Below are 55483 nucleotides of genomic sequence, written 5' to 3'. Positions count from 1 at the left end.
GGTGCTGCCATCGGCGACATGTTCGGTGCTTTGCGGCGTGGCCCACAGGTGGGCATTCATGTTGTAAAAACGGTCCAGGGCAGCGTCTTTGGTCTTGCCGCCGATTTCGAAGATGTCGATTTCGGTGGCGTTGTCAGTCATGCCCGTCCACGCGAGCCAGAATGCGCTGGAGCCTGCCGAGTCCATGGGTTTGGCGCGCGCCTCGTAATACCCGAAGAGCCCACGCGAATGGGTGCGAACCATCGCTGAGGAGTAGTCCTTGAAGCCGAGCTTGACGTACTTCTGCGGCAAGGTTTCCTTGCGAAAGACGATGTTCAGGTTGCCATTCTTGACGCTAGCATTGTCCGGCTTGAACAGCGCCGGTTTGCGTCCGAGCGATTCGTTCCCTATGGCATTGTTGACGTGCCAGCGCGTGCGGTCGAGCGTTGTGCCGTTGAAGTCATCGGACAGCTGCGTGTCGAGCGTCCACTGGCCGGCATTGGCCTGATCGGACAGCGGCAGGTTGGGGTTGGTATGGACCGGCAACGTGCCCAGCGGTCCGACACGGGTCCAGGTGTCAGCCAGTCTGGGAACGACAATGGACCATTTGTCCGCCAGGTACTCAAACGCTTGTTGCCGCTCGGCGAGGGAGGCGAACGGGCGGTCGTAGACCAGCACTTCGGCGATTTCGCCGCGGAAGTTTTCGGCCTTGCCGACCACGTTGCGCCCGACGGCATACGGACCGATCGGCACATCGAAAAGCTCCAGCACGGAAATGGTCGGCGCATACGCGGTGGTCTGTCGCAGGCTGATGGCGAAATTCGGCAACACGTTATCGTTGTTGGCGATTTGCGGTCGCGAACTGAACAGCCGCTGCCAGGGATCAACATTGGCTTCTGCTGGCCGAAGGGATACGAGCAACACCGTGACCGGGCCTTTTGCGCTGCGGATGTTTTTGCCCAGAAACCCCTCAACGCCACTGAAACGCACCACCGATTGACCGTTCAGGGCGTTCGCAACCTGCTTCGGTCCCAAGGCGGCATCGTCTGCCGTGGCGTCGTTGGACTGGCCGGATTTGTCGCGCCAGTACTGCACACGGTCCTGTGCATCGACGGTCATGGTCGATGCATCGGCCGCGTCGAGCCACAGCACCAGCCCGCTGGCCGGCGGACGGGAGGGTGCTTGCGCCGCCGTGCCAGCCAGTGAAACTGACCACAGCAGGACCAGCAGATATTTGCTGAGCATCTGCGTTACTTCGCTGTCATCAAGGCCGGTATGTCGAGCGACGACTGATACCCCAGCGGATTGCGCGACTGCCACCGCCAGGTATCGACGATCATCTGTTCCAGGTCACGTTGCGCGCTCCAGCCCAGGTCACGTCCTGCCTTGCTCGGGTCGGCCCAGCATTTGGCGATGTCACCGGCACGTCGCGGGGCGAAACGGTAGGGGATGGTGATGCCGGTAATGTCCTCGAAACTCTGGATCATCTGCAGCACGCTGTAGCCGATGCCGGTGCCCAGGTTCCAGGCGTTGATGCCCCCTTTGCCCCGCAACACCTCCAGAGCCTTGAGATGGCCGATGGCAAGGTCGACAACATGGATGTAATCGCGCACGCAGGTTCCATCCACGGTGGGATAGTCGCAGCCGTACACCGTGAGTTCGGGAATCCGTCCGATCGCAACCTGGGTCAGGCACGGCAGCAAATTGGCGGGGCGGCCGCTGGGGTCTTCGCCGATCATCCCGCTTTCGTGGGCACCAATCGGATTGAAGTAGCGCAACAAGGCAATGCTCCAGCGCGGATCCGCGTGGCACAGGTCGGTCAGCAACTCCTCGATCATGAGTTTGGTGCGGCCATAGGGATTGACCGGTTTTCCGGTCCCGATGTCTTCCAGGATCGGGGTTTGCGCAGGGTCGCCGTACACCGTCGCCGAGGAGCTGAACACCAGATTGAACACTTCATGACGCACCATCGCCCGGCAAAGATTGAGTGTCCCGGCGACGTTGTTGGCGTAATAGTCCAAAGGCTTGCGAATGCTTTCTTCGACGGATTTGAGGCTTGCAAAATGCACCACGGCCTCGACGTCGTAACGACTGAAAATCTTGTCGAGCAAGATCGAGTCGCCAATATCGCCATTGATGAAATCGACCCGGGTGTGGGTCAGCAGCTCAAGACGCGCGATGCACTCTTGACAGCTGTTGCACAGGTTGTCGAGCACCAGCACAGAGTGCCCGGCATTGATGAGCGCCAGGGCAGTATGGGAGCCAATGTAGCCGGCCCCGCCCGTAATAAGCGTGGTTTTAGGCATGGTGAGGTGTTCCTGTCTCAGGGGGGAATTCAGCGCGCGGTGAAAACCGTTTTGAATTCTTGCAGCCAGCGCGGGTGCAATATGCTGTACGCCACGGCATAGGTCAGTGCGCCAATACCGATGGTGAAAATCAGGTTCAGATAGCCTTGAAAACCTACCCGGGGAGCAACCATCACGACGGTTGCCGCCATGACGAGCGAGGCAATCACGCTGCGGTAATTGGCGTCGAAGAACCGGTGCCAGCCATAGCCGATGGCCGTGTTGAGGCCGCGTATTTGCAGCGGCGTGATGATCAGCATCCTCGCCAGCAGAGCGAGGGCGGCCGCCATGCCGCCATAAAGACTGCCGAAGCTGTAAACCAGCGCCAGTGCCAGTACCGTGGTTGCCACTTCGGCCTTGATGGTCAGGTGGCTGCGATTGACGGCGATCAGCGCGGTCGTGGCATACATGGCGGTATTGCCAATGGCGGCGGTGCACGCCAGCACTTGCAGCAGGGGAATGGCCTCGGTCCATTTGGCGCCGAAGATCAACAGGATCACGTCGTGCGCCGTGAGGGCGATGCCGATGAACAGGGGCGTCAGCAGGAAGCCGCTGACGGCGGTCGAATCGCTGATGATCGCGCGTAACCGTGAGGGATCGGCGCTACGCCGGGCAAACACCGGCAGCGCATAACTGATCAGGCCGTGGTAGATCGCCGTACGCGGCAGATCGATGATGCGCATCGCCATGTTGAACATGCCCACCGCATTGGTGCCGGCGGTCATGCCAAGGACCACATTGACCCCGCGTTGCAGCGCTTGCGAGCTCAGCGCGTTGACGGCCACCGGCGCACCGGACTTCAACAGTTCGCGCAAGACCGGGCCGTCAATACGAAAGGCAATGCGTCGCGGGTCTGCGCGCATCAATACGATGATGGAGACGAACTCCATGATCAATGCCTGGGCAACGACCGCCCAGGCCCCCAACCCCCACAGCGCGACAGCGATGCCGCCGACGCCACCAACCACCTTGCCCATTAACGTGCGTGAAGCCAGCATCTTGAAGTTACCGCTGCGGCGCATTTGCGCCACATAGACCCGCGCCATCATGGTGAACAGGATTTTCACCGAGGCAACCGCGGTCATCCATTGCAGCACCGGATCGGGCGTGTAAAGCATCGCTGCGCCCGAGATGACGACGATGGACGCCAGGCTAACGAGTACCGCCGCCCAGAACGCCGTGGTGATGTGCTTGTCCTCCAGCCGTTCGAGTCGTACCAGCGGGTCTTCCAGAACCGATGAATACGCCAGGCCGATCAACTCGACGATGGCAATGATGACTGTGCCCACACCCAGCTCTGCGGGCGACAACAGCCTGGCATACGCGACAAAGGTAATCATCGACAGGAAGATCAGGCCGAATTTCTCGGTGAAGATCCAGATCAATGTCACCAGACGGTGATTGGCCATGGCGGATACCGGTTCAATGAGCGGTGGTTGATGCCGTTGCCTTGCGCAAGGTTCGGGCGCAGGCATAGAGGTAGCGCAAGGTCGGTTTGCCATTGGCGAAGATCAGCGTTTGCCAGGAATACTCCAGCATTCGCCGGTACACGCCGATCACTTCGGCATGCTCGCCACGTCGGGAAAAGGCATTGAGAAAATCGGTGTGGTTGCCCAGCACAAAATCGATCCGTTGCTGCTTGCTGAGCTGTGCGCCATAGCGGGCGAGGTACACGTCGATGAACCTGATTTTGTTCGCATAGTACTTTTTCGGTTGCGCGGTCATGTTGCCGCCGTTGACTGTGCGCTCCAGCAGCACCTGTGGCACCGTGTGGACCTCCCAGTGTTCAGCGATCCGGGTCCACATGAAACGGTCTTCGGAGTAACGCAGGCTGGCATCGAAGCCGCCGTATTGCATGATCACCTCGCGCTTGACCAGCGCGGTGGATACGCCATTGAGGACGTTGGCGTGGATGAAATCGTAGAAATGCCGGCCGTTCTTGAGGTGGTTGTCCAGCTGCCGCCTGCCGTCGCTGTAATTGACCTGGGTGTAGCAGTCGATCAGCCCCACCGGCCGTCCCTGACGAGTGAGTTCGTCGTACAGCGCCAATTGCAGCTCGAGCTTTTGCGGACGAAATTGATCATCGGCATCGAGCAGCGCCACAAACGTCTCTTCACTGTGCCGCAATCCGTTGTTGCGGGCACTGGCCTGGCCTTCGTTGGCCTGCTGCAACAGCGTCAGGCGGAACGGCGCCACGAAGTCTCTGACCCGCTGTGGCCCGTCATCGGTGGAACCATCGTCAACGACGATGACGTGATCGGGCAGTCGGGTTTGCCCGACCAGGGACGCCAGTGTTTGCTCAATGCTGTCGGCGCCGTTGTACAGCGGGATCACGACGCACACTGAATGTGCTGAAGGGGAGGCTTGGTTGGGCACGGGTGTTTCTCCTTTTGTCACGCCTGGGCTGAATCGCGCGCTAAACCCTTGCCAGACGGACGCTGACGCAGGGTTGTCGGTGATAACTCGGGGAATGTCGCGTGGTGATGCCGAAAGGACAGGGCCAAGGTGCAGAACACCAGGAACTCGGCAGAGCGATAGTTGGGAATCACGTACGCCACATAATTGGTGACGACGAACAAGCCGATGATGACCAGGGCGCTGGCGCGAAACCGTGCCGCCTGGTTCGCCGTCACGGCGCGGTACTGTTTGAGCAGCGCTTCGCCCAGCAGCAGCGCCAGCGCAGTCAACTGGATAACGCCGCCGTTGAGCAGGGTCTCCATGTAGCCGCTGTGGGCGTTGCCGATGTAGCCCCAGCGAGTGATGAAGGCACTGGCGTCGGGGCTGGCCCAGAAGGCACCGAAGCCGTAACCCTTGAGCCATTGTTCGTCGACAAACGGCGCGAGCAGCTCCCAGATCATCGTGCGGTCAGTGAGCGACGGATCGCGACCGGCAATCTCCAGCAGCCACGCAACGTGGCTGTACAGCAACAGGCAAACCAGCAGAAACACCAGCGTGCAACCGAAGAACAGCCACTGCGAGCGGTTGATATGCAAGCGGATCAGGGTGAGGAAATACCAGTAGCTCACCGTACCGGAAATGATCAATGCCACGCCGGTCGCCGACTGGGCGAGCAGGATCGCGATCAGCGAAAAAAACGAACAGAACAGGGCCCAGCGGTTGCGTTGGCGGATCATCGGCAGCAACAGCAGGATGGCGATTGCGTTGAGCCGTGCCCCGGCGTTCTTTTCGGCGAAAATCCCCTTGAATGCACCGTCCCGAATGCCACCGGACAAGAACGCGACGTCAGGCATGACCACGGCGAGCATCAACCCGATCAACGCCGCCACGCCGATGGCACAGCCGAGCATGAAGGTGATTTTTTCAAGGGGGTAGTTGTAGGCAATGAAACCGGCAAAAAACACCACGCTGAGCATCGCGATAAACCGCTTGAAACTCAGCATCGGGTCGTGGGACCAACCGATCGATGCGATGACACAGAGCATGAACACCAGCAAAAAGAAGTTGCTGCGGTAAAAGGTTTTGCTGAGGAACACCTTGTTGCGGATGAAGAAGAACAACGGCACCAACAATGTGATGAGACCGCAGACCTGGTTGGCGACGTTGCCTTCGAGGTCTTTATCGATGTCGCCAAAGCTGGACGCTCCACCCAGACTGAGGACAAACGTGATCACCTGGATGTAGAACAGCACACCGAACAGAGTGAACGCATCGCGCAGTGTGGAATATCGGATCTCCAGTGTGCTCATGGCGATGGCCTCCGGAGCAGCGCGGCGAGGTAGGTTTCTACCGCGCTGGCATTCATGAAACGCGCGGCGGCATCGATGCGGGACTGGCGTTGCAGGTCTCGCGGTGTCGAGAGTTGCAGGGCGATGGCCTGCGCCAATGCGCTTGGGTCGTCGACGGCCACCAGCGGCGCGACGAGGCCACCGATGAGAATGTCTTGCGGGCCATGGGGGCAGCGGGTCGACACCACCGGGGTGCCGGTGGACAAGGCCTCGACCAGCGCGTTGGGGCTGCCCTCGAAACGTGACGACAGCACAAAGCAGTCGGCCGCGGCCACTTCTGCCATGGGATCGCGGGTGTAGCCTGGCAAGTCGAACCGATCGGCCACACCCAGCGTGCAGGCCTGCTCAAGCAACTGCACCCTGAGCGTGCCTTCGCCAAAAATGATCAGGCGAACGTTGGCGTCCGGCAACCTCGCGAAGGCGTTGATCAAGGTGTCGAAGCCTTTTTGCGGGGCCAGGCGACCCACGGCGACAATCACCGGGCTGGACTTTTGCAACAGCCAGCGGTGACTCGGCCGCCCCGGCGGCTTGTCGCGAAAGTCGTCGTCGAGGACCGGATTGTCGGCAATGGTCACGTCCTTGAGACGTGCAAGGGTGGTGTCGACCAGGTCCTGGGCGACGCCTCGCGAGACGCAGATCACCGGGTTGGGGATGAGCCGATACAACAGGGGGGCCACCCGATACGCCAGCCGCACCATGAAGCCTTGGTTAACGTGCTTGTCATGGGAAAACGTGTTGCGTTCGCTGACGTGCAGCCGTGCCAGTGTCCCTGACAGTGAGGCGGCGAGGATGGCCACCACGTTGACGTGAGTGAGGGCCGCCAGTTGTGCGTCGAAGCGATTGGCGCGCAGAAATCGCGCGAGGGCCGGCACCGCACGCGCGGTGCGCTGGCTTTGCAATTCGACTTTCTTGACCCGCGGGTCGAGGTGCACTGCATGGACGCCGCCACCGGTGAGCATCAGCAATGTCACGTCATTGCCCGCGTCCACCAGGGCACTGGCGAGGCGCGCCATCATTTTTTCAGCCCCGCCTGCGCTGAGGTCATGCAGGATAATCAGCAACTTTTTCATTGGTTCCATACCTGGTAATACGCTTGCGCGGCGTACCGGCTGGTGTACGGATGGATGGCGTCACTGAGCATTTTTGCGCTGGGCGCAACGCCGCTCTGGGCCGCCAGGCTTTGAAGCATTCCCCGCGCCAACGCCGGTACGTCGTTGACGGCGACCAGTTGACCCAGTCGACCGTTGTCCAGCAGCTCCCTGGGCCCGGTCTCGCAGTCGGATGCCAGCACGGGCGTGCCCAGCGCCAGCGCCTCGATCAGGACGGTCGGCATGCCTTCCTGCACGGAGCTCAGAATGAACAGCCGTGCGTGCCTCAGCAGCGGATAGGGGTTGCTCAGGAATCCGGTGAAATGCACCCGGTGCGTGATGCCCAGTCGGCTTGCCTGAGTGGTCAGTGCGTCAAGCAAGGGACCGTCGCCGACGATCACCAGATCCGGCAGTGCTTCGCTGCGCAACGCCAGGGCGTAGGCATCCAGCAACAGATGAAACCCTTTAGGTCCCACCAATCGGCCCACGCTCAACCAATAGTCGCGGGGTAAATCGGTGGGCAGCGGCGCTTGTGCGGCTTCAAGCAGTTGTTCGGTGACGACGGCGTTGGGGCAATAGCGGATCCGTTGCCGACCCCAGGGCATCCAGTCGACGAGGGACTGGCGCAAGGCTATGGAGACCGTGACCACCTTGCCGCTGCCGCAGAGGTACAACGAATAGAGCAGGCGCAGGCTTGAAGGGCCGGTTTTCTGTTCAGTGCAATCCAGTGCCGCGTGGCGGCTATAGATGACTTTGCAGGGACGGCCCCGGGTGGCGAACCAGGTGCAGAGATTGGCCTGCTCCTTGGCGGAAATGAGGTGGGTGACGCCCTCACGGTGAATGAGCCGGCGCAACAGCACAATGGACTTGAGCAGGCCGACGATGCCGCTGCCGCTGCCGCTGCCCAGCGTTGGCGCACCTTCAGTGTCCGGCGTGTCACCGTTCATGACGAAAAAACTCACACGCTGGCCATCCTTGAGAAACTGCTCGGACAACCGTTGCTGGACGCGCTCGACGCCACCACCCGATTTGAAGTCCTTGAGAATGAACAGGATGTGCATGGTCATTCTCCAACGCTGATGGCAACTTTGCGTTGAACGATCATCCTCAACAGGTGCAAAAAATTACTGGGGTAGTCGATGAGGTAGCGTTTGATCGTATGCGGCTCGCGATACATCCGATAAAACGCGCGCATATGCAGTTGATTGATCATTGCCGGGTAGTAATGCTGCGTGGCCATGGCTTCCTGGCGTATGAACCCGCCACAGGTGAAGGCGACCCCCCGAAAACCTGCACGCAGAGCATCCTGTTCGAACTGCTCCTGCAGCCCGGCACCCAGGCCGACGATCAGGATGTCTGCTTCGCTGCGGCAGATGTCGGCCTGAATGCACCGGGCCTGTGCCGCATCGAAGTAGCCGTTGTGATAACCGGCGATGGTCAGCCGCGGATAAAGCAGCTTGATCTTGCCGACAAACAGATCCAGTTCAGCCTGGCGGGCACCGACGAAATACACGCGCTTGCCCTGTTGCTCGGCGCTGCTGAGAACAGCGTCGGCAATCGAGGTGAAATCAAAGCTGACCCGGCCGATCGTACGGCCGGTCACGCGCGACATGAACGTCGACATCAGCATGCCGTCGCAGAAGTAGGCGACGGTGCCTGGGGCCTGTTCGAAAAGGCAGCCGATAGAAGCAAAGTTGATGAAGGAATAGGCCTGGTTGGCGTCGAGTAACTTCGGTGAGTAATGCCTGACTATTTGCAACCTGATCATGGCGCGACTCCCTTCAGATGACCGGGTAGGTCTGTCGACCCACGGAGACATAGGTGAAACCGCGTTTGCTCAACCGCTGCGGATCGAACAAGTTGCGTCCGTCGAAAATCAGCGGTTGCTTGAGCTGCCGGCTGAGCAGGTCGAAGTCAGGTGCGCGAAACGATTGCCACTCGGTGACGATGATCAAGGCGTCGGCATTTTTCAGCGCCGCTTCCTTGGTGCCCGCTAGCGTCAAGTCATCGCGCGAGCCATAAATACGCTGGGCCTCCTCCATGGCTTTGGGGTCGAACGCCTGGACGCTGGCGCCGGCACGCCACAAGGCTTCCATCAATACCCGGCTGGGGGCTTCGCGCATGTCGTCGGTGTTGGGTTTGAAGCTCAGGCCCCACAGGGCAAAGGTCTTGCCGCGAAGTGCGCCATCGAAGTGATTGAAAATCCGGGTGTACAGGCTGGCTTTCTGTTCGTCGTTGCGCGACTGGACGGCCTTGAGTACCCGAGCATCGATGTCGACGCTGGCGGCGGCGTGTATCAGCGCCTTGACGTCCTTGGGGAAACACGAACCGCCGTAGCCCACACCCGGATAGATAAATTGATAACCGATGCGCGGATCAGAGCCGATGCCATGCCTGACCATTTCGATATCGGCACCCAGTTTCTCGGCGAGGCAGGCCATTTCGTTCATGAAGCTGATCTTGGTCGCCAACATGCTGTTGGCGGCGTACTTGGTCAGTTCGGCGCTGCGCAGGTCCATGACGATGATCTTTTCGCGGTTGCGATTGAACGGTTCGTACAGTTCCCGCATGACCTCTTCGGCGTGCTGGCTGTCGGTGCCGATGATGATCCGGTCCGGGCGCATGCAGTCTTCGACCGCGCAGCCTTCCTTGAGAAACTCGGGGTTGGAGACCACGTCGAAGGTCAGGTCTGCGCGACCGTTGTCGGCCAGCACCTGCTCGATGTGCGCCCGCACCCGGTCGCCGGTCCCGACGGGGACGGTGGATTTATCGACGATGATGTGATGCCGGTCCATGTTCAGCGCGATGGTTTGCGCAACGCTCAGTACATGTTTGAGGTCTGCCGACCCGTCTTCGTCTGGCGGTGTGCCAACGGCAATCAACAGCACATCGCCATGGTGGACAGCGCTGGCAAGGTCAGTGCCGAACTGCAGTCGTCCACTCTGGTAATTGTTGTGGACCAGGCTTTTCAGCCCCGGCTCATAGAGCGGCAGCGTGCCATCCTGCAACGCCTGTACCTTGTCGGCGTCGACATCCACGCAGAGGACGTTGTGGCCCACTTCTGCCAGCGCCGCGCCTTGGACAAGTCCAACGTAACCAATACCGAATACGCTCACATTCATGATCAAACCTCGGGTCGTCGTGACAGCGATCAACGATGGGCAGGGGTCAATAGATGTTTTTCGAGAACAAGGTGAAGGGCGTCTTGATGAGGATCTTGATGTCCAGCCACAGCGACCATTGGTTGATGTAGTTGAGGTCCTGGGCGACGCGCAGCTGCATCTTTTCCACCGTTTCGGTTTCGCCTCGATGCCCGGTGATCTGGGCCAACCCGGTAATCCCCGGTTTGAGGCGGTGACGGGCCATGTAGGCGCGCACTTTGCCGGTGTAGTAAATGTTGTGGGTGACGGCATGCGGGCGGGGGCCGACCAGGGCCATTTGCCCGAACAACACGTTGAACAGCTGCGGTAACTCGTCGATGGAACTGCGGCGCAGAAAGCGTCCGAGCGGCGTGACGCGATCATCGTCACGGGTGGCCTGGTGAACTTCGCGATCGTCGTGGAGGCGCATCGAACGAAATTTCCAGACCTTGATCACTTCGCCGTTGCAGCCGTGGCGATTTTGCTTGAACAGCACGGGACCGGCGGAGGTCAGCTTGACGGCGATCGCTACCATCAAGAGCAACGGACTGAGGGCAATAATGGCCACGGCGGCCAGGCTGCGTTCGAACAGGTCCTTGCAAAACAGGCTGGCGGGGTGCGAGCTGATCAGGCTCTCGTTGAGGTAAATCGCCGGCATTCGCTCGATTTCAGAGATCGAGTGATTGAGCAGCACCATGCTGCCGAAATCCGGAATCCACACCACGTCGACGTTCATGTCCAGCAGATCGATGTAGAGCGCTTCGATGGTGGCGGCATGCGCCATCGTCAGGACAATGTAGACGCGGCGTACGTCCAGGCGGGTGATGATCTCGCGGATCCCGTCGACGTGACCCAGCAGCGGCAGAATGCTCGGTGCCGGGCCGCTGCTATCGGCGGCGGCGATGAAACCCAATACCAGCGCGCGGTTCGGCTGGGAGAGTTTTTTCGCGAGTTCATGGGCGGTCGGGCAAGTGCCGATGATCACCGAGCGACGTTCCCTGCAGATCATTCGCGAATGCAGCCGGGCGAAATAATGCAAGGGCAGGAAAGTCGCAGCCTGGACGAAAAAGCCCAGCACTGCCCAGACCATAATGACCTGGCGCGAGTAAATCGCACTGGTCTGGGTGGTGAAAGCAATGGCCGCCAGCACTGCCAGCAGGATCAACCAGCCGGCCAGTAACCGGCCGAGCCCGACCACCAGGCCGTGTCGCTTGTGGTAGACCTGCATCATGCTGTAGATGGGTACCGAACCGAGCACGGTCAAAATCATCAGGATGCGGTATTCACTGGTCAGACTGCCAACACGCCAATACACCAGTAGCGTCAGCAGCGAGATGGCCAGTGTCATCGCACATAACCACTGGCCCCAGAACGTCAGGCCTCGGCGATGTGCAATGTGAGCGGTGTATTGCGGAGTCATGGGCTTGACCTCGAGGCATGAGTGATCTATCGGCACTGAACGGCAGCCACGACGTGGCTTCCGCAGGGCTTTTCCGTAGCTCGGCAGAGGTGAAGCGAGGTGTGAGGGGCAGATAGAGGTGCAGCAAAAGCGTGACCGGCTGTTACCTGGGCACGAAGTCGTAGTTGTAGAACGTTCGGGAATGGTTGTAGCCGTACTTGCGTGCCTTGCGCAGATCGACTTGATTGAGCACTGCGCCAAATACCGGTACATGGCTTTGTTGCAACATTGAAATGCCTCTTTGCACCTGATTGATCGGCGTGCTGTCGGCCTTGACCACATAGATCACGGCATCCGAATGCCTGGCCAGCAACAGCGCGTCGCTGATCATCTCTGCAGGGGGAGAGTCGATGATGATGTGGCGGTAACGCGACTTGAGTACCTCAAGCATGCGCGCCATGCGCGGTGAGCTGAGCAGGTCCTGTGGCGGCGGCTGGCGTGTCGAACTGAGCGGGTCCGCAGGGGATGGCAGGCGCGGTGCGCTGAACAGATCCTGCGATGCAGGCGTCATCCTCCCGGCCGGCAGCATGTCCAGGTTGCCCACCGAAACGATGCAGTCTTCGAGCCGGGCAGTGCCCGCAATCACATTGGCCAGTCCCGGACTGTCAGGCGGAAAGTCGAAGTTCAGCGACAGGGTTGGCTGACGCATGTCTGCATCGATCAGCAGCACACGCTCCAAGGGTGTGAGTGAGCTGGCCAGGTTGTTGGCAATCGTGCTTTTTCCTTCACCGGCCACGGTCGACGTGACCAGCACCACCTGCGACGGCATGTCACTGCTTTGCAACATCAGCCAGGTGCGCAGGTTGCGAATGGTCTCGGAGAAGCGCGGGTTTTCATTGTCTTCGAACAACCGCGCCAGTTGCCGACGGCTTTTCTTCATGACCAGCGGAACGACGCTGAGCAGCGGAATGTTCAGCGTGCTTTCGATCGACTCATCAGTCTTGAAGGTGTTGCTCAGTTTGTCCATGAGCAAGGCCAGCGCCATGCCGATCACCGTCGCGATCAAACCGACGATCCCGACAATCAATGTTTTACGGGGCTTGCTCGCTTCGACAGGAACAATGGCCGGATCGACGATGCGCACTTTGGTGGAGTCCATGTCGGCGGTGGCGGCGGTTTCCTTCAAGCGGGTGACGAAGGTTTCATACAGTGCGCGGGTGCTGTCGACTTCACGCTGGAACTCGCGCAACTGGAATTCCTTGCGGGCGATGTCCTGGATCTGCGCCTTGTTACTGTTGAAGGATTGGCGTAGCGAGGCTTCACTGGCCGAGGCCAGCTGGAATTGGCGTTCGATCCCGGCGACCACTTGCTGAACCTGCAACTGCAGGCTGGTGGTCGCGGCGCGCAATTCGGATTGCGCGGAAATCAGGCTCGGGTGTTTCGGCCCATAGCGCCCCGCCAGCTCATCGACCTTGGCTTGTGCCTTGGCCCGATCCGCCTGGAATTGCTGGACCAAAGGGTTACTCAAGACCGCCGGCACACTGGAGAGCCGGCTCAAATCGCCGCTGCTCAGGGCCTTCGCCTGACGGTATTCGCTCTCGGCTTCAGCGCGGTTGCGACGGGCGTCGACCATACGATTGCCGGTCATTTCCAATTCGTTGGCGCTGATGGTTGCGACCCCGCCAACGTCGACCAGGCCTTGCTCCTCCCGGTATCCCTGAAGCTTTTTCTCGGCGGTGCGCAGGTTGTCGCGCAGCTTGACGAGTCGTGTGTTCATCCACGCCGTGGTGGTCTGCGAGGACTTCTCGCTGGTGTCCAGTTGGCTGTCGGTAAAGCCTTGGGCCAGCGCGTTTGCCGCTGCTGCCGCCAGAACCGGATCGGGCAGTTCGACCTCGATTTCCAGCAGTTGGCTCTTGCCGACGAACTTGACGCTGGTGTGCAACATGAGGTTCTGCGTGACCTGATTGAAAACATCTTCCTCGCTGGGCGCGTCTTTCACCGGGGCCAACGTGCCCAGTCCTGGCAGCCATTGGTCCAGGTCGAGGTCCGCCAGCCATTTGCGCGGTGTGAACCACGGCTTCGGTTGCTGGCGCGGGTCGGTGACCGGGTGGGTCGTCAGGTTGAGTTTTTTCACCGCGCGTTCGGCAAGGTCCCGTGATTGCAGGAGCGCCTGTTGAGTCTGCAAGTATTCGGTGGCGTTGCTGCCTGAATCCTTGACCTGCTGGAAGGACATCAGGGGCGGTGTTTTATCGTTGAACAGCAAAGTGGTGCTGCCGATGTATTGCGGGGTAATGGCCGACACCGCAATGGCCGCCAGGGCACAGCAGAACAGGACCAGCCATCCGATGGTCCATTTGGCGCGCCAGATCACCCTCCAGATGTTGAGCAAGTCAATGGTGTCCTGACGTTCGCTGTACGGCTGATGCACATGCGTTTGAAGAGGACGCTCGACGTAGGGGCTAGGGCTGTTGTCCATGGTCAGAAAAACCCTTGTGCAATGGAAATGGTATCGCCGGGGGCAATCGTGGTGCTTCGGGTGACCTCATCGGTGAGTGTGGCGCCGCCGTCACCGCGCACGATGGTCACGCGCTTGATCGAGGCCCGCTCGGTCAAGCCACCGCCCAGGGCGATGGCTTTCTCCAGCGTCAGCCCGGGTATGAATGGATAATTACCGGGTTTTTTCACTTCGCCGTTGATGTAGAACGGGCGGTATTCGATCTGGCTCAAGCTGACTTTCGGGTCGGTCAGATACCCTTGTTTGAGTCCGTCGACGATGATTCTTTCGACTTGACCGGGGGTCAGTCCCGTCGCGGAAATCTCCCCCAGAAAGGGGTAGGAAAAGGTGCCGGCATCGCTCAGGCGGATCTTTTTCATGCTCAACTCTGGCTCGCCAAATACGATGATGCGCAAGACATCGCCAGCGGCCAGTTTGTACTGAGTGCCGGGGTCTGCTGCATAGGTGTTGGGTAGAACCGCCAATGCGAACAACAAGCCGAGTGTGTGTGAGTTCATGGCGAAACCCTCTAGAGGCTTACGTTGAAGCTGATCTGAACCACATTGCGGGTAAAACTTTCGTTGTCGGCATCGGAGTCGTTATCGCGGAACCGATAGCCGAGTTCGATATCCAGCCACCGGCGCATCGCATAGATCACGGCCAGGTTGTAGTCCTGCAGGTCGTCCGTGCGGCTTTGGCCCTCGTAGACATAACGACCGAATCCGGCTTGTGCCACCGTGGTGATCCGTTCGGTCCAGCCATGGCGCCAACCGACCTGAGTGAAGGTCGACTTGACGGCATCGGCGCCATCGTCGCCTTCGGCGAGGGCCTGACGGGCCACAAAGGTGAACGTTGAATACGTTCGCGGCTTCCATTGCAGGTCCACTTGCCAGGTGGGGTTATCGAGGTCCTTGGATTCGCTGCTGTCGAAGTCCTTTTTCTCATACCCGACGCGGACTTTACCGGTGGTCTTTGCAGTGATATCCCAGACGGCACCGGCCAACACTGCGTTGGATTTGCTGCTGCGCGGGCTGTCGGGCTGCTGGTAGTCAAATTGGGTGTGGTCGTATTCGAGCAGGCCACGGGTATTGCTGCCGATGCGGTGATACCAGGTGGTCGTCAGACCGGCGGTATTGCGCTCTTTGTCGTCATTGATGCCGTCGGCATTGTCGTAACGGAGTTCTGCGTAGCTGGCGCCGAAATCGATCTGATTGTCAGCGCTCTTGGCGCCGTAGGTGTAGAGGCCTCCCACCCGTTTGTTGTTGAGCTTGTCATTGACGCCTTCGACAGCAGTCGATTCGGTGCGCTCGTATTTTCGATACTCGGCTTCGAGTTTCAGACGGTGGCGGTCGGTGAATTCCATGACGCTGTCCGCCCGCACCCGTTGTGCGGTGTACGAGGCATCCGACTCGTCATGATAAATGTAGCGGGCAGGCTGCCAGATCAGTCGGGTGGCGCTGTTGCGATCTTCGGCCTTGAGTTCGAAGTTGGGCACCAACTTGGTGATCATGGAGGATTGTTTATTGTTCTCCACCTCCCGGAAGTTATCGTCATGGCTTTCTGAAAACAGAAAGGTGGGTGTGAAATCGAACCCGTAAACATCAATAGGCGCCGGATCAATACTCCAGGCCATTCCAGGGTAGAGAGAAGCCATGATCAGTGCAAAAGGGCAACGTGAGTTCAAGGCCATGTCATGGCTCCTGGAAAAAACATGGAAATCAGAGAGTTAGAGAGTGGTGTGAGGCGTGCTGACGTTCAAGGTCACCTAATGGCAAGCAAATAGCCTGTTCCCGATTAAGGAACTGCATCAGGATCATGACGCGCTCAGACCCATGGGACGCGATGAAAACACCTTCGAGCGTCGACAGCGGACCGCGGATAATTTGCAGGTGATCGCCGGGCGTCAGGGGTGGGTCATTGGGGGACTCTGCGGATTCGCTACAGCGCGCACGCAGATGCTCGATGACGTACTCGGTCACCGTCGCAGGACCGTGATTGAATTCGACAATACGACTGACGCCGCGCGTAGATCGTATGGGCGACCAGTTATCGTTACCGCCAAGATGGATAAACAGATACCCGGGGAAGAGGGACTCGCGTACGTGGTGTCGTTTGCCACGAAGGATGCGTTCACTCAACAGTTGAGGGTGAAACACGACATAGTTTTGTTGAAGCAGGTTGATGTGGGCGCGTTCATCCTGGTGAGGCTTGCATTGCAACAGATACCAGTTGGAACGTTCGGAGCTGATGGCTGACATGCTGGTAAACCTCGTGAGTATCGAAAGTTTAGGCAGGCAGGAGGCTCTATTAAGGCCCGAAGAGTATTTAAAGCCAAACAGAGAGGTTGTTCTTGTCGGGTGCGTTAATGTGTATCAATAACGAATCATGACATGTCTCATTGTTGAAACAGTGTGGTAATGAAAGTGCGCTATATCTGACAGCGTATTGGGTATAAAGCTTGAGTGGTTTTCCGAAGACAAAGCTACCGCACGGTCCCTGTCAGGGGGGCCAGCAAAAACAAGGATTTCAGAAGTTATCTGGTGAAGCAGCGCAAACAAGGAAACTGCACTCGTATTCTGTTCCACCAGACCACGGGTAGTTATTGATCAGTCTCTATAATCTGTCAAACGTTCCTTGTCAAAAAATATGCCTTTTGTCCAATAGTGCATTCGGTTGTAGGCAAGCATTTGTTTTTAAAGCTGATTTAGTTTCCGTCGAACGGTGTAAACTTTTTATGATATTTGTAGTCTTGCGCTGCGGAGCGGGTCTGGAGACTGATCACCCATCATTGGGTCATGTAATGGAATCTGGTATCTCGGCAATTGCAACGCTATAACTAATTGCCTCGGACTGGACAAGCGGGATAACCATCATGACCATTCTTGTGACAGGCGCGGCGGGTTTCATCGGGTACCACACCGTCAAACGATTGTGCCTGGAGGGGCGAGAAGTTGTCGGTATCGACAACCTTAACGATTATTACAGTGTGGAATTAAAACACGCTCGGCTCAAACAGTTGAGTGAGTTGCACGGTTTCCGTTTTCAGACGATGGATATAGTCAACAAGCCGGCCTTGATGACGTTATTCAAAGACAGTGGATTCACCGAGGTCGTGCATCTGGCGGCGCAAGCGGGGGTTCGTTATTCGCTGGATAACCCGGATGTGTATGCGCAGTCGAATCTGGTGGGATTCCTGAACGTGCTGGAAGCCTGCCGACACTATCGGCCCGCGCACCTGATCTATGCGTCGAGCAGTTCGGTGTACGGCGCCAACAGCAAGCTCCCGTTCAGCGTCGATGACCCGGTCGATCAACCGGTTTCGCTGTACGCCGCTAGCAAGCGAGCCAATGAGTTGCTTGCCCACAGCTATTGCCATCTCTACGGTCTTCGCGCCAGCGGCCTGCGTTTTTTTACCGTATACGGGCCTTGGGGGCGTCCCGATATGGCGCTGTTCACGTTTACCGAGGCGATGCTCAGGGGCCAGCCGATTGATATTTACAACCATGGCCAGATGGCGCGCGATTTCACCTATGTCGATGACATTGTCGAAAGCATTGTCAGGTTGCGTCCAAAGCCACCCGTTCCGGACGAGGCTGGCAATGGCATCAACCGGATTTTCAATATCGGGCGTGGCAAGCCAGTCGCGTTGCTGGATTTTGTCGAATGCCTGGAGTCGGCATTGGGCATAAAAGCCCGGCGCAACTTTTTGCCGATGCAATCGGGCGATGTCATCAAGACGTGGGCCGATGTGTCGGCGCTGGCAGACTGGGTCGGCTTCTCGCCCCACGTGGAGGTTGAGGCAGGCGTGAGGCAGTTTGTGCAGTGGTATCGCGACTTCTATCAGGTATGAGTCTGACGCCTCACCCCAACACGAAATCCACCGGGTCCAGTGCTGGAGGGAGCTGCGTTTCCCCTAACGCTGCAAGGATTTCCCGCTCGATAGTGCGCACGATGGCATCGATGGGCAGGTCGCAGCGGCTACTGGCGACCGTCACCATCAGGCAGCGCAGGTCAATCCGTTTGGCGATCGAGCCCTTGATCGCGCTCACAATGTTGAGGAAAGTCGGTTTGGGTCTGACGATCATGGTGTTCCGCCTACTGGGAAAACGGGTGATTCAGAGCGGGCGCAGGCTAAGAGCATGAGGGCTGCCCGTCCAATCACCGTTGATGACCGGGTGATCGGCGGGCTCTATGACTCACACGCTTCTCTGTAGCAGCTGCCGAGCCTGCGAGGCTGCGTTCGGCTGCGCAGCAGTCGTAAACCAAAGCTCGCGGTGTGTCAGTCAGACCACGGAAACCGGGTTTACGACTGCTGCGCAGCCGAACGCAGCCTCGCAAGCTCGACAGCTGCTACGGGGCGCCGTGTGGTGTGGTGTGGTGTGGTGTTTTGTTCACAACGCATCGCCCAGCAATTTTAGATACTCGGGGCTCTCGGAAATTGAATTGTGGCCCACACCCGGCACGAGCCGCAGCGTCGCCACGCCTTTGGCGAAATGCGTATAGAGCTGCTCCGTACTCGATCGCGGTATGACTTCGTCGTGCTCCGCGGCGATCAACAGCGTCGGTATGGTGATGTGCGCCGCGTACTTCCATGATTCAAATCGCTCCCGCAGCAGCCATTTCACTGGAAACCACGGGTACTGACGCACGGCGAGATCTTCGAGGCTGTTGTAAGGCGTGATCAGGATCAGGCTGGAAGCCGGGCGCTGGCTGGCGAGGCGCACGGCGACCCCCGAACCGAGGCTGCGCCCGACCACTGCAATGTGCGGATGAGTGTCGTAGACCTTGTCAAACAAGGTCATGGCATCGCGCTGGATGGCCTCCTCGGAAGGCGAGCCCGAGCTTCCCCCAAAGCCTCGATAGTGCAGCAAGTAGATCGCATGATCCGGGAAGGCCTGCGCGAACCCGGGCAGGTTGCGAGAGACGTCCTCGGCATTGCCTCCGAAATAGATCAGTGCCTTCGGTCCGTCGTGGGGCCTGACCGACACCAGCACATCCGCATCGTCTACCGTCAGTTTGAGCAGCGTATCGGGCATCTCGATGGCGCTGGGTTGCGGGAAGTAGATGAGCGCGCGCTGAAACACGAACAACGCCGCACACAGCGTCAGGTACAACGCGGCAAGGATGACGACGATTAACACCAGGGTTCGTGGCATTCGGCTAACTTTAACGGGCGACATTGACGGCTCTGGGCTGAGAAAACCAATCCACTGGATCGGAGCCAGAGTTTAGTTCATCGGTAGCCAGGCACACCGAGCCCGGCTACAGAGGAGGGCGCCCATGCCCATCGCTGCACAGTGGCTCAACGTCCAGCCTGGCGAAAGAAGCGCCCTGATGCTGGGGTTCGCGTTCCATTTCTGCGTGCTGGCCAGTTATTACCTGGTGCGTCCGCTGCGCGATGCCTTGGGCCTGGAGGGCGGTGCCGACAAATTGCAGTGGCTGTTCACGGCAACTTTCGTGGTGATGCTGCTGATGGTCCCGGTGTTCGGTGCGCTGGCCTCGCGGCTGCCGGCCACGCGTTTCGTGCCGCTGATCTACCGCGTGATCGCCGTATCGATGCTGGTGTTTGGCGCGTTGATCGCCAACCACATCGCGCCGGTGGCCGTCGGGCGGGTGTTTTTCGTCTGGATCAGCATCTACAACCTGTTCATCGTCACGATTCTCTGGAGCGTGCTGGTCGACCGGTTTACCAGTGAGCAAGGACGGCGGCTGTTCGGCTTCATCGCGGCGGGCGGCACCCTGGGCACGTTCATCGGGCCGTTGCTGGCGGCGACCATGGCCACGCGTCTGGGCCCGGTGGCGTTGACCGTCGCGGCGGCGCTGCTGCTGGAAATCGCGGTGCGCTGCTATCGGGCGCTGCTGTCCCGGACCCGGTCGCAGTCCGGCAGCCGCTTGCTCGATGATCGGCGCATGGGCGGCAGCATGCTGGGCGGGATCACGCTGATTGTGCGCTCGCCTTATCTGATGGGGCTGGTGTTGTTCATGCTGCTGCACACCAGCGCCGCGACCTTGTTGTATTTCGAGCAGGGACGGATTGTGGCGGGTAGCTATGCTGATGTGGCCAGCCGAACGCAATTCTTCGCTGTGGTCGATTTGATCGTGTCGGCGCTGACCTTGAGCTTTCAACTGCTGCTGACGGCGCCGTTGATTCGCTTGATCGGTGTCGGCGGGGCGCTGGTGGCGTTGCCGTTGGCGACGATCGCGGCGTTTACCGCCATGGCCCTGGCGCCCGTGCCAACCACCGTCGCACTGGCGCAGGGGCTGCGTCGTGCGGTCGAGTTCGCCATCGTGCGTCCGGCGCGCGAGGTGTTGTGGACCGTGGTCAGCCGTGAGGAGAAGTACAAGGCCAAGAATGTGATCGAAACCCTGGTGTACCGCGGCGGAGATGCCGCCAGTGGCTGGTTGTCGGTCAGTTTGACGGCCTTGGGCGCGGGTTTTGGTCTGGTGGCGCTGCTGATCGTGCCGTTTGCCGGGCTGTGGGGCTGGTTATGCCTGTGGCTGGCCAGGCGCCAGGAACAAACGGCGGACCGTAAAAATGTGGAAGGGCAAATTTCATGATCCACACTGATCGGTACACGCGTCGCCAAATACTCACGCTGGCTGCCGGTGCTTCGGCGGTTTTCACCTTCGGCCCAGCCTTTGCTGAAACCACGCCGTCGAAGGAAACAGGAGGCAAGAACATGCTGACCCGCGCCATTCCTTCCAGCTCCGAGCCATTGCCCATTGTCGGGTTGGGCACTTATCGCGGTTTTGATGTCGAGCCTTCGAGCCCCGCCTACAAACAGTTACCGGCTGTTCTGCGGGCGTTGTTCGAGAAGGGCGGAACGGTGATCGACAGCTCGCCGATGTATGGCCGGGCTGAAGAGACGACCGGTGAATTGCTGTCGATTCATGAGCCGCGTTCGCCCGCATTCCTGGCCACCAAGGTCTGGACCCGGGGCCGCGAAGAAGGCATCGCGCAGATGGAGCAGTCCTTCAAACTGCTGCAAACCGACCGCATCGATCTGATGCAGATCCACAACCTGCTGGACTGGCAAACCCATCTGCCGACCTTGCGCAAATGGAAGGAAGAAGGGCGAATCCGCTACATCGGCATCACCCATTACACGGCCTCGGCGTATGAAGAAGTGGAAGCGGTGCTCAGGGCCGAGCCACTGGATTTCTTGCAGATCAACTATGCCCTGGACGATCGCGGCGTCGAGAAACGCATCCTGCCGCTGTGTCGCGAGCGCGGCGTGGCGGTGATCTGCAATCGGCCGTTCGGTGGCGGTAACTTGCTTACCCGTTTGAAGGGCAAGCCGCTACCGGGTTGGACTTCGCAAGTGGGGGTCAACAGTTGGCCGCAACTGGCGCTTAAGTTCCTGCTGTCGCATTCCGCGGTGACCTGCGTGATTCCCGGCACCGGCAACCCGCGCTACATGGCGGACAACGCCCGCGCGGGTTTCGGGCCGATGCTGACCGATGCGCAGCGCCTGCAGTTAATCGATATTGTCGGTTAAGTGCACTAGCGAAACTGCTCCGGGAGGGCCTCGGCAAACGGATACATCGAGAAGTAGGGCCTGGTTTCGTCGAGGACCCGCTGGACAGACGGCCGGGTCATCAACCGTTCAATACGCGTTCAAGTGGCGGTATTCGCCGGGGAACGGTTGCAATGTGCTGGCATAAAACAGCGCCGGGGTCGCCGCACAATCGCCAGGAGTACGAGGCCAGCGGATGGTAGTAACGCGTCAGCGACATCTTTGAACTCCTCCTGAAAAGTTGCCTTCATCAGCATAGCCGCCGCCCGAGAATGTCCGGGGCGCAGTGCTAGACTTTTGAGGTGGGATGAGTCTGTTGGAGGTATGACATGACGGCTCAATCGATGGACAAAGAGCACATCGGTGTTGTGGTGCGCAATTACGTGGAGGGCATGGTTTTCGCGGACGAAGCGTTGCTGCGGCAGGCTTTTCATCCGGCTTGTCGCATCATCGGTCACTATCAACAAGCGCTGGAATGGTTATCGCTGGAGGACTTCATCAGCGCGATCAAGGCCGAAGGCCCGGCGGCCAAAGAGGTCGAACCGTTTTGGCAAACCGTCAGCGTTGACATAACGGGTGATGCCGCCGCCGTAAAAGTCATTGATGATTACGTCGGCATGCGGTTCACGGATTATCTGTCGTTACTGAAAATCAACGAACGCTGGATGATTGTTAACAAGGTGTATTTTTTGAACGAGTAAAGCGTGGTGGCCCGGGAATCAAACGACTTCCGGGCCACTGGAGCAATCAGCGACGATCCAGCCACACCGTCTGCGCATTGCAGAACTCGCGCACGCCGAAGTGCGACAGCTCGCGACCGAAACCGCTTTTCTTCACGCCGCCAAAGGTCACGCGCGGGTCGCTTGCGCAGTAGCCATTGATAAACACGCCACCGGTTTCCAGTTCGCCGGCCATCTGCTGGGCCCGTTCGACGTTGCCGGTGTAGATAGTCGCGGCGAGGCCGAATTCGCTGTCATTTGCCAGTTCCAGCGCATGGGCTGCATCGCGCGCGGTAATGATCGAGGCCACCGGGCCAAACAGTTCCTGCTTGAACGAGGTCATCTGGTCGGTGACATCACCGAAGACAGTCAGCTCATAGAAGTTGCCCGGGCCTTCAGCCTTCTTGCCGCCCAGCAATAATGTCGCGCCTTCTTCCAGGGTGTCGCGTACCTGTTGATCCAGTTCATCACGCAAGTCAAAGCGAGCCATCGGGCCAATGTACGTTTCAGCCGCCAATGGATCACCGACCACCAGTTTGCGGGTGGCCTCGACAAACTTGCGGGTGAACTCTTCGACGATGCCTTGCTCGACGATCAAGCGCTTCGCGGCGGCGCAAACCTGCCCGGTGTTTTGATAACGGCCAATCACGGCGGCTTTGACCGCTTCGTCGAGGTCGGCGTCGTTGAGCACGATGAATGGATCAGAACCGCCAAGCTCCAATACACATTTCTTCAATGCTGCACCGGCCTGCGCGCCGATGGCCATGCCGGCGCGTACGCTGCCGGTGAGGGTGACGGCTGCGATGCGCGGATCAGCGATGGCTGTGGAAACGCCTTCCGGCGTGACGTTGATGATCTCGAACACACCTTCAGGGAAGTCAGCCTGCTTGAAGGCTTCCTGCAACAGATAGGCGCTGCCCATCACGTTCGGTGCATGTTTGAGCACGTAGGTGTTGCCGGCAATCAGCGCGGGAACGGCGCCACGCAGCACCTGCCAGATCGGGAAATTCCACGGCATCACCGCGAGAATCGGGCCGAGCGGGCGATACTCGATGCGTGCTTTGCCACCTTCAACCAGGGTCGGCTCGGCGGTCAGCATGGCGGGGCCGTGTTCGGCGTACCACTCGCAGAGCTGCGCACATTTTTCAATTTCACCGCATGCCTGAGTGATCGGCTTGCCCATTTCCAGGGTAATCATCTCGGCCATCGCTGCCGCGTTGTTGCGCAATGCCTGAGCCAGGGTGATCAGCAGCTGCGAGCGTTGCGCAACCGCTGTACTGCGCCAGACGCGGAACCCGGCAGCGGCACGGGACAGTGCGGCTTGCAGCGCCGAATCGGATTCAAAAGGGTAGTGGCCGATCTGCTCGCCAGTGGCAGGGTTGATCGAAATGGCGTGGGTGAGACTGGAAACGTTGGTCATGGCACCGTCCTGCAAGGTGGAAATGCGCTCAGATTACGGTGGCGTTTGTTTTCTGGAAACTGAATAATGCTGAGCATATCGTTCACGTTTGGAGAATGGCTTGGACCTGGTTCAGCTGGAAATTTTCAAAGCAGTGGCCGAACACGGCAGCATCAGCGTGGCCGCTCAGCACATCCATCGGGTGCCGTCGAACCTGACAACGCGGATCAAGCAACTGGAGCAGGACCTGGGCGTGGACCTGTTTATCCGCGAGAAAAGCCGCCTGCGCCTGTCGCCGGCCGGCTGGAGTTTTCTGGATTACGCCCGGCGCATTCTCGATCTGGTGCAGGAAGCCCGGGCGACGGTGGCCGGTGAAGAACCCCAGGGTGCGTTTGCTTTGGGGTCACTGGAGAGCACGGCGGCGGTGCGCATCCCCGAGCTGTTGGCCGCCTATAACCAGAAGCACGCCAAGGTCGAGCTCGACCTGTCCACCGGACCTTCCGGGACCATGATCGACGGCGTACTGTCAGGCCGACTGGCCGCTGCGTTTGTCGACGGACCGGTGCTGCACCCGGCACTGGAAGGCGTGCCGGCCTTCGAGGAAGAAATGGTGCTGATCGCGCCGCTCAACCATGCCCCGATCAACCGCGCGCGGGACGTCAACGGCGAAAACATCTATGCCTTCCGCTCCAATTGCTCGTACCGACACCACTTCGAAAGCTGGTTCAGCAAGGACGCGGCGGTGCCGGGCAAAATCTTCGAAATGGAGTCCTACCATGGCATGCTGGCCTGCGTCAGCGCCGGTGCTGGCCTGGCGCTGATGCCGCGCAGCATGCTCGAAAGCATGCCGGGCTGCACGACGGTCAGCGTCTGGCCGTTGTCGCAATCCTTCCGGTATTTACGCACCTGGCTGGTGTGGCGCAGAGGCACAGTGTCGCAGAGCCTGACCATGTTTGTGAGGTTGCTGGAGGAGCGGGGTGTGGTGCAGCACGAAACCTGAATCCCTGGATAAACGCAAAAACCCTGTAGGAGTGAGCCTGCTCGCGATAGCGGTCTGACAGACACCTATTCTTTGACTGACACACCCTCATCGCCAGCAGGCTGGCTCCCACAGTTCTGTTCAGCCTGCCCGGTGAACCATTGCATAATTAGCGCGCACGCAGGATGAGACGCCGCCGAAGGTTGCACGCACAGCGAATATACCTTCATTGATGATGAATCGAAGCGCCGCGCCACTCTGACCCAGCTAAATCGCGGCGAAGGTCGGCATGGCCTTGCCCTCGCCGTGTTCCATGGCTCGCGCGGCGAGCTTCGCCAGCGCTACCGCGAAGGTCAGGAGGATCAACTCGGTGCCTTGGGCCTGGTGGTGAATTTCTTCGTGCTGTGGAAACACCCTTTATATGACGGCCGCCGTGGAACGGCTAAAGCAACACGGCTCCCCGGTGCGGGACGAGGATCTGGCTCGGCTATCGCCGCTGATCTACGAGTACATCAAAATGTTGGGGCGGTACTCTTTCGCGGTACCGGAAGGGGTTGCCCGAGGTGAGCTGCGGCCACTGCGTAATCCCGAGGATGACAGATGACCCGAGATGGATTCGGTACAGCCTCAGTGCAACCAGCACTGTTTGAACTTCTTCCCACTTCCACAGGGACAAGGTTCATTTCGACCCATTTTGACTTCAGCCCTCACCGGAGCGAGCGCACTCCGTAGCACCTAGCGACGCTGCACCAGCGCGTGGTTAGCAGCGCCGTATTGCGCGTCTGTTACGCGCCCAGAAACATACGTACGTTATCGCCTCTGCCCCGACCTCTTTCCCCAAGCATCCGCCGCGACAAAGCGATACCACCTCACGGCCAGAGGCTATTCGAGAGAGATTGGAATTTCCAATGCGAGAGATATTACATAACGATCTAGAAAACTAGTATTTCTGACAGTGGCCAGTAAGCGCTGGAGGAATTCACAATGATCCGGACGAGCCAGGAGGTTGTGCCGGATGCATATGCGGTGCAACCCGCTGGACGTGCTATGCATGATCAATTCGTACGCGAAGGGTTAAATGACTATCGGAGGAACGCCATGAACAGAATATTCGTAGAAGGTATCCCAAAACAGTACCCGGTAGAGGAAGTCACCCGGAATGTGCGTAACAGGGCAGGAGCGGGTAGCACACTCATTCGAGACTACGAGAGCGGCGAGTATAAAACAGCGGAGTACGAAACGCCTTCAACGCAACAGGACGACGGCCTAGGGCCAGGGTTATGCAGGGAGATCCGGAACGCATTATGGGCATCGTACAGAACCTACCCCTTCGGTTTGGACAAGTCGTCAAGTGAAAAAGCCGTGTTCGCCGTGCGTCGTATTTTTGTCGACGAGCAACCCTGCGAACCCTCTCAACCCTGCGAACCCAGTGAACCACCACCAACAATCCAGGGCCCAACCCAACAAGACGATTCAGAAAAATTACTATATCAAAGTCCTTATAACCTCTACCCGACGGTAACAAAAAAAGACTGAAACTGACATCTTGCACACCCCTACAACAGGACACACGAAGACATGCACGAGAGATGTATTCCACCCTGCGCCCACCCAATTCTTGCACTTGGAACACGCCACCGAACACACGGAATGGCCCCAAAATACCGGGCCCACTCCGGTTGATCACCTGAGGGCAGCGACGCCACCTATCTGCGGAACCAGGCGCGCAGGTCTGTGGAGTAAATGCAAACGCGTCGTGACGCCCCCCCGAACAGCAGGAGAACCAGGGAAGAACCGCGCAGCTTCTGACCCCATTTCGGGACACACCGAAGACGAATCGAGCACCGCTGCAAGCGTGTCGCAAGGAGCGCACGATTTCACCCAGGCAGACCACCGTGCACGATATTCCGCCACGCGACACATCCATCTGTCTTGGGATTTATGTCGCGTGTGCTCGTAAAGCCGGCGGAGTTTTAGGGCGTGGTTGGCGAGGGCGCGCGGTGCTACTGCGGCGCAGCCCTCAGCCGTAAAAAGAAACCCCATCCAGTCAAAGCCTTTCTCGACCTTGCCGATAAACGTTTTGTCGGGATGCTGTTCGAATCCATACACGTTAAAAAACTGGTTCAGCTGTTTGACCGCTTTGCGCAGATGCCAACGCGTCTTTGCAAAGAGGAGGAAATCGTCCCGGTGCCGCCCGCGAGCGTGTCCAGAATCCGCACCCGCTCGGTTTGCCAGTGGAAGCGCAGGTGCCAGATATCGGCATGAACCGGGTAGTGGCGACGTTGCGTGCAGAGCCAGTCAAAGGCCTCATCGACGAGTGCGTCGCTCAACTGGTCGAGTGTGATAGGTCGTTGCATACGTGGGTTGGTCGAGGTTGAAGCGCTGTCGGCAAGGAGAGTCAGCCGATTCTATCAGTGAGAAGGTGCGACATCTGCACCGGGGGCTATTCAGCGGGAACCGCCGAAATTTCCGTCAGCCGATCAACCGAGCTTGTCTCGTGTTTGGTCGATGCGTTCATGGATCACCTTGTCGGCCCGATGTGCCTCCGGCGTTGCCGTGCCTTCGTAGTCTGTCGGAAGTTCTGCCTGCCCGGCAAACCATTGCATGACCAGCGCGCAATTCGCATGAGTCGCCGCCGAAGGTTGCAGGCACAGTGAATAAATACCCCGGGTCTTCAACGGACGCCCGAACGGAACCACCAGCACACCGCGATCAATCGATTCCTGCGCCAGTGTCAAATCTGTCACTGCCACCCCAAGCCCGCGCGCCGCAGCATCAAGCGCCAATTCATCGAGGTTGAAGGGGATGTGCCGATAGTCCCCCAGCGGCTTGCCGTCATTGGCGGCTAGCCACTCAATCCAGGCTTGCTGGTCGGCCGAACGATGCAGCAGCGGGAAACGCACCAGATCCTCCATCGACGCCAGCGGCTGGGTGGCGCTGGCCAGGCCGGGCGCGCACACCGGCACCAGCGCTTCCTCGAACAGGGTCAGGCAGGCAGGATCGCTGGAGGGTTCGGGCAGGTAAAGGATGTAGGCATCGCTGTCGCTGGCCGGCTCGACGATCTCCGTCGCCACGGTTTCGATCGACAGAGAAATGTCCGGGTGACTTCGATAAAAATCGCTCAGTTTCGGCAACAACCAGCGCACCGCAAGCGATACATGCATGCGGATGCGGAACGGGCGTTTTTGCGGAGACAGCCGATCCTCAAGGGTTTTCAGTTGTTCGAGAATCGAGCGCGCGCTGGCCAATACCTGTTCGCCTTCCGGGGTCAGGCGAATGCTGCGGCTGCTGCGGACGAACATCGGCACGCCGAAGTGACTTTCCAGCTGCTGAATCTGCCGGCTGACGGCGCTTTGGGTCAGGCAGAGCTTATGCGCCGCTTGAGTAAAGCTGCCTGAATCAGCGACTTCCACCAAAGCCTGCAGGGCTTGAAGGGAAGGGACGTGACGAATCTTATCCATGCGTTTTATGAATGGCTCGATGAATTTATAACGTTGGTTGTATCACCGAAGACCTAATAGATTCTAGCGCTAGCAGCCGCCATCACACATTGCCTATGCAATTACCGCATGCGCTGGCTAAGAACGACAGTCTAGGCAGGTGACGCATGAACAATGAATGTGGCTGGATCGCGCAAGCAGGAAGTGCCCCGGCGCGTGATCGTCTGATCGGTGCACAAAAAGCCGACTGGCTGATCATCGGTGCCGGCATTACCGGCCTGAGTGCAGCCCATGCGCTGGCGCAAATGCACCCGCAGGCGCGCATCGTGGTGGTCGACCGGCAGCGCGCAGCGCAAGGCGCCTCGGCGCGTAATTCCGGATTTGTGGTGGCCCACGAACACCCCGCCAACGATGAATTGATCGGCAATTCCGGGTATGCCGGGTTTGAAGTGGACACGACAATTTCACGAGCCGCCAGTGCGGAAGTGCGCATGGTGATTGCCCGTCATGGCATCGAGTGCGACTTCCGGGACTCGGGCTATTTCTTTGCCGTCAGCGATCCCGGCAAGTTGACCCACATTGACGAAAAGCTGCAAACCTTGCGGGCACTCGGCGCATCCGCTGAGTTTCTCGAAGGCGAGCAACTGAATCAAAAACTCGGTACCCGGCATTATCGCGCCGCGATCTGGTGCGGCAAGGGCAACGCGTTGCTGCAACCGGCGAAGTACGTAAAGGGTTTGCTGGAGGCACTGCCGGAGACGGTCACCGTCTACGAAAACACCGACATCACCGGCCTCGAACGCTTGGGTAAAGGGCGTGTGCGGGCCAACGGCATCGATGGCAGCATCGAGGCGAAGCAGGTGCTGATCTGCCTCAACGCCTTCGTGCCGCGTGCTGGCATCCAGGACAGCGGCACCTTTGCCATGGAACTCAGCGCCAGCCTTACGCGGCCGTTGAGTGACGAAGAGTTTCGCAACATTGGCAGTGTCGAGCCTTGGGGCGTGCTGTCCACCCGTCCGCTCGGCGCTACGGTGCGGTTGACGCCCGATCGCCGGGTGATGATCCGCAACACGGCGGAATATCGCTCGCGGGATTTGTCCGGCCCTGAACTGGCGATACGTCGCCAGCACCATGTACTGGGTTTGCAGCGGCGTTTTCCGTGGCTGACCGAGCAGGATATCCAGCACACCTGGACCGGACACCTGAGCGCCTCGCGCTCCGGGCAGCCGTTTTTTTCCAAAGTGGAAGAGGGCGTGTTTGCCGTGGCCGGCTGCAATGGCTCGGGCGTGGCGCGCGGCACTCTTTGGGGTCGATTGCTCGCCGAACTGGCGTCGGGTGTTGGCTCGCCGCTGCTCGATTCGGTAATGGATCGAGCCCAGCCCGGCTGGCTCCCGCCGCGACCCTTGCTCGACATTGGCGCCCTGTTTCGGATGCGCGTCGAAGCCGTCCGGGCCAGGACAGAAATCTAGATTCCGGTTATCACAAAAGAACAAAAAGGTGATTGAACATGCAGGTCAATACGATTTCCCTGATGGTTGCGCTCACGGCGTTTTCGGCGGCCACTCACGCGGCCGAAGAGGTCAACATTTCCAACTGGAACGGCTACATCGCCGACGACACCTTGGTCAACTTCACCAAGGAAACCGGGATCAAGGCGACGTACGACATTCACGACAGCAACGAAGTCCTGGAATCAAAACTGATGACCGGCAACACCGGTTATGACGTGGTCAGCCCTTCGAACCATTTCCTGTCGCGACTGATCAAGGCCGGCGCGATTCAGAAGCTGGACAAAAGCCAGCTGCCCAACTGGAAAAACCTCGATCCGGCGTTGATGAAAAAGCTTGAGGTCAACGACCCGGGCAACCAGTACGGCTATCCGTACATGTGGGGCACGGCCGGTATTGGCTACAACGTCGAGAAAATCAAAGCGATCTTCGGCACCACCGACGTCACCCATTCCTGGAGCCTGATTTTTGATGAGAACAACATCAAGAAGTTGAGTGAATGCGGCGTGGCGATTATCGACAACCCGACGCAAATCCTGCCGATCACCCTCAATTACCTGGGGCTGCCACCCCATAGCCACGAGCCGGCGGATTACAAGAAAGCCGAGCAGGCGTTGCTCAAGATCAGGCCTTACATCCAGTATTTCCACGCCTCCAAGTACGTCAGCGACCTGGCCAACGGCAATATTTGCGCGGTGATCGGCTTCAACGGTGATGTGGTGCAAGCGGCGGCAAGCGCCAAGGAAGCCAAAAACGGTATCGAAATCGCGTATTCGATACCGGACGAAGGCTCGACCTTGTGGCTGGACATGGTGGTCATGCCCAAAAGCGCGCCCCACGAGAAGGATGGCTACGCGTACATGAACTACCTGTTGAAGCCTGACGTCATCGCCAACATCAGCAACAGCATCCATTACGCCAACCCGAACCTGGCGGCGGACACGCTGGTCGATCCGGCGGTGAAGCAGGACCTGGCGATTTACCCGCCGAAAAACGTGATGGACAAGTTGTTCACGGTCGAGGACCTGCCTGCCGCGATTGCACGGCTGAGCACACGTCTGTGGACCAAGTTGAAAACCAACACCTGACGCAACGGCGCCTGGGTTCCGCGGTTGGAACCCAGGTTTAACCGCGTCATGCGCGCTTCGGCAGTTTCCAGTTTGGCCGAATGAAGTGACAGGTGTAACCGGTTGGCAGTCGTTCGAGGTAATCCTGATGCTCCGGCTCTGCCTCCCAGAACGGGCCGGCGGGCACGATTTCGGTCACGACCCGGCCGGGCCAGATTTTGGAGGCGTCCACATCGGCTGCGGTGTCCTCGGCCACGGCTTGCTGCTCTTCGTTCAGATAGAAAATCGCCGAACGGTAGCTGAGGCCGATGTCATTACCCTGGCGATTGGCGGTCGACGGGTCATGGATCTGGAAAAAAAACTCAAGGATCTGACGGTAGCTGGTGATCGCCGGATCAAACACGACCTCGATCGCTTCGGCATGGGTGCCATGGTTGCGGTAAGTCGCATTGGGCACATCGCCGCCGGAGTAACCGACACGCGTCGACAGCACGCCTTTTTGTTTCCTTATCAGATCCTGCATGCCCCAGAAGCAGCCACCCGCCAGGATTGCGGTTTCAGTTTGCGTGGTCATCGCTTACTCCTCAGTGTTCATTGATTTGATCAGGTTGTTGCGCAGGGTCACGATCGTCTTCTGCAGTAGCGTGAACTCGTCTTGCGTCAGGCCTGTCGCGGCGGCGAGGCCGTTTTCCGGTTGGTCTTCGCGCAACGCCTTGCCTTGTTTCGTCAGGTTGATGCGCACCTGGCGCTCGTCTTCAGGATCGCGCTGGCGTTGCAGGAAACCCATCGCTTCCAGTTTCTTCAGGATCGGCGTCAGCGTGTTCGATTCAAGAAACAGCTTTTCGCCGAGGCTGCCGACGGTCTGATTATCCTGCTCCCACAGTGCAACGATGGTGATGTATTGCGTGTAGGTCAGGCCCAGGTGTTCGAGGATCGGCTTGTACGCCTTGCCGAACGCGAGGTTGGTTGAATAGACCGCGAAACACAGGAAGTCGGAGAGCTTCAGGTCTTCGGGTACCGCTTTGTCGGTGGATTTCATGTGTCGCCTCGTTCGTCGAAGACGGCTTTGTCGTCTGCGTGAAATATACCTCGTGTGCGATGGTGTCGTAAGTGCTCTAAGCCGGTACGTGATAAACGGCAAGGGCAGGTTCGACGCAGGGTGTCGAACCCGCCGCGCGGTGCATCACGCCGTGAGGACGTTCAAGTCCACGTCGATGTTGCCTCGCGTTGCCTTCGAGTACGGGCAGATCTGGTCGGCGGTGTGCGCCAGTGTCTTCGCAATGTCATCTGCCAGGCCGGGCACGCGCAGGGTCAAACGAGCTTGAAGGAAATAATCCGCACCGGTCTGGCCGACGTCGACTTCGATGTCGACGGACATGTCCGCCGGCAGCACCACGTTCAGGTCATTGGCCACCAGCCCGACGGCGGCGGTGTAGCAGGCCGACCATGCCCCGGCGAACAGCTGCTCGGCGGCCGGATGCGGCTGGGTGGCCGCGAACACATGCGCAGGCTGGGCGTTGCCGGGCGACGAGATGGCGATGTCGAGGCTGCCGTTATGGCCGCGCGAGGTGTTGCCGGTGCGGCTGGCGGTGGTGTGGGTTTTGCCGGTGGCCAGTACTTTTTCGATCTTGCTCATGGGTGATTACCTGAATGTTTCAATAGGGTTGTAATTCGTATGCGCTTACATCGCATACGATATATAAGATGCTTCTACGAATGCAAAAGGGTACTAAAGCTTCCCGGTATTTCAGGCCGTGAGAACGTTCAGGGCCACGTCGATGTTGCCGCGTGTAGCTTTCGAGTACGGGCAGATCTGGTCGGCGGCGTGGGCGATTTCTGTTGCCACACCGTGATCCAGACCGGGAGCGCGCAGCGTCAGGCGTGCCTGGAGGAAGTAAGCGTCGCCGGTCTGGCCCAGGTCGACTTCGATATCGACGGACAAATCGGATGGAAGCTCAACGTTACGCTGCTTGGCGGCAAGACCGACGGCGGCGATGTAGCAGGCCGACCATGCACCGGCGAACAATTGCTCGGCTTTCGGGTGCGGCTGGGTGCCTTCGAATTCATGGACTGGCTTGGCGTTGCCGGGCGACGACAGCACGATGTCGAGGCTGCCGTTATGGCCGCGCGAAGTGGTGCCAGTGCTGCTCATGGTGGTGTGGGTTTTGCCGGAGGCCAGTACTTTTTCGATCTTGCTCATGGGGTGAATCCTCAAAGGTGCATTAGGGCTTGTTTATGTGTCGTATACGTTTGTGTCGTATGCGATGTAAATAATACTCTCGCAGTCGCCAATCCAAGTCAAGAGGGGCAAGGGGGACTTGGCGACGAATGGTTGATGACTGGGGAGGTGGATGGGCTCCCGATTCCGCGCAACAAAAAAGCCCGCACAAGGCGGGCTTCTGGAATCGAGTAGGTGGCCAGCGCTGGTCTCTGGCTTACAAGGTTTATCAGGCTTCTGACAGAACAGTTTTGTGCTGTCCTGCTTCACACGGCATAAGGGCTGGACCTCACCTCGGAGATCTTTCTAACCGTGTACCCTTAGGAGCGCGCCCCACGCTTCCTCGCTATCCTCTTGCGCATCAGTCTGCGTCTTCACCTACAGAATTTAGAATAGCAAAGGCTGCGCAGCGCATACCGGGCCTTTTAGACCGATTTCATCCTTCGGAAAAAGTGGCAGGATGGAAAACTGCTATCGGGTACAGCCTGCCGCGAAGGCAGGCCACACTCGGTGCCTGGATCAGACCAGATTGATGGTGACGTCGATGTTGCCACGGGTCGCTTTGGAGTACGGGCAGGTCTGGTGTGCAGCATCGACCAACGCCCTTGCAACAGCAGGCTCCAGGCCCGGAAGGCTGACATTGAGGCGTGCCTGGAGGAAGAAGGCGTTTTCGGTCTTGCCCAGATCCACTTCGGCATCAACGGCGACGTCGCTCGGCAAAGTCACCTTCAGCGCGGCAGCTGCTTTGCCGATCGCACCGATGAAGCAGGCTGACCAACCTGCAGCCAAAAGCTGTTCTGGATTGGTGCCGGCGCCTGAAGAGCCAGGCGGGGAAAGCTTGATGTCCAGACGTCCATCATCGCTTCGCGACTCGCCGTCGCGGCCGCCGATGGTGTGGGTCTTGCCCGTATAAAGCACGGTGTCGATTTCATTGATCATGACGGGGTTCCTGCTAAAGGTTGGGGGCCTCACCCTTTCCGTCGCCGGTTTTATGGACGAAGGGGTGAGGTCCCCACTTTTTCACCTTTATGTAGTGCCTATGTGTCCTGATCCGGTGGTTGTGTAACGCTGTGTAAGATCGCCAGCGAAAATACACACCGATACAAAGCCGGTAACCAGGCCGAGGCCGCTGTTGCCGCCGGTGATGAATGCAGTTTTTCCAGCCAGTTTCATTGGGAATCTCCTAAGGTTTTATCATGCAACCATTGATGACGAAGTTAATGTGCGTATGGCACAGAGAACTGATTGCCCTGTCGCAGTGGGGCAACGAATTTTTGTATGAGCCCGGCGAAGCGGGATCGGTCATGGTCGACGCAAAGGATCGCCCGCCGATCCAGAAACTGCAGTTGGTTTCAACGGATGGACGACGCTCCAGCCAGAAGACATCGTGACCAAACTGGGCGTACCGCACTGACGTGCGCCCGCGGTTGTATCCGAACGTATCTCCGACGCCGGCAGTTACCTGGGCATACAAAACCACGCTTTCTCGACACCTGCGCGATACACCGCGACCTCGTAATGACGCCACCGCAACCGCGGCATTCATTGGAGAATTGCGATGTCCCGTATCAACTCCCGTCACACCGCAGGCCTGCTTGGCATCGCCCTGGCTGCCGCCGTTTCACTCAACGCATTCGCGGCTGAAGAAGCAAAAGCGCCCGCGCAAGCCACTCCGGCAAAAAGCTGGCAGACAGGCCTGCACCGCACGGACCTGGTGCGCCAGGACCTCGACATTTCCAAGGGTGAGGTGATTCAGGTTCGTGTCGATTTCGATCCGGGCGTCGTATCCCCCAAGCATTCCCATCCTGGGGTGGAAGTCGCCTACGTCATCTCGGGCACGTTTGAGTATCAGCTCGAAGGGCGGGCGCCGATCACGCTCAAAGCCGGCGACTCCTTGTACATCCCCGCAGGCACTGCGCATGTCGCGAAGAACATCGGTGACGGCAAAGCCTCGGAGCTGGCGACCTACCTCGTGAAAAAAGACACGCCGCTGTTGATCCTGGAAAAATAAGCGATAGCCGCCCGATGCAGTGCATCGGGCGTCTTCGTTAAACGGAGCCTTCAGATTCCGACGGTTTCCCCTGGCCAACCGGCCTGGCGCAATGCCTTGAGCAGTGTTTTCGCGTCCAGTCCCGGCACGGTGTGGCCGTTACCTTCAGTCGTTTCAGCGACCAGCAGGGCGTTGATGATCGCTTCCTCCACCGCTTCAGTCGCGGCCAGAAACAACTCGCTGATATGGTCGTTGTTGACCATGCTCAAGTTGTCGCAAGTGGGTGCACCTTTGCCTTCATAAGCGGCCGGCGGGACGTGTTGATTGCCGGTGGCGAAGGCGATGAAAATGTCGCCGCTGTGGTCTTCGTTGCCGCCGCCGGTGCGGGCAAGCCCGAGGCTGGCACGCTGTGCGAGGCGCGTGCATTGATGCGGCAGCAGCGGCGCATCGGTGGCCAGGCATACGACGATCGAGCCCATCCCCGGATACGGCAGCGATGCCCTGAGGAACGGTGAATCAGCCTGTTCCATATAGCGCCCGACCGGGTAACCATCGACCCGCAGCTCATTGCGAATGCCATGGTTGGCCTGGACGATGGCACCGACGGTCCAGCCGCCCTGAGCCTTGCTTAATTGGCGCGAGGACGTGCCGATGCCTCCCTTGAATTCGTGACAGATCATCCCGCTGCCACCGCCCACCGCGCCTTCCGTCACCGGTCCGCCGACGGCGTTGCGCTGGGCCTCGGCCACATGCTCGGGCTTCACATGAAAGCCATTGATGTCGCTGAGCAGGCCGTCGAAGGTCTCCAGCACCACCGGCATGTTCCAGTAAAGTCGCCCGTCATCAGGCTGGGCCTGACGATCCAGGGCGATCAGCGCATCACGCACCACGCCCAGGCTGTGGGTGTTGGTGAAGGCAATCGGGCTGGTCAGCAGTCCGGCTTCACGAATCCACTCAAGCCCCGTGGCGTCGCCGTTACCGTTGAGCACATGGACACCGGCAAAACACGGTTGCTGATTGGTGGACCCGGCACGCGGTTCGATCAGGGTCACGCCGGTGAAGATGTCGCGGCCACTGGCGCTGCGGCCGCGCACATCGCTGTGGCCGACGCGCACGCCGGGTACATCGGTGATGGCGTTCAGGGGACCGGGTTGCAGTTGGCCGAACTGGATGTTCAAGTCGCGGGCACGTGGTTTCATCGTTTTCTCATCTTCTATTTATTCAAAAAGTGCGTGGCTGACGCGATCCCTGTAGCAGCTGGCGAAGCCTGCGTTCGGCTGCGAAGCAGTCGTAAAACCGGCTTGCTCGGTCCACCTGACATACCGAGTGTTCTGAAAACACGACTGCTGCGTCCGAACGCGGCCCGAACCGAACGCAGGCTTCGCCAGCTGCTACAGGTCTCGTGAGAATCACTGACCGTTTTTCACTTTGCTCCAGATCCGCGTGCGCACCCGTTCGGTGGCCGGCGGCAAGGGCTGAAGGGTGAATAACGTGGCCAGCGCCTCGGCCGACGGATAAACCGCCGGGTTGTTGCGGTTCGCTTCGGCCACCAGCGGTGTCGCGCTGCGGTTGCCGTTGGGGTAGGACAGGTAATCGCTGACCGGGGCGATGACGTCGGGGCGCATCAGGTAGTCGATGAAGGCCAGGCCTTGCTCCGGATGCGGTGCGTCCTTGAGCAACACAAGCGTATCGAACCAGACCGGCGCACCTTCCTTCGGCAGGCTGTAAGCGATCCTCACGCCGTTGTTGGCCTGCTCAGCATTTTTCCTGGCTTCAAGCATCGCGCCGGACCATCCCACCGCTACGCAAATATTGCCGTTGGCCAGGTCGCTGATGAACTTCGACGAGTTGAAGTAGGCAATGTGCGGGCGCAGTTTGAGCAGCAGCGCTTCGGCCTTTTTATAGTCCTCGGGGTTGGTGCTGTTCGGTGGCAAACCCAGGTAGTGCAGGGCGACCGGGAGCATTTCCGCTGGCGAGTCGAGCATCGCTACGCCGCACTGGCCGAGCTTGGCCAGGTTCTGTTCGTTGAACACCAGATCCCAGGAATCCACCGGCGCCTTGTCACCCAGGGCGGCACGGACCTTGTCGATGTTGTAGCCGATGCCGTTGGTGCCCCACAGATACGGCACGGCGTACTGGTTGCCCGGATCGTTGTTAGCCAGTTTCGCCAGCAGATCGGTGTCCATGTTTTTGAAGTCCGGCATCAGTGCGCGGGGCAGTGGCGCCAGCGCACCGGCCTTGATCAGGGTCGGCAAGCTGAAGTTGCTGGCCACCACCACGTCGTACCCACTGCGGCTGGTCAGCAGTTTGCCTTCGAGTACTTCAGCGCTGTCGAAGGTGTCGTAAACCGGCTCGATACCGGTGTCGCGCTTGAAGTCGTGCAGGGTGGTGGGGCCGATGTAGTCATACCAGTTGTAGACATGAACCGTGGGACCCTCGGCAGCCACCGCCGACAGCGAAACGCACAAACAGGCGCTCAGCCCAAGATTGATCTGTTGACGGGGACGACTCATGATGCGGCACTCCTGGCCTGCTGCAGGCCGGTGATGAACAGGTGCTTGCAGCGTATCGGCAGGCGGGGTACTCACCCATTCCCATCATGGGTTACTCGAAAGGGGTAGTGCGTGGACGCGTTGTTGAAAGAGTTGCCGGTGCACCAGGGGCTGGCACGGGTATTTGGCGCGTTGGGTCAGGACGGTTTCTGGCGCGCGCTGGTCGACACGCTGCGGCTGCTGGTGCCGCTGGACAACGCGTTGGTCGCGGTGATGAGGGCGGGGCGGGTGCCACGCTTGCTGATCGACTTCGACTCAAAAGGTGGCGCCACCGAGCAAGAAGAACTGGCAGACTACAGCGCCGGCATGTACCTGCTCGATCCGTTTTACCAGGCCGCTTGCGCCGGCATTGCCGATGGCTTGCACAGCCTCGATTCGGTGGCCCCCGACCAGTTTCAGCAAAGCGAGTATTACCTGAGCTACTTCCGTTCGGTGGTGGGCGGCGACGAGTTGCAGTTCATGGTCAACATCGACGGCGCCGTGCTCGGTTTATCGCTGGGGCGCTCGACGCGGTTCACCCTCGAAGAGCAGGGACGTTTATTGTGCGTACGGGATTGGGTGCTGTCGGCAATGCGCCGGCATCTGCAGTTGATGCCGCCGGAAGGCACGACTGCCGAGGCCGTGGCTGGCGATCTGGCGACCTTGCTGGATCGCTTCGACGCGCGATTGTCCGTGCGGGAAGTCGAAACGGCGCGACTGATTCTCCAGGGCTTCTCCAGCAAAGCCATCGCTCAGCAAATGGGCATCTCCCCGGAGACGGTGAAGGTGCATCGACGCAATCTCTACCACAAGCTCAACGTGAACGGTCACGGCGAGCTGTTTGCGCTGGTGTTGCAACCGCGTTAATCCAAACAGTGGCCTCACCCCAATCCCCTGTAGGAGCGAGCCTGCTCGCGATAGCGGTTCATCATTAAACGCGGATATCGACTGACCCAACGCCATCGTCGGAACGCCGCCTGGAGCAGGCTCACTCCCACAGTAAAAGCAGTACTCAGTTCTTCAGGGTGAACACCAACGCCTTCAACCCGCATTCAACATCAGCATCCGGAAACTCCGGCGGATTCTCCAGCCGCCGCTCAAATCGCAAACCCGGTGCTTCACGCATCACACCCTCAATGAGAAAGTCCGCCCCGAACGCCGGATCGTTCATGCACGCCAGCACCGTCCCCTCGGGGCTGAGCAACTCCGGCAGCCGACGCAACACGCGCTGGTAATCCTTGGTCAGCAGAAAACTGCCTTTCTGAAAGGACGGCGGGTCGATGATCACCAAGTCGTAAGGCCCCTTGCCGATCACCTTGCCCCAAGACTTGAACAGGTCGTGGCCGAGAAAACTCACCTTGCTCATGTCGTGGCCATTGAGCCGATGGTTGTCGCGACCACGGTTCAGGGCCGGGCTGGACATGTCCAGATTGACCACATGCTCGGCGCCCCCCTCGATGGCGGCGACTGAAAAGCCGCAGGTGTAGGCGAACAGATTCAACACGCGCTTGCCATTGGCATTCGTCCGCACCCAATCACGGCCATAGCGCATGTCGAGGAACAACCCGGTGTTCTGCTTGCGGCCCAGGTCCACGCGATAGCGCAGGCCACCCTCGGTGATGGTCATGTCCTCGATCACTTCCCCGATCAGCCATTCGGTAGTGCTTTGCAGCAGATAACGATGCTGCAGCGCCAGGGTGTGCGCGCCAGATTGCGTCCACTCGGGTGACCGGGTGATGTCCATCAGTCGCTGTTTTAACGCATCCAGCTGCGCCGCTTCAGGTTCCTTGAACAGCGACACCAGCACCACGCCCTGCAACCAGTCGACGGTCAACTGCTCCAGTCCCGGCCAGCAGCGTCCGCGACCGTGGAACAGCCGGCGGGTTTCTGCGGGTGCATCGGCCAGGGCTGTCAGCAAATGGTCGTGAAGGATGGAGAGAGCGTCAGCGTTCATCGGGCAGGGGCCAGCAATTGGATGGGGGCGGCATTTTAAACACAATTGAGTGTTGGCGGACGCCTGCGATGGTTGGCATGTACTCACAATATTGAAGACGCTTGTATCAAAAATGAATTTCCGCCAAATCCGTTGCTCATACCTGTAGGCAGCGGATTTGAGCCCGCGAAATCATTAGGCAATCAGGGAGTGGCAAAGTCATGTGTCCAATATCGATGGCGGGCGAGTGCCTTCCTGGAGGGTTGATTCTTGTGGTTGAAGATGACCCGCTGATTCTGGAGTTTCTCTGCGAAATTCTTCAGGAGGAAGGTTTCAAGGTTGAACCGCATGTCAGCGCGGACGCCGCATCGAAGTATCTGGAATCGCACGCGAACGAAGTGGGTCTTTTGCTGACGGATATCACCATGCCCGGAAAGCGTAACGGCGCCGACCTGGCCAATGAGTTTGGCGATCGCTGGCCAGACAAACCGATCATGATCATGTCCGGTTTTGAAACCCCCGAATCTTCCGGGGTGCGGCATGCCGTGTCTTTTATCAAGAAACCCTGGGCGTTGGGGCAACTGCTGGACTGTGTCGATGGGGCGTTCAAGTCGCGACGGTCGCTGTAGGTCGTGTACATTGACGGATCTGCCTGACACACGAAGGAAGCTCATCCTTGTCTGCTCACGACTCCGTTTTCAATACGCCGTATCGCGCGTTCCTGTTCGACATGGACGGCACCGTCCTCAACTCCATCGCCGCCGCCGAGCGGATCTGGACCACCTGGGCCTTGCGCCACGGGGTGGATGTCGAATCCTTCCTGCCGACCATTCACGGCGCCCGCGCCGTCGATACCATCAATCGTCTGGCCTTGCCCGGGGTAGATGCCGAGGCACAGGCAGCGTGGATTACCGAGGCTGAGATCGAGGACGTGGAGGGGATTGTCGAGGTGTCCGGCGCGGCAAGTTTCCTGAGTTCTTTGCCAGCCAATCAATGGGCAATCGTTACCTCCGCACCGAGGGCACTGGCGTTGCGCCGGATGGCGGCGGCGGGGATTGCCGAGCCGGGTGTCATGGTCACGGCCGAAGATGTCAGTGCCGGCAAACCTGATCCTGCGGGCTATCGGCTGGCGGCTCGACGGTTAGGTGTTGAGGTGACTGATTGCCTGATCTTTGAAGATGCCGCAGTGGGGATTCTCGCGGCCGAGGCGGCTGGGGCGGACCTTGTGATAATTACCGCGACGCATGACCATCCGATTCAGACGGCGCATGCCACCTTGGCGAGTTACGACTCGGTTGTCTGTCGTGCAGATGTTGACGGTCTCCTCCTGATCGAAACCTGATTTGTAGGAGCGAGCGGTGCGGCGATCCGACTTGCCCGCGAAGACGTTGGCACTAGCAATAGCTGTCTCATGATCGACCGCGATGGCCCCTTCGCGGGCAAGCCTCGCTCCTACAGGTCGCACATGAATAATCTCAGTACAAACCGGGAATCAACCGCCAGCTACGGGCGCAGTACGACTCATATTCAGCCCCGAACTGCGCCCTCAGCAACGCCTCTTCCGAGTGAATCCGGGCAATCAGCGGAATCACCGTCAGCGCCGCCAGCAACAGCCCGACCCCAGAACGAAACGCCAGTGCCCAGCCCACGGCGATGACCAACATCCCCAGGTAACTGGGGTTGCGCAAGCGGCGATAGATCCCGTCGGTGACCAGACTGTGCCCCGGCTGAATCGCCACCAATCCACTGAAGCGGCTGCCCAGCACAAACACCGGCCACATCCGCAGCGCGCCGCCGACAATGAACAGCAAAGCCCCCAGCCAGCGCACCCCCTCGCCACCGAAGGTCCAGAAGTCGATGCGGTCGGTGTAGGCCGGCAGGTACCCACTCAACAGTCCGATGACGCCGAACGCTGGCAGCACCCAGCGATTGCCCCGGTCTTCACGCTCCCCGGAGCTCAGATTGACCTCGGTGAACAGCGAGGCAACGGCCATTACCAGCGTTGCAATGGCGACCGCCACCAGCGGCGCATGCGCGAAAAACGCCGCAAACCCACCCAGCCCCCACACCGCGAGACCGAGGTAGGCGAGGGTAGAGACGATGGCGAAAAACGCCAGCCTGGCCGAGATTTTCATGCGCACCCATTCCCGCTTTTAACCGATGTTTTCAGTGTAGATGGTCATGTTGAATCGCCGGTTTGGGCTAGCCTCACTGAACGGTTCAGTCGGGCGAAAGGAGGGGCGCATGAACCATTCAAATCGGGGCAGCGAAGAGGTCTTTGGCGGCGTTCGTCGCTTGATGGTGATTGTGATGTTTCTGGCCCTCTTCGGAGGCGGCGTCGTCGCCTGCTCGACACCCTCGCTCGAACCCTATTCACCGCTGGTTCTACCTCCGTCAGGGCCAACATCCAGCCCTTTGACCGCGCGATTCATGGGCGTGTCGACCCTGATGCTCAGCGATGGCAACACATCGATCATGACCGATGGCTTCTTTTCGCGTCCGGGCTTTTTGCGGGTGGCGCTGGGCCGGATCGGGCCGGACGGGGACCGCATTGATGCGGCGTTGCACGCTATTGGCAACCCGACGTTGGCGGCGGTGATGGTGGCGCACGCTCATTACGACCATGCACTCGACTCCGCCGTGGTCGCCTTGCGCACAGGGGCAATGCTGGTAGGGTCCGCATCGGTCGCCAATATCGGATCAGGTGCAGGACTTCCACCCGAACGAATCAACACCGTCGACAAAAAACAATCATTCGACTTCGGTGAGTTCACGGTGCAAGCCTTCCCGTCGCCACACTCTCCGGACGCAAGATACCCAGGGACCATCGACACGCCGCTGAAACCACCCGCCAGCGCCAGTGATTACAAGGAGGGTGGTAATTACTCTTACTTGATCGAACAACGCAATGGCCTGCGGATCCTGATCCACCCCAGCGCCAATTTCACAAAAGGCCTATACAACAACGTCAAGGCAGACGTTGTATTTCTCGGCATCGGTTTCCTCGGCAAGCAAGACCTGCAGTTTGCCCGGAATTACTGGCACGAAGTGGTGCAAGCCACCGGCGCGCGGCTGGTGATTCCGATCCATTGGGATGATTTTTTCGAGCCCTTCGACAAGGGGTTACACCCCATGCCCAAGTGGATGGACAAGTTCGATATCGCGATGCAACGGTTGATGCTTCTGGCCTTGGCCGATGGCGTGGCGTTGCGGCTGATGCCGCTCTATGAAGCGGTCGATCTGCGGGCTGCGCTTCCTGCCCATTAGCGTTCACGCCGTCATCTGCGATCTGGCATTACGCCGAATCACCTGCGGCGGTTGGCCGAACGCCCGCAGGAAGGCTTCGCGCATGCGACGGCGGTCGGTGAAACCGGCCTCGGCGGCGATCTGGTCGAGGGTCAGGCGCCCGCGTTCGAGCATCTGACGCGCCGCCTCCAGGCGCAGATTTTCGATGGCCTTGGCCGGGGACTGCCCGGTCTCGGCGCGAAAGGTCCGGCTGAATTGCCGAGGGCTGAGGCGCGCCACGTCCGCCAGTTGCTCCACCGACAATGCCGACGTCAGGTGTTCCCGGGCGTATCCGAGGACGGTCTGAATGCGGTCGGATTTTGGCTCCAGTTCCAGCAATGCCGAATGCTGCGACTGGCCCCCCGCACGGCGTTGGTACATCACCAGTTTCTGCGCGACGGACCGGGCCAGTTCGGCACCATGATCCTTTTCGACCATGGCCAGCGCCAGGTCGATGCCAGCAGTCATGCCGGCGGAGGTCCAGATGGAACCGTCGACCACGTAGATCCGGTCGTCTTCCACTTTTATCGAGGGAAACCGCGCTTGCAGTTCCCGCGCATACGCCCAATGCGTGGTGGCCCGCCTTCCGTCGAGCAAACCGGCCTGGGCCAGCACGAACGCGCCCGAACAAATTGACGCCGTGCGTCTCGCGGTTTTCACGCTGTCGCGCAGGTACGCCAGCACACCCTCGGGCGCCTGCTCGAGGATCGAATCGCCGCCGACCACGATCACCGTGTCGAACACCTGCTCATCAAATGCCTGGGTGCCGACACTCAAACCGCCGGAAGCCTGCAGGGTACGGCCATCCTCAGAGATCACGCTAACGTCATAAAGCGCTTCACTGGCGCTGAAGTTGGCGTACTCGAACACCGGCATGGCCGCCAGCGCCATGGACTGGAAACCCTCGAAAACCACGAATGCCACGGAAGTCATGATCAAGTCCTCAAAAAGCCATGTCCTGAAAACGTACTTTAAATGTCATTTCAGACGAGCGTGAGTCAATTTATAACTGTTCACACCCGGCGACCTTATCGCCTCACTGTGAAGGAAATTGCACATGGCTCTCTCATCCAAAGGCACCGCACTGATCACTGGCGCCTCTTCAGGCATCGGCGCGGTCTATGCCGACCGTCTCGCCCGGCAGGGTTACGACCTGATTCTGGTCGCCCGCAGCCAGGGAAAACTCAATGCGCTGGCCAACCACCTGAGCAATGAAACCGGCCGCGCTGTGGAAGTGGTCGCCGCCGACCTCAAAGACAAGGCCGGCCTCCTGCGGGTTGAAAACATTCTGCGCAACGACGCCAGTATCACCTTGCTGGTCAACAACGCCGGCGTTGGCGGTGTCATGCCGTTGCTCGGCAGCCCGGTGGACGACATGGAAGACATGATCACACTCAACATCACCGCGCTGATGCGTCTGTCCTACGCCGTGGTGCCTGGCTTCGTCGCACGGGGCGCCGGCACCGTGATCAACATTTCTTCCATCGTCGCAATCGCTCCGGAAATCCTCAACGGCGTTTACGGCGGGACCAAGGCATTCGTTCTGGGCCTGAGCCAATCGATGCACCATGAGTTAGCCGACAAAGGCATTCGCGTTCAGGCGGTGTTGCCCGGCGCCACCGCCACCGACTTCTGGAGCGAGGCCGGCAACCCGGTTGAGAACCTGCCGCAAGAGATCGTGATGTCCGCCGAAAATATGGTCGATGCCGCGCTGGAAGGGCTGGCGAAAGGAGAAGTGGTGACGATCCCGGGCCTGCACGAGGGCGACAAATGGGATACCTACGAAGCTCAGCGCCAAGTGCTGTCAGGGTCGTTTGGCCACTCATCGGCGGCACCGCGTTATCAGTAAGGCGGTAATCGTAGGGCAGGGTGAACTAAGCTTGGATAAGGGTTGTTCATCACCGGCGCGTCGACACCTCGGCACGCCGGTGCTGCCAAAGGGAGCTCGCGATGCTACACATCAGAACGCCTTTGATTCTGCACCCAGGCTTGTCAACGCCGACCCGGCGCATCTGGCTCAAGCTGGAAAACCTGCAACCCAGCGGCTCGTTCAAACTGCGTGGCATGGGCCTTTTGTGCAGTCAGGCAAAGGCGCAGGGCAAACGCAAAGTCGTCTGTCCTTCCGGCGGTAACGCCGGTTTTGCCACCGCCGTGGCCGCCGCTGCCCTCGGGCTGAAAGCCTGCATTGTGGTGCCGCACACCACTCCGGAAACCACCCGTGCCAGAATCAGGAAAACCGGTGCCGAGGTGATCGTTCACGGCAAGGTCTGGGACGAGGCCAATCAACGGGCGAAAGAGCTTTCACAGGGTTCGGACGCCGAATACGTGCCAGCCTTTGATCATCCCGTGTTGTGGGAAGGGCACAGCACCCTGATTGATGAAGTCCTCGAGGATTGCCCTCATGTCGATGCGCTGGTGATGTCGGTGGGCGGCGGAGGTTTGTTGGCGGGCATCCTGACCGGATTGATCCGGCACCATCGCATGGACTGCCGGATCGTCACGTGTGAAACGCAGGGCGCGGCGTCCTTCGCCGCCGCCATTGAGGCCGGGCATCCCGTCAGATTGGCGCGCATCGATACCGTCGCGACATCGCTGGGCGCTGCCAGAGTGGCCGCGTGGCCGGTGCAGCACATCCTCGAATTTCCTCACGAATGTGTGGTGCTCAGTGATGACGAGGCGATCATGGGCGTGGTGCGTTACGCCAACGATCTGCGTCAGCTGGTTGAGCCGGCGTGTGGTGTTTCATTGGCGGTGGCGTACCTGGATCATCCGGCGATTGCCGAAGCCCATAACGTGGTGATTGTGGTGTGTGGCGGGGTCAGCATCAGCGCGCAGTTGGTGGCCGGGTGGGCGCGCTTATCCGCAGGGTGAAGCAAGGCAGGGCTGCAAACTATCCTAGTGTCGCGAACCCCACCTCAACCTTCATTGGCCGGCAGCGACGCTTTCGTGAATCAGGATCGCTCTGGCCAGCTCTTCGTCGCTTGCGTTGAGTCCGGGATTTGCCTGGCGAATCTGATTCAACACCGACTCCAGGTACACACCGCGAATCGTACCGCCACTGGCAACGAAGCTGGAGGCGTCATCACGGGCCGGAATCGCCAGTTTGTTGTCCTTGAACGTCGAGTACAGCGATGCGGAAACCCCGGCAGAGGTGGCGACATCACCTGCATCCACTTTGGCCATCGCGGAGCCGAAGGGTAAACACAACAGGAATGAGGAAATGATAATCAGACGGCGCATAGCAATGTCCTCTGAAGCGTGAAGCAAAAAGGAAGTACCTCATCATTTAGGATGCCCGGCGAACGTCAAGAGTTCCCTGTTGATGCGTTACCCGCGCCTGATACCGCTCAAAACCTCAGCGTTGCCCCAGTGATCAGCCACTGATCACGTTCCCCCGTCAGGTTGCGTCCCACCACCAGATCGACATCGATGCGCTCACCGATATGCAGCCTCGGCCCGGCCTGCCACGCCTGTTCGCCGCCTCGCTGGCCGTAGCGTTCAGCAATCAGCGTCAGGGAGCGGGCCAGGTCGTATTCGACGCCGGAGCCCCAGGTCCAGCGATGGTTTTGCTCGCCATCGTCATAGGCGTGGGTCCAGCCGGCATTGAGGTTCAGACGCAGGGTTTCGATCGGTTGGTAGGTGAATGGCAGGTTCAGGTCGGCGCCATCGAAGGCGTGGGCCCGATTGAAGGCAAAGTGCGCCGAACCCGCCAGCGCCAACGCGAGGCCAAGGTCTTCCCGTGAGAATATTTGCGCCTTGAATTGCGGGCTTAGCTGGGTTTCCGAAACCCCGTCATCGCGGCTGTGCTGTACGGCCGCGCCGAGTTGCACGTTGGGCAGACTTTTGAATGTGCAGTCCTGTGACACCACGCTGGTGCTGGATGAATGGTGCCGACCGTTTTGGTACCAGGCGTCGATGTTGCATTCGCCAGGGGCGTTGATCCCGGCGTCATCCACCGCATACGCACCGCCGGCAGCGTTGGCGCTGGAGATGATGCTGAGCAGTGCGATCAGGCCCAGGGTGAGGCTGACGAACAACAGATTGCGCCGCAGGGTCCGGCCCTGAGAGGGCGGCAGGTTGCGCACAAAAGACGTAAACAGACGAGTGGGTTTTTGCATGAAAGTGACCTCAAAGTTTTTTTGATAGCGAGCAGCGGTTGAGCCCTGATGCGGTCATGTAGCAGCTGCCGAGCAGCGCGAGGCTGCGTTCGGCTGCGAAGCAGTCGTAAAATCAGAGATTGCGATACGTCAGGCAGAACGCATCAGCCGGACTCGCGACTGCTTCGCAGCCGAACGCAGCCTCGCGCTGCTCGGCAGCTGCTACAGGAACGCGTTGGCTCAGTGCCGATCCTCTACCGATAAGGTTTGCAAACCGGCCGTCCGGGCCTGGGCGACCAGTTCTTCGGTGTCTTCGCCGCCGGGCAGGGCAATGACCACGTCAGGCCTGCTATCGAGCAACATGAAGTGGTTGCGCAGGCGTTCAGCCGACTTGCCGTGGCGCTGCCAGTTGGGCGGGTAGCGCACGATGTCGGCGCCTTGTTCCCGGGCCCACTCTTCGATGTCGCCGCCAAGGTATTGATTGCCGCCATGGATCAGCACACGCACCGGGTGCATGCGCTGAAAGGCGTCGAGGACCCGCCGGCACAGACGGCTGTCGGCATAATGGCGACCCGCGCAGATCAAGAGGCGCATGACGGATTTTCCTTGGCCAGATCGGTGCTCTCGACCGGTTGTTCACCGGCACGCTCCAGCAGCGGATAGCCCAGGGCAGCGATGTGGTGATGCACGCGGCGGTAATCACGCAGGACCCGCTGGAAGATGTCGCCGGATTCCGCCCAGGTGTTTTTGTCCTCCTGCAACTTGCGAAAGTGCTCGCGGCTGGCATGTGCTTCGAGCCTTCTGACGGTCTCCTTGCGATGGATCAAATGGTGCGCAGTGGGAATGTCTTCGCGCAGGAACACGGTGATCGCCAGGCTCAGGCTTTCCAGCAGCGCATCGTGCAGCGGCGCGATGTTGCCCAGCTCGAACGCCGAGAATTGCTCACCACGGCGCAAGCGGCGCATGGCCAATTGCGACAGGCTGCTGGAAAGAATGTCCGCGGCATGTTCCAGGTTGATCACGAACATCAGGATTTCCTGGGAGCGATCGGCATCGCTGTCACTGATGCCTTCCTTGCCGATGTCCGCCAGATAAGCCCGAATGGCGGCGCCCAGCAGGTCCAGTGATTGATCGATGCGCCGCACTTCATCGGCACAGGCGGGCGCCGAGGTGTGGAACAGCTGCACCAGTCGGCCGAGCATCGCCGAGAGCATGTCGGCCATGCGCAACGCTTCGCGGGCAGCGTTGGACAGGCCGATGTTGGCCACTTCCAGACCCGCCTCGTCCAAGTAGTGCGGCATGCCTGGGTCGACATCCCGCTCAGGTGCCGGCAGCAGACGAGTGAGCCATTTGGCGAGCACATCGGTCAGGCCGATGAACACCAGCGCCAGCAGCAGATTGAAACCGCTGTGCAAGGTCACCACCAACACCGACGGTTCCAGCTTCAGTTCGGCAATCAGCCCGGCGAATGGCAACACCATCAAAGCACCGACCGCACGCACCAGCAGATTGCCCAGCGGCAGGCGTCGGCCGACGCTCGAACCGGCATTGATGACCGACGGCAGCGCGCCGCCAATGTTCACGCCCAGGACCAGCGCGACGAGGGTGGTGGCCGACAACATGCCAGTGGCGGCCAGCGAGACGATCAGCAACACCACGGCCACGCTGGAATGGCACAGCCACGTGAGAATCAGCGCCACCAGCAACGCAATCAACAGATCGCCGTCCAGGCTCTGCATGATCAACTGGAAGACCGGCGCGCCTTCGACTTCCGCCAGCGTTGAACCGAGCATGCGCAGGGCCAGGAGCATCAGCCCCAGACCAATCAGCGCACAGCCGACGCTTTCGTACCGCGAGTCATCGCGCAGGCGGAACACCATCAAACCCGCTAGCAAGACGATGGGTGTGAGGATTGAAACGTCGACGCTGAGCAGTTGCACCACCAGGGTCGAACCGATATTGGCGCCGAGCATCACCGCCAACGCGGGCGCCAGACCCAGGGTGCCGGCGGCCGTGAACGAAGTCGCCATCAGGCTGACGGCGGTGCTGCTTTGCAGAATGCCGGTGATGCCGATACCCGAAAGCAAGGCCATCCAGCGGTTGTTCAAGTTGTGGCCCAGCCACTGGCGCAGTGGCGTGCCGAAGCCACGCAACAGCGCCGAAGAAATCATGTGAGTGCCCCACAGCAAGAGTGCGATGGAGCCTGCGAGGTTGATCAGTAGAGTAGTTCCCGACATCAGGACTCTCCCTTTTTCGATAGGGTTAAGCGCATTCCCCTGTGGGAGCGAGCCGGCTCCGGGCGGCGTTCCGACGATAGCGGTGGATCAGTCGACATCTCTTTTGAATGTCAGTCAGCTATCGCGAGCAGGCTCGCTCCTACAGGGGATTGTGGTGTTCTGGTGAATTGGGTTTGTCAGGCCATCAGAACCACTGCTTGAAGCGGCGGATGTAGATCGTCTTCATGATCTGCGCGAACACGCAGTAGCTGAGCAGGGTGCCCACCAGCCAAGGGAAGTACGCCCACGGCAGCGGTTGCAGGCCGACCAGCGTGCCCAGTGGCGAGAACGGAATGTAGATCCCCAACGCCATCACCAACCCGGTCATCAGGATCACCGGCAACGCCGCCGTGCTCTGGAAGAACGGAATCTTCTGGGTGCGCAGCATATGCACCACCAACGTCTGCGACAGCAGCCCTTCGATGAACCAGCCGGACTGGAACAGGCTCTGCATTTCCACGCTGTTGGCGGCGAACACGTACCACATCAGGGCGAAGGTGGTGATGTCGAAGACTGACGAAGTCGGCCCGATCCACAACATGAAACGGCCGATGTTCTTGGCGTCCCACTTGCGCGGTTTGCGCAGGAACTCCTTGTCCATCTTGTCCCACGGCAGCGACAGCTGAGAGATGTCGTACATGAGGTTTTGCAGCAGCAGGTGAATCGACAGCATCGGCAGGAACGGAATGAACGCACTGGCCACCAGCACCGAGAACACGTTGCCGAAGTTGGAGCTGGCGGTCATGTTCAGGTACTTCATGATATTGCCGAAGGTCTCGCGGCCCTTGAGCACGCCTTCCTCCAGCACCATCAGGCTCTTTTCCAGCAGAATGATGTCGGCCGATTCCTTGGCGATGTCGGTGCCGCTGTCCACCGAAATGCCGACATCGGCATCGCGCAGGGCAGGGGCGTCGTTGATGCCGTCCCCGAGGAAACCCACGGTGTGACCGTTGGCCTGCAGCGCCTTGAGCACCCGGGATTTTTGCAGCGGCGTCAGCTTGGCGAACACCGTGCGATCTTCAACCCGCAGCTTGAGGGTGGTGTCGTCCATGTTCTCGATGTCTTGCCCGAGCAGCGGCGTGCCGGGCTCCAGACCGACTTCGCGGCAGATCTTGCAGGTCACCACGGCGTTGTCGCCGGTCAGCACCTTGACGGTCACGCCCATGTCGCGCAGCGCAGCAATCGCCGGGCCCGCGGTTTCCTTCGGTGGATCGAGAAAGGTCAGGAAGCCGCGAATCACCAGTTCACGTTCGTCCGCGGTGTTGTACTGGTTTTTGCTTTGCGCTTTCGGGATCTCGCGGGTGGCGACCAGCAGCACCCGGAAACCGTCCTCGTTGTACTCGTTGGCCAGGGCCTGCAGGTCCTTGCGGCGCTGTTCATCGAGTGCCACGACCGTGCCGTTTTCATGAATGTGGCTGGCGATGCTCAGCATTTCCTCGACCGCGCCTTTGCACACCATCAGATGATCGTCGCGGCTGTCCTTGACGATGATCGACAGGCGCCGACGGACGAAGTCGAACGGCAACTCATCGACCTTGCTGTAGGCGAACGGCACGCGAAACTTTGGATTGCTGTTGGCGAATTGCACCACGGCCTGGTCCATCAGGTTTTTCAGACCGCTCTGGTGATGGCTGTTGAGCCACGCCAGTTCGAGGATCGTGTCGTCGCGCCGACCGTTGCTGTCGACGTGGTGCTCAAGAATGATCTTGTCCTGGGTCAGGGTGCCGGTCTTATCGGTGCACAGCACGTCCATCGAACCGAAGTTCTGGATTGCATTGAGGCGCTTGACCACCACTTTGCGCTTGGCCATGGCCATCGCGCCTTTGGCCAGGTTGGCGCTGACAATCATCGGCAGCATTTCCGGGGTCAGGCCGACCGCGACCGCCAGGGCAAACAGGAACGCGTCGCTCCAGTCGCCCTTGGAGAAGCCGTTGAGCAGGAACACGATCGGCACCATGACCAGCATGAAGCGGATCAACAACCAGCTGACGCTGTTCACCCCACGGTCAAATGCCGTTTGCACCCGCGAGCCGACAATGGCTTTGGCCAGCGAGCCGAAGTAGGTGCGCGGACCGGTCGCGACCACCACCGCTTTGGCGGTGCCGCTGACCACGTTGGTGCCCATGAAGCAGATGTTCGGCAGGTCCAGCAGGTTGGATTGATCGGCTGCGCCGTGGGATGCCGACTTCTGTGCGACGTCGCCCAGGGTGTCGTACTTCTCGACGGGCAAGGCTTCACCGGTCAGCACCGCCTGGCTGATGAACAGGTCGCGGGATTCGATCAGGCGGATGTCCGCCGGGATCATGTCGCCGGCGCTGAGCTGGACGATGTCGCCGGCCACCAGTTCGCGCATCGGCACTTCGCGCAGCACCGGGCCATTGCCGTTTTGCCCGCGTCGCAGCACGGTCGCCGTGGTGCGCACCATCGCTTTCAACGCTTCGGCGGATTTGGCCGAGCGGTATTCCTGCCAGAACCGCAGCAGGCTGCTCAGGGTGACCATGGTCATGATAATGATGACCTTGGTCAGGTCCGCATCGTCGCCTTCGCCCTGACTGATCGGCAGCCAGTAGTCGGTGAAGAAACTGATGCCGGCCAGGGTCAGCAGCACATAGATGAAGGGATTGTTGAGGGCTTTGAGCAGTTGGACGATGGCGTGAGGGGGCTTGTCGTGGGCGACTTCGTTGAAGCCTGCGCGGGCCAGCCGGCCTTCGGCCTCGAGTTCAGTCAAACCGTCAGGGGTGGCGTTGAGATTGGCGAGGGTCACGGCCAGGCCGTTTTGTGCTTCACGGGCGGCACGCATCGACAGTTTGGCGTTGTCGCTGCTGGCGCCTTTGGCGCGGATATCCGGAGTTTTTACAGTCGTCATTGTGTGTGCTCCTGCCGCCGACTTGCGGCACGACACACAGCCCACTCATCTATTCATAGGCGAGCGAATGTATGTCGAGTCGCAAACAGGCGATCAATTTCGAAAGTGTTGTTTTCTTGTGTTTTAACGTTCGCTGCGTATCAACGGAAAGTTGATAAGCAGCGAACCGTCTACTGGCTTCGTCCATAACTAACTCAAGCAAATTGATGTTTTAACAGGCAATAAGAAGTTGCCGAATTCCCTATTAAGGAAAACGTTAAAAGAAGGACTTTGAAGTGCCTTCAGATCAACTGAAAGTGCAGGCCCCGAGGGTCAGGCCGAACAGTCGCGCGATGCGCCGACTCGGTGGTTCCTGGCTGTCGTCGAAGCTCCAGCGTTGCTGAAGCCGGCCCGTCATCGGGCAGACGCGCCAGTTGGCACGAGGGTGTGCCTTGGCAGGGGAAGAAGGGGTGCAAAACGGGGCGCTGACCCGAGTCGCCAACAGACGCTCACGGCACAGCTTGACCCGCATGGTCGATGCAAAGGCCCGTACGCCCGGCATTACGGTGGTTTTGAAGTTCATAACATGCCTCTGGACCGGACGGACGCCGGTGAGGCAAGTTACGGTGGAGCATCAAGCTCTAGCGCAGCTCACCCGACCGAAAAGTCGAGTCCCGTCATTTACTGGGTTATGTGCCAGGGTCCGCGAATTCGCGGTGTCCCGACAGCGACTAGATACTGTGTCCATTGGATTCTTTTGTGAGTTGAAAAAAGGCCTTCGTCGAAGGCCCGGGCAATTTACTCAGGGAGGTGGGTTAAGTCAACCTTCAATGTCCGCTAAATACCGAATTGATGGAAAAAACATTGGATTCCAATATTGAAGTTCGAACTTGTTCAGCTGAATGACAATGTTTGTCCTCGGACAGCTGCTGTACAAGGGCTCGACCCAGGTCAACATCAATCCGGTCGCGATTCACTGACATCCGCAGTGGTAACGTAGAAACTTGCGTCAACTACCCCACTTAACAGGCACAGGAGCAACATCATGGATTTGGCTATTTCGGGCGCTGGGCGATCGTCTGCGCGGCCAGCAAAGGGCTGGGGCTGGCCTGTGCTCGCGCCTTGGCGTTCGAGACCGAGCGCTTGCACAAGACCCTGAGCGCCGCCGAGGCCAATGGTGCCAGCGTCGAAAGCATTGGCGAACAGCGGCGCAGAAACGTACCGGCCCAGCGCTTCGGGCAGCCTGATGAGTTCGGTGCGTATTGCGCGTTCATTTGCAGCGCCCACGCCGGTTTCCTCACCGGGCAAAACCTGTTGCTGGACGGGGGCAGTTACCCAGGAACGTTCTGATTTTTTATCTTGAAAGGCCGTCCGAAAATCACCGGCCCGACCGAGCATGGCGTGCCGGGGCTGGTGAACCTGATCGGCATCGAATATCCGGGTTTGACCAGTTGCCTGGCACTGGCTGATCGGGTGGTGAACCATCTGACTCCGCATTCCCTGTAGCAGCTGCCGAGCAGCGCGAGGCTGCGTTCGGCTGCGAAGCAGTCGTAAATCCTGCGCACGCGGTTCAACTGATAGACCGCATTGCCTGAATTGACGACTGCTGCGCAGCCGAACGCAGCCTCGCTGGGGCTCGACAGCTGCTACACCGAACGCATCGTGGCGAAGTGCCGGTTATCAGCCTTTGCAATGCCGCCCGCTGTGAGGGCTATGCTTGCCAGTGCACCCATCGTAATGGGAGAACTGTGATGATCAACGTACGCACTGCCCGCCTGCTTGCCGATTACAAGCAATGGGCCGATCAGCGCCTATTTGACAGCCTGGCCGCATTGCCGCCGGGGGAGGTCAACAAAGAGCGGGTGTCGGTGTTCAGAAACATGATCGGCACCCTGAACCACATCTACGTCGTGGACTGCATCTGGCAGGCCCACCTCGAAGGTCGAGGGCACGGCTTCAAAACCTCACACGACCTGCTGCATCCCGATCTGGCTGATTTGCGCATGGCGCAAAAGGAGATCGATCACTGGTATTGCAGGTGGAGCGCCCGGCAGAGCGACACGTCGCTGGATAAACCCGTCGAATTCACGTTTGTCTCGGGCGAGAGCGGCACCATGAGCGCCGGCGCGATGCTAATGCACGTGGTCAATCACGCCAGCTATCACCGTGGCTGGGTGATCCAGATGTACTTCGACATTCCAGCCATGCCACCGATGACCGACATGCCGATTTTCCTGCGCGAGACCGACCCGGATTTCACCTCGCTCAGAGCACCGGCAGTTCAGCCGACATGTGTTGGGCAATTCGCGAGCGCAACCAACGTTCTGCCGGATCGTTATCGTTGACCCCGTTCCAGACCATGGACAGCTCGGACAGCACGATGTCAAACGGCGGGTCGTCGGCACGCAACTGACTGCTGCCTTCGATCAGCGCACACGCCGCGTAGTCCGGCACCGTGGCCAGCATATCGGTGCCGGCCAGCAAGGCGCGCAGCCCGGAGAACTGCGGCACCGCCAACACCACCCGCCGTGAGCGGCCGATGCGCGCCAGATCGTTGTCGATGGCCCCAGTCAAATCCCCGGAAAACGACACCAGCGCGTGAGGGCGAGCGCAGTATTCATCCAGGGTCAGGGGGCCGGGACGGTCATCGCCGCGCAATATCTTCACGCTCAGATCCCGCAGTTTTTTGCGCTTGACATTGGCCGGCAGTTCGGTGGTGTAGCTGATCCCGACAGAAATCTCCCCGGAGCCGAGCATCGACGACATCAGCAAGTAATTCACCCGACGGACCACCACCACGACGTTCTGCGCCTCTTCGCGTATCTGCTTGAGCAACGGCGGAAACAAGCCGAACTCGGCATCGTCGGACAGGCCGATACGGAACACATCGCGGCTGGTGGCCGGGTCGAAATCCTTGGCCCGGCTGACCGCACCGGAAATCGTATCCATCGCTGGCTGCAATTCCTTGAGAATCACCAAGGCCCGCTGGGTCGGCTCCAAAACCCGACCGTTGCGCACCAGCAACGGGTCGTCAAACAAATCGCGCAATTTGGCCAGCGAGGCACTGACAGCGGGCTGACCGAGGAACAGCTTCTCCCCAGCGCGGGTCAGGTTTTTTTCGAACATCAACGTTTCGAAAATCACCAGCAGGTTCATGTCCACGCGGCGCAGGTCGTTGCGGTTCATGTCCGGGTACTCGCAGGGATTTTGGGTCTTTTCAGTAAAGCATCAAACCTTGTGGAGAGAGGCCGCCTGAGATGAGGGACTACTTGTGGCGAGGGGGCTTGTCGGAGCGCCGCACCGCCCCGTTCGGCTGCGAAGCAGTCGTAAATCCTGGGCACTCGGTTTATCTGAATGACCGTGGTTCTAGGTTTTGGTGCCGCTGAGCTACGCAACGGCCCCAAAAAAGGGACCATTGCACAGCCCAACATCAGCTACCCACGACCTACTTGGGCAAATCAATTTTATCCAGCACTCGATTCGCCGTG

The 55483-nt window shown here is 59.5% G+C and carries 53 protein-coding genes and 6 pseudogenes (2 of these 59 cut by a window edge); 19 read left to right on the top strand and 40 right to left on the bottom strand.

Going from position 1 to position 55483, the window contains the following annotated elements; genetic code table 11:
• The 14 genes from ACYZTY_RS15955 to rfaH all read right to left on the bottom strand — a co-directional run.
• Positions 1-1224: the 5' portion of a family 16 glycosylhydrolase gene (locus tag ACYZTY_RS15955; RefSeq protein WP_461954513.1), read on the bottom strand. It extends 246 nt beyond the left edge of the window; only the first 1224 of its 1470 coding nucleotides appear in the window; the start codon lies at positions 1222-1224; the stop codon falls past the left edge of the window.
• Positions 1225-1229: 5 nt separating this feature from the next.
• Positions 1230-2285 carry a UDP-glucose 4-epimerase GalE gene (galE, locus tag ACYZTY_RS15950; RefSeq protein ID WP_461954512.1) on the bottom strand — a complete coding sequence of 352 codons (1056 nt, stop codon included), beginning with the start codon at positions 2283-2285 and terminating at the stop codon, positions 1230-1232.
• Positions 2286-2314: 29 nt separating this feature from the next.
• Positions 2315-3733: an oligosaccharide flippase family protein gene (locus ACYZTY_RS15945; protein WP_461954511.1), complete on the bottom strand. Its 1419-nt coding sequence runs from the start codon at positions 3731-3733 to the stop codon at positions 2315-2317.
• 13 nt (positions 3734-3746) lie between these two features.
• Positions 3747-4700 (bottom strand): glycosyltransferase family 2 protein, encoded by a 954-nt coding sequence (locus ACYZTY_RS15940; protein ID WP_461954510.1) that lies wholly within the window; start codon positions 4698-4700, stop codon positions 3747-3749.
• Positions 4701-4717: 17 nt separating this feature from the next.
• Positions 4718-6031, bottom strand: a complete 1314-nt coding sequence (locus tag ACYZTY_RS15935) for an O-antigen ligase family protein (protein ID WP_461954509.1) — start codon at positions 6029-6031, stop codon at positions 4718-4720.
• Positions 6028-7140 carry a glycosyltransferase gene (locus tag ACYZTY_RS15930; RefSeq protein WP_461954508.1) on the bottom strand — a complete coding sequence of 371 codons (1113 nt, stop codon included), beginning with the start codon at positions 7138-7140 and terminating at the stop codon, positions 6028-6030. Before ACYZTY_RS15930 ends, ACYZTY_RS15935 begins: the two co-directional genes overlap by 4 nt.
• Entirely contained in the window at positions 7137-8219 is a 1083-nt protein-coding gene (locus ACYZTY_RS15925) for a glycosyltransferase (RefSeq protein WP_461954507.1), read from the bottom strand. Before ACYZTY_RS15925 ends, ACYZTY_RS15930 begins: the two co-directional genes overlap by 4 nt.
• Positions 8220-8221: 2 nt before the next feature.
• Positions 8222-8926 (bottom strand): WecB/TagA/CpsF family glycosyltransferase, encoded by a 705-nt coding sequence (locus ACYZTY_RS15920; RefSeq protein ID WP_461954506.1) that lies wholly within the window; start codon positions 8924-8926, stop codon positions 8222-8224.
• Positions 8927-8939: 13 nt separating this feature from the next.
• Positions 8940-10280: a UDP-glucose dehydrogenase family protein gene (locus ACYZTY_RS15915; RefSeq protein ID WP_461954505.1), complete on the bottom strand. Its 1341-nt coding sequence runs from the start codon at positions 10278-10280 to the stop codon at positions 8940-8942.
• Positions 10281-10326: 46 nt separating this feature from the next.
• Positions 10327-11718, bottom strand: coding sequence for an undecaprenyl-phosphate glucose phosphotransferase (locus ACYZTY_RS15910; RefSeq protein WP_461954504.1), 1392 nt, complete (start codon positions 11716-11718; stop codon positions 10327-10329).
• Positions 11719-11860: 142 nt separating this feature from the next.
• Positions 11861-14173, bottom strand: a complete 2313-nt coding sequence (locus tag ACYZTY_RS15905; RefSeq protein ID WP_461954503.1) for a GumC family protein — start codon at positions 14171-14173, stop codon at positions 11861-11863.
• 2 nt (positions 14174-14175) lie between these two features.
• Positions 14176-14709 (bottom strand): polysaccharide biosynthesis/export family protein, encoded by a 534-nt coding sequence (locus ACYZTY_RS15900; protein WP_461954502.1) that lies wholly within the window; start codon positions 14707-14709, stop codon positions 14176-14178.
• An 11-nt stretch (positions 14710-14720) separates the two neighbouring features.
• Positions 14721-15881, bottom strand: a complete 1161-nt coding sequence (locus ACYZTY_RS15895; protein WP_461954501.1) for an outer membrane beta-barrel protein — start codon at positions 15879-15881, stop codon at positions 14721-14723.
• 28 nt (positions 15882-15909) lie between these two features.
• Positions 15910-16449 (bottom strand): transcription/translation regulatory transformer protein RfaH, encoded by a 540-nt coding sequence (gene rfaH, locus ACYZTY_RS15890; RefSeq protein ID WP_461954500.1) that lies wholly within the window; start codon positions 16447-16449, stop codon positions 15910-15912.
• Positions 16450-17063: 614 nt separating this feature from the next.
• Between rfaH and ACYZTY_RS15885 the strand changes: the two genes are divergently transcribed.
• Positions 17064-18041, top strand: a complete 978-nt coding sequence (locus ACYZTY_RS15885) for an NAD-dependent epimerase (protein ID WP_461954499.1) — start codon at positions 17064-17066, stop codon at positions 18039-18041.
• A 10-nt stretch (positions 18042-18051) separates the two neighbouring features.
• Here ACYZTY_RS15885 and ACYZTY_RS15880 read toward each other — a convergent pair.
• Positions 18052-18162 (bottom strand): annotated as a pseudogene (locus ACYZTY_RS15880) (bestrophin family protein); the annotation flags it as partial.
• 420 nt (positions 18163-18582) lie between these two features.
• A complete protein-coding gene (locus ACYZTY_RS15875) occupies positions 18583-19347 on the bottom strand; it encodes an alpha/beta hydrolase (protein ID WP_461954498.1) in 765 nt (254 codons plus the stop codon).
• 124 nt (positions 19348-19471) lie between these two features.
• Between ACYZTY_RS15875 and ACYZTY_RS15870 the strand changes: the two genes are divergently transcribed.
• Positions 19472-20749, top strand: coding sequence for an NTP/NDP exchange transporter (locus ACYZTY_RS15870; protein ID WP_461954497.1), 1278 nt, complete (start codon positions 19472-19474; stop codon positions 20747-20749).
• A complete protein-coding gene (locus ACYZTY_RS15865) occupies positions 20746-21690 on the top strand; it encodes an aldo/keto reductase (RefSeq protein ID WP_461954496.1) in 945 nt (314 codons plus the stop codon). Before ACYZTY_RS15870 ends, ACYZTY_RS15865 begins: the two co-directional genes overlap by 4 nt.
• A gap of 5 nt (positions 21691-21695) precedes the next feature.
• Here ACYZTY_RS15865 and ACYZTY_RS15860 read toward each other — a convergent pair.
• Positions 21696-21885: pseudogene (locus ACYZTY_RS15860) on the bottom strand (glutathione S-transferase family protein); the annotation flags it as partial.
• A 152-nt stretch (positions 21886-22037) separates the two neighbouring features.
• Between ACYZTY_RS15860 and ACYZTY_RS15855 the strand changes: the two are divergent.
• Positions 22038-22409 carry a nuclear transport factor 2 family protein gene (locus tag ACYZTY_RS15855; RefSeq protein ID WP_461954495.1) on the top strand — a complete coding sequence of 124 codons (372 nt, stop codon included), beginning with the start codon at positions 22038-22040 and terminating at the stop codon, positions 22407-22409.
• Between the two features lie 46 nt (positions 22410-22455).
• Here the strand turns inward: ACYZTY_RS15855 and ACYZTY_RS15850 are convergent, their stop codons facing one another.
• Positions 22456-23847: an aldehyde dehydrogenase family protein gene (locus ACYZTY_RS15850; protein WP_461954494.1), complete on the bottom strand. Its 1392-nt coding sequence runs from the start codon at positions 23845-23847 to the stop codon at positions 22456-22458.
• Between the two features lie 100 nt (positions 23848-23947).
• On the opposite strand from ACYZTY_RS15850, the gene ptrR reads away from it, so the two are divergent.
• The gene (gene ptrR, locus ACYZTY_RS15845) at positions 23948-24826 is read left to right on the top strand and encodes a putrescine utilization regulator PtrR (RefSeq protein ID WP_461954493.1); all 879 of its coding nucleotides are present in this window, start codon (positions 23948-23950) and stop codon (positions 24824-24826) included.
• 204 nt (positions 24827-25030) lie between these two features.
• Positions 25031-25409 (top strand): annotated as a pseudogene (locus tag ACYZTY_RS15840) (Tn3 family transposase); the annotation flags it as partial.
• Between the two features lie 23 nt (positions 25410-25432).
• Here the strand turns inward: ACYZTY_RS15840 and ACYZTY_RS15835 are convergent.
• The 3 genes and pseudogenes from ACYZTY_RS15835 to ACYZTY_RS15825 all read right to left on the bottom strand — a co-directional run.
• Positions 25433-25525: pseudogene (locus tag ACYZTY_RS15835) on the bottom strand (SEC-C metal-binding domain-containing protein); the annotation flags it as partial.
• Between the two features lie 1403 nt (positions 25526-26928).
• Positions 26929-27162, bottom strand: coding sequence for a hypothetical protein (locus tag ACYZTY_RS15830; RefSeq protein WP_461954492.1), 234 nt, complete (start codon positions 27160-27162; stop codon positions 26929-26931).
• A 123-nt stretch (positions 27163-27285) separates the two neighbouring features.
• On the bottom strand, positions 27286-28266 hold the full coding sequence (locus ACYZTY_RS15825) for a LysR family transcriptional regulator (RefSeq protein ID WP_461954491.1): 981 nt from the start codon (positions 28264-28266) through the stop codon (positions 27286-27288).
• Between the two features lie 146 nt (positions 28267-28412).
• Between ACYZTY_RS15825 and ACYZTY_RS15820 the strand changes: the two genes are divergently transcribed.
• Both ACYZTY_RS15820 and ACYZTY_RS15815 read left to right on the top strand, forming a co-directional pair.
• Positions 28413-29714 (top strand): NAD(P)/FAD-dependent oxidoreductase, encoded by a 1302-nt coding sequence (locus tag ACYZTY_RS15820; RefSeq protein ID WP_461954490.1) that lies wholly within the window; start codon positions 28413-28415, stop codon positions 29712-29714.
• 38 nt (positions 29715-29752) lie between these two features.
• Positions 29753-30841: a polyamine ABC transporter substrate-binding protein gene (locus ACYZTY_RS15815; protein ID WP_461954489.1), complete on the top strand. Its 1089-nt coding sequence runs from the start codon at positions 29753-29755 to the stop codon at positions 30839-30841.
• Positions 30842-30887: 46 nt separating this feature from the next.
• Here the strand turns inward: ACYZTY_RS15815 and msrA are convergent, their stop codons facing one another.
• The 6 genes from msrA to ACYZTY_RS15785 all read right to left on the bottom strand — a co-directional run bounded on the left by msrA (position 30888) and on the right by ACYZTY_RS15785 (position 34211).
• Positions 30888-31394 carry a peptide-methionine (S)-S-oxide reductase MsrA gene (gene msrA, locus ACYZTY_RS15810; protein WP_461954488.1) on the bottom strand — a complete coding sequence of 169 codons (507 nt, stop codon included), beginning with the start codon at positions 31392-31394 and terminating at the stop codon, positions 30888-30890.
• A gap of 3 nt (positions 31395-31397) precedes the next feature.
• Positions 31398-31859 (bottom strand): MarR family winged helix-turn-helix transcriptional regulator, encoded by a 462-nt coding sequence (locus ACYZTY_RS15805; RefSeq protein WP_131061685.1) that lies wholly within the window; start codon positions 31857-31859, stop codon positions 31398-31400.
• A gap of 144 nt (positions 31860-32003) precedes the next feature.
• Complete coding sequence (locus tag ACYZTY_RS15800; protein WP_461954487.1) at positions 32004-32456, bottom strand: Ohr family peroxiredoxin; 453 nt, start codon at positions 32454-32456, stop codon at positions 32004-32006.
• Positions 32457-32567: 111 nt separating this feature from the next.
• Positions 32568-33020 (bottom strand): Ohr family peroxiredoxin, encoded by a 453-nt coding sequence (locus tag ACYZTY_RS15795; protein WP_461954486.1) that lies wholly within the window; start codon positions 33018-33020, stop codon positions 32568-32570.
• Positions 33021-33557: 537 nt separating this feature from the next.
• A complete protein-coding gene (locus tag ACYZTY_RS15790; protein ID WP_461954485.1) occupies positions 33558-33977 on the bottom strand; it encodes an organic hydroperoxide resistance protein in 420 nt (139 codons plus the stop codon).
• Positions 33978-34064: 87 nt separating this feature from the next.
• Positions 34065-34211, bottom strand: coding sequence for a hypothetical protein (locus ACYZTY_RS15785; RefSeq protein WP_461954484.1), 147 nt, complete (start codon positions 34209-34211; stop codon positions 34065-34067).
• 23 nt (positions 34212-34234) lie between these two features.
• Between ACYZTY_RS15785 and ACYZTY_RS15780 the strand changes: the two genes are divergently transcribed.
• The gene (locus tag ACYZTY_RS15780) at positions 34235-34429 is read left to right on the top strand and encodes a hypothetical protein (protein ID WP_461954483.1); all 195 of its coding nucleotides are present in this window, start codon (positions 34235-34237) and stop codon (positions 34427-34429) included.
• A 167-nt stretch (positions 34430-34596) separates the two neighbouring features.
• On the top strand, positions 34597-35049 hold the full coding sequence (locus ACYZTY_RS15775) for a cupin domain-containing protein (protein ID WP_461954482.1): 453 nt from the start codon (positions 34597-34599) through the stop codon (positions 35047-35049).
• Between the two features lie 50 nt (positions 35050-35099).
• Here ACYZTY_RS15775 and ACYZTY_RS15770 read toward each other — a convergent pair whose 3' ends face one another.
• On the bottom strand, positions 35100-36227 hold the full coding sequence (locus ACYZTY_RS15770; protein WP_461954481.1) for a DmpA family aminopeptidase: 1128 nt from the start codon (positions 36225-36227) through the stop codon (positions 35100-35102).
• Between the two features lie 210 nt (positions 36228-36437).
• Positions 36438-37541 (bottom strand): polyamine ABC transporter substrate-binding protein, encoded by a 1104-nt coding sequence (locus ACYZTY_RS15765; RefSeq protein WP_461954480.1) that lies wholly within the window; start codon positions 37539-37541, stop codon positions 36438-36440.
• A gap of 111 nt (positions 37542-37652) precedes the next feature.
• On the opposite strand from ACYZTY_RS15765, the gene ACYZTY_RS15760 reads away from it, so the two are divergent.
• Positions 37653-38426 (top strand): helix-turn-helix transcriptional regulator, encoded by a 774-nt coding sequence (locus tag ACYZTY_RS15760; RefSeq protein ID WP_461954479.1) that lies wholly within the window; start codon positions 37653-37655, stop codon positions 38424-38426.
• Between the two features lie 145 nt (positions 38427-38571).
• On the opposite strand, the gene ACYZTY_RS15755 is transcribed toward ACYZTY_RS15760, so the two are convergent.
• Positions 38572-39513, bottom strand: a complete 942-nt coding sequence (locus ACYZTY_RS15755) for a class I SAM-dependent methyltransferase (RefSeq protein ID WP_461954478.1) — start codon at positions 39511-39513, stop codon at positions 38572-38574.
• A gap of 200 nt (positions 39514-39713) precedes the next feature.
• Here ACYZTY_RS15755 and ACYZTY_RS15750 point away from each other — a divergent pair, with 200 nt between their 5' ends.
• On the top strand, positions 39714-40121 hold the full coding sequence (locus ACYZTY_RS15750; RefSeq protein ID WP_461954477.1) for a response regulator: 408 nt from the start codon (positions 39714-39716) through the stop codon (positions 40119-40121).
• A 47-nt stretch (positions 40122-40168) separates the two neighbouring features.
• Positions 40169-40834, top strand: a complete 666-nt coding sequence (locus ACYZTY_RS15745) for an HAD-IA family hydrolase (RefSeq protein ID WP_461954476.1) — start codon at positions 40169-40171, stop codon at positions 40832-40834.
• 133 nt (positions 40835-40967) lie between these two features.
• Here ACYZTY_RS15745 and ACYZTY_RS15740 read toward each other — a convergent pair whose 3' ends face one another.
• The gene (locus ACYZTY_RS15740) at positions 40968-41627 is read right to left on the bottom strand and encodes a methyltransferase family protein (protein ID WP_461954475.1); all 660 of its coding nucleotides are present in this window, start codon (positions 41625-41627) and stop codon (positions 40968-40970) included.
• A gap of 109 nt (positions 41628-41736) precedes the next feature.
• Here ACYZTY_RS15740 and ACYZTY_RS15735 point away from each other — a divergent pair, with 109 nt between their 5' ends.
• Positions 41737-42759: an MBL fold metallo-hydrolase gene (locus tag ACYZTY_RS15735; RefSeq protein WP_461954474.1), complete on the top strand. Its 1023-nt coding sequence runs from the start codon at positions 41737-41739 to the stop codon at positions 42757-42759.
• A gap of 3 nt (positions 42760-42762) precedes the next feature.
• Here ACYZTY_RS15735 and ACYZTY_RS15730 read toward each other — a convergent pair whose 3' ends face one another.
• Positions 42763-43710: a GlxA family transcriptional regulator gene (locus ACYZTY_RS15730; RefSeq protein WP_461954473.1), complete on the bottom strand. Its 948-nt coding sequence runs from the start codon at positions 43708-43710 to the stop codon at positions 42763-42765.
• 124 nt (positions 43711-43834) lie between these two features.
• Here ACYZTY_RS15730 and ACYZTY_RS15725 point away from each other — a divergent pair, with 124 nt between their 5' ends.
• Entirely contained in the window at positions 43835-44626 is a 792-nt protein-coding gene (locus tag ACYZTY_RS15725) for an SDR family NAD(P)-dependent oxidoreductase (RefSeq protein ID WP_461954472.1), read from the top strand.
• A gap of 101 nt (positions 44627-44727) precedes the next feature.
• Complete coding sequence (locus ACYZTY_RS15720; protein ID WP_461954471.1) at positions 44728-45648, top strand: pyridoxal-phosphate dependent enzyme; 921 nt, start codon at positions 44728-44730, stop codon at positions 45646-45648.
• Between the two features lie 51 nt (positions 45649-45699).
• Here ACYZTY_RS15720 and ACYZTY_RS15715 read toward each other — a convergent pair whose 3' ends face one another.
• The 6 genes from ACYZTY_RS15715 to ACYZTY_RS15690 form a co-directional block, all read right to left on the bottom strand.
• Positions 45700-46017: a DUF2388 domain-containing protein gene (locus ACYZTY_RS15715; protein WP_461954470.1), complete on the bottom strand. Its 318-nt coding sequence runs from the start codon at positions 46015-46017 to the stop codon at positions 45700-45702.
• Positions 46018-46124: 107 nt separating this feature from the next.
• A complete protein-coding gene (locus ACYZTY_RS15710) occupies positions 46125-46895 on the bottom strand; it encodes a hypothetical protein (RefSeq protein WP_461954469.1) in 771 nt (256 codons plus the stop codon).
• 219 nt (positions 46896-47114) lie between these two features.
• Positions 47115-47468, bottom strand: a complete 354-nt coding sequence (locus tag ACYZTY_RS15705) for a DUF2493 domain-containing protein (protein ID WP_461954468.1) — start codon at positions 47466-47468, stop codon at positions 47115-47117.
• Entirely contained in the window at positions 47456-49111 is a 1656-nt protein-coding gene (locus ACYZTY_RS15700) for a Na/Pi cotransporter family protein (protein ID WP_461954467.1), read from the bottom strand. The genes ACYZTY_RS15705 and ACYZTY_RS15700 overlap by 13 nt, the downstream gene beginning before the upstream one ends.
• A 184-nt stretch (positions 49112-49295) precedes the next feature.
• Positions 49296-52016 carry a magnesium-translocating P-type ATPase gene (gene mgtA, locus ACYZTY_RS15695; protein WP_461954466.1) on the bottom strand — a complete coding sequence of 907 codons (2721 nt, stop codon included), beginning with the start codon at positions 52014-52016 and terminating at the stop codon, positions 49296-49298.
• Between the two features lie 286 nt (positions 52017-52302).
• Positions 52303-52578, bottom strand: coding sequence for a hypothetical protein (locus ACYZTY_RS15690; RefSeq protein WP_461954465.1), 276 nt, complete (start codon positions 52576-52578; stop codon positions 52303-52305).
• A 542-nt stretch (positions 52579-53120) separates the two neighbouring features.
• Here ACYZTY_RS15690 and ACYZTY_RS15685 point away from each other — a divergent pair.
• The 3 genes and pseudogenes from ACYZTY_RS15685 to ACYZTY_RS15675 form a co-directional block, all read left to right on the top strand.
• A pseudogene (locus ACYZTY_RS15685) lies at positions 53121-53345 on the top strand (SDR family oxidoreductase); the annotation flags it as partial.
• An 18-nt stretch (positions 53346-53363) separates the two neighbouring features.
• A pseudogene (locus ACYZTY_RS15680) lies at positions 53364-53501 on the top strand (FAD-dependent oxidoreductase); the annotation flags it as partial.
• A gap of 245 nt (positions 53502-53746) precedes the next feature.
• Positions 53747-54340 carry a DinB family protein gene (locus tag ACYZTY_RS15675; RefSeq protein WP_461954464.1) on the top strand — a complete coding sequence of 198 codons (594 nt, stop codon included), beginning with the start codon at positions 53747-53749 and terminating at the stop codon, positions 54338-54340.
• On the opposite strand, the gene ACYZTY_RS15670 is transcribed toward ACYZTY_RS15675, so the two are convergent.
• Both ACYZTY_RS15670 and ACYZTY_RS15665 read right to left on the bottom strand, forming a co-directional pair.
• Positions 54261-55181, bottom strand: coding sequence for a LysR substrate-binding domain-containing protein (locus ACYZTY_RS15670; RefSeq protein WP_461954463.1), 921 nt, complete (start codon positions 55179-55181; stop codon positions 54261-54263). The genes ACYZTY_RS15675 and ACYZTY_RS15670 overlap by 80 nt on opposite strands.
• A 259-nt stretch (positions 55182-55440) precedes the next feature.
• Positions 55441-55483, bottom strand: the final stretch of a protein-coding gene (locus ACYZTY_RS15665; RefSeq protein ID WP_461954462.1) for a DUF6124 family protein. It continues 317 nt past the right edge of the window; the window shows 43 of its 360 coding nt (coding positions 318-360); its start codon lies off the right edge, out of view; the stop codon is at positions 55441-55443.

This window comes from Pseudomonas sp. LB1P83 (assembly GCF_054897885.1).
Note: the sequence above shows the minus strand (reverse complement) of the source record. Positions and strands in the feature narration are given on the sequence as shown.

Bases quoted from the DNA above. Each gene is read 5' to 3' on its own strand.
- mgtA (WP_461954466.1), bottom strand. From the start codon at position 52,016: ATGACGACTGTAAAAACTCCGGATATCCGCGCCAAAGGCGCCAGCAGC.
- ACYZTY_RS15710 (WP_461954469.1), bottom strand. From the start codon at position 46,895: ATGCAAAAACCCACTCGTCTGTTTACGTCTTTTGTGCGCAACCTGCCG.
- rfaH (WP_461954500.1), bottom strand. From the start codon at position 16,449: ATGTCAGCCATCAGCTCCGAACGTTCCAACTGGTATCTGTTGCAATGC.
- ACYZTY_RS15920 (WP_461954506.1), bottom strand. From the start codon at position 8,926: ATGATCAGGTTGCAAATAGTCAGGCATTACTCACCGAAGTTACTCGAC.
- ACYZTY_RS15700 (WP_461954467.1), bottom strand. From the start codon at position 49,111: ATGTCGGGAACTACTCTACTGATCAACCTCGCAGGCTCCATCGCACTC.
- ACYZTY_RS15755 (WP_461954478.1), bottom strand. From the start codon at position 39,513: ATGAACGCTGACGCTCTCTCCATCCTTCACGACCATTTGCTGACAGCC.
- ACYZTY_RS15935 (WP_461954509.1), bottom strand. From the start codon at position 6,031: ATGAGCACACTGGAGATCCGATATTCCACACTGCGCGATGCGTTCACT.
- ACYZTY_RS15830 (WP_461954492.1), bottom strand. From the start codon at position 27,162: ATGCAACGACCTATCACACTCGACCAGTTGAGCGACGCACTCGTCGAT.
- ACYZTY_RS15800 (WP_461954487.1), bottom strand. From the start codon at position 32,456: ATGAGCAAGATCGAAAAAGTACTGGCCACCGGCAAAACCCACACCACC.
- ACYZTY_RS15765 (WP_461954480.1), bottom strand. From the start codon at position 37,541: ATGAGTCGTCCCCGTCAACAGATCAATCTTGGGCTGAGCGCCTGTTTG.
- ACYZTY_RS15905 (WP_461954503.1), bottom strand. From the start codon at position 14,173: ATGGACAACAGCCCTAGCCCCTACGTCGAGCGTCCTCTTCAAACGCAT.
- ACYZTY_RS15675 (WP_461954464.1), top strand. From the start codon at position 53,747: ATGATCAACGTACGCACTGCCCGCCTGCTTGCCGATTACAAGCAATGG.
- ACYZTY_RS15815 (WP_461954489.1), top strand. From the start codon at position 29,753: ATGCAGGTCAATACGATTTCCCTGATGGTTGCGCTCACGGCGTTTTCG.
- ACYZTY_RS15865 (WP_461954496.1), top strand. From the start codon at position 20,746: ATGATCCACACTGATCGGTACACGCGTCGCCAAATACTCACGCTGGCT.
- ACYZTY_RS15820 (WP_461954490.1), top strand. From the start codon at position 28,413: ATGAACAATGAATGTGGCTGGATCGCGCAAGCAGGAAGTGCCCCGGCG.
- ACYZTY_RS15875 (WP_461954498.1), bottom strand. From the start codon at position 19,347: ATGCCACGAACCCTGGTGTTAATCGTCGTCATCCTTGCCGCGTTGTAC.
- ACYZTY_RS15785 (WP_461954484.1), bottom strand. From the start codon at position 34,211: ATGAAACTGGCTGGAAAAACTGCATTCATCACCGGCGGCAACAGCGGC.
- ACYZTY_RS15720 (WP_461954471.1), top strand. From the start codon at position 44,728: ATGCTACACATCAGAACGCCTTTGATTCTGCACCCAGGCTTGTCAACG.
- ACYZTY_RS15795 (WP_461954486.1), bottom strand. From the start codon at position 33,020: ATGAGCAAGATCGAAAAAGTACTGGCCTCCGGCAAAACCCACACCACC.
- ACYZTY_RS15705 (WP_461954468.1), bottom strand. From the start codon at position 47,468: ATGCGCCTCTTGATCTGCGCGGGTCGCCATTATGCCGACAGCCGTCTG.
- ACYZTY_RS15825 (WP_461954491.1), bottom strand. From the start codon at position 28,266: ATGGATAAGATTCGTCACGTCCCTTCCCTTCAAGCCCTGCAGGCTTTG.
- ACYZTY_RS15770 (WP_461954481.1), bottom strand. From the start codon at position 36,227: ATGAAACCACGTGCCCGCGACTTGAACATCCAGTTCGGCCAACTGCAA.
- ACYZTY_RS15725 (WP_461954472.1), top strand. From the start codon at position 43,835: ATGGCTCTCTCATCCAAAGGCACCGCACTGATCACTGGCGCCTCTTCA.
- ACYZTY_RS15895 (WP_461954501.1), bottom strand. From the start codon at position 15,881: ATGGCCTTGAACTCACGTTGCCCTTTTGCACTGATCATGGCTTCTCTC.
- msrA (WP_461954488.1), bottom strand. From the start codon at position 31,394: ATGACCACGCAAACTGAAACCGCAATCCTGGCGGGTGGCTGCTTCTGG.
- ACYZTY_RS15870 (WP_461954497.1), top strand. From the start codon at position 19,472: ATGCCCATCGCTGCACAGTGGCTCAACGTCCAGCCTGGCGAAAGAAGC.
- ACYZTY_RS15670 (WP_461954463.1), bottom strand. From the start codon at position 55,181: ATGAACCGCAACGACCTGCGCCGCGTGGACATGAACCTGCTGGTGATT.
- ACYZTY_RS15855 (WP_461954495.1), top strand. From the start codon at position 22,038: ATGACGGCTCAATCGATGGACAAAGAGCACATCGGTGTTGTGGTGCGC.
- ACYZTY_RS15735 (WP_461954474.1), top strand. From the start codon at position 41,737: ATGAACCATTCAAATCGGGGCAGCGAAGAGGTCTTTGGCGGCGTTCGT.
- ACYZTY_RS15900 (WP_461954502.1), bottom strand. From the start codon at position 14,709: ATGAACTCACACACACTCGGCTTGTTGTTCGCATTGGCGGTTCTACCC.
- ACYZTY_RS15805 (WP_131061685.1), bottom strand. From the start codon at position 31,859: ATGAAATCCACCGACAAAGCGGTACCCGAAGACCTGAAGCTCTCCGAC.
- ACYZTY_RS15930 (WP_461954508.1), bottom strand. From the start codon at position 7,140: ATGAAAAAGTTGCTGATTATCCTGCATGACCTCAGCGCAGGCGGGGCT.
- ACYZTY_RS15915 (WP_461954505.1), bottom strand. From the start codon at position 10,280: ATGAATGTGAGCGTATTCGGTATTGGTTACGTTGGACTTGTCCAAGGC.
- ACYZTY_RS15945 (WP_461954511.1), bottom strand. From the start codon at position 3,733: ATGGCCAATCACCGTCTGGTGACATTGATCTGGATCTTCACCGAGAAA.
- ACYZTY_RS15790 (WP_461954485.1), bottom strand. From the start codon at position 33,977: ATGATCAATGAAATCGACACCGTGCTTTATACGGGCAAGACCCACACC.
- ACYZTY_RS15925 (WP_461954507.1), bottom strand. From the start codon at position 8,219: ATGCACATCCTGTTCATTCTCAAGGACTTCAAATCGGGTGGTGGCGTC.
- ACYZTY_RS15780 (WP_461954483.1), top strand. From the start codon at position 34,235: ATGCAACCATTGATGACGAAGTTAATGTGCGTATGGCACAGAGAACTG.
- ACYZTY_RS15750 (WP_461954477.1), top strand. From the start codon at position 39,714: ATGTGTCCAATATCGATGGCGGGCGAGTGCCTTCCTGGAGGGTTGATT.
- ACYZTY_RS15730 (WP_461954473.1), bottom strand. From the start codon at position 43,710: ATGACTTCCGTGGCATTCGTGGTTTTCGAGGGTTTCCAGTCCATGGCG.
- ACYZTY_RS15850 (WP_461954494.1), bottom strand. From the start codon at position 23,847: ATGACCAACGTTTCCAGTCTCACCCACGCCATTTCGATCAACCCTGCC.
- galE (WP_461954512.1), bottom strand. From the start codon at position 2,285: ATGCCTAAAACCACGCTTATTACGGGCGGGGCCGGCTACATTGGCTCC.
- ACYZTY_RS15910 (WP_461954504.1), bottom strand. From the start codon at position 11,718: ATGACTCCGCAATACACCGCTCACATTGCACATCGCCGAGGCCTGACG.
- ACYZTY_RS15885 (WP_461954499.1), top strand. From the start codon at position 17,064: ATGACCATTCTTGTGACAGGCGCGGCGGGTTTCATCGGGTACCACACC.
- ACYZTY_RS15740 (WP_461954475.1), bottom strand. From the start codon at position 41,627: ATGAAAATCTCGGCCAGGCTGGCGTTTTTCGCCATCGTCTCTACCCTC.
- ACYZTY_RS15715 (WP_461954470.1), bottom strand. From the start codon at position 46,017: ATGCGCCGTCTGATTATCATTTCCTCATTCCTGTTGTGTTTACCCTTC.
- ACYZTY_RS15690 (WP_461954465.1), bottom strand. From the start codon at position 52,578: ATGAACTTCAAAACCACCGTAATGCCGGGCGTACGGGCCTTTGCATCG.
- ACYZTY_RS15775 (WP_461954482.1), top strand. From the start codon at position 34,597: ATGTCCCGTATCAACTCCCGTCACACCGCAGGCCTGCTTGGCATCGCC.